This window comes from Marinobacter pelagius, from assembly GCF_003315345.1.
Lineage (GTDB): Bacteria > Pseudomonadota > Gammaproteobacteria > Pseudomonadales > Oleiphilaceae > Marinobacter > Marinobacter pelagius_A.
Genome location: NZ_QNRO01000013.1, coordinates 1 through 56,631 on the forward strand (window position 1 = coordinate 1; position 56,631 = coordinate 56,631).

General features: G+C 59.6%; 57 protein-coding genes and 3 tRNA genes (1 of these 60 only partly in view). 14 read left to right on the forward strand and 46 right to left on the reverse strand.

Features of this window, described 5'->3' with window-relative positions; translation table 11 throughout:
• Positions 1 to 211: 211 nt before the first annotated feature.
• Genes DET50_RS11945 through DET50_RS11955 form a run of 3 tightly spaced genes read right to left on the reverse strand, consistent with a single transcriptional unit; the run spans position 212 to position 3,546 of the window.
• Complete coding sequence (locus DET50_RS11945; RefSeq protein ID WP_113863079.1) at positions 212 to 2,161, reverse strand: glycosyltransferase family 4 protein; 1,950 nt, start codon at positions 2,159 to 2,161, stop codon at positions 212 to 214.
• Entirely contained in the window at positions 2,148 to 2,546 is a 399-nt protein-coding gene (locus DET50_RS11950) for a 6-pyruvoyl trahydropterin synthase family protein (RefSeq protein WP_113863080.1), read from the reverse strand. Before DET50_RS11950 ends, DET50_RS11945 begins: the two co-directional genes overlap by 14 nt.
• 25 nt (positions 2,547 to 2,571) lie before the next feature.
• Entirely contained in the window at positions 2,572 to 3,546 is a 975-nt protein-coding gene (locus DET50_RS11955; protein ID WP_113863081.1) for a zinc-dependent alcohol dehydrogenase, read from the reverse strand.
• Between the two features lie 148 nt (positions 3,547 to 3,694).
• On the opposite strand from DET50_RS11955, the gene DET50_RS11960 reads away from it, so the two are divergent.
• From DET50_RS11960 to DET50_RS11985, 6 genes are all read left to right on the forward strand, one after another.
• Positions 3,695 to 4,423, forward strand: coding sequence for a CDP-alcohol phosphatidyltransferase family protein (locus DET50_RS11960; RefSeq protein WP_113863082.1), 729 nt, complete (start codon positions 3,695 to 3,697; stop codon positions 4,421 to 4,423).
• Entirely contained in the window at positions 4,416 to 5,027 is a 612-nt protein-coding gene (locus DET50_RS11965; protein WP_113863083.1) for a YceI family protein, read from the forward strand. The genes DET50_RS11960 and DET50_RS11965 overlap by 8 nt, the downstream gene beginning before the upstream one ends.
• 152 nt (positions 5,028 to 5,179) lie before the next feature.
• Positions 5,180 to 6,142 carry a DMT family transporter gene (locus DET50_RS11970; protein WP_113863084.1) on the forward strand — a complete coding sequence of 321 codons (963 nt, stop codon included), beginning with the start codon at positions 5,180 to 5,182 and terminating at the stop codon, positions 6,140 to 6,142.
• Positions 6,143 to 6,197: 55 nt separating this feature from the next.
• Positions 6,198 to 6,274: transfer RNA gene (locus DET50_RS11975), tRNA-Val, on the forward strand.
• Positions 6,275 to 6,372: 98 nt separating this feature from the next.
• A complete protein-coding gene (locus DET50_RS11980) occupies positions 6,373 to 6,603 on the forward strand; it encodes a hypothetical protein (protein WP_113863085.1) in 231 nt (76 codons plus the stop codon).
• 25 nt (positions 6,604 to 6,628) lie between these two features.
• Positions 6,629 to 7,438, forward strand: coding sequence for an RluA family pseudouridine synthase (locus DET50_RS11985; RefSeq protein WP_113863086.1), 810 nt, complete (start codon positions 6,629 to 6,631; stop codon positions 7,436 to 7,438).
• Here the strand turns inward: DET50_RS11985 and DET50_RS11990 are convergent.
• The 9 genes from DET50_RS11990 to dapA all read right to left on the reverse strand — a co-directional run bounded on the left by DET50_RS11990 (position 7,430) and on the right by dapA (position 16,030).
• Positions 7,430 to 7,993, reverse strand: a complete 564-nt coding sequence (locus tag DET50_RS11990) for a winged helix DNA-binding protein (protein ID WP_113863087.1) — start codon at positions 7,991 to 7,993, stop codon at positions 7,430 to 7,432. The two genes, DET50_RS11985 and DET50_RS11990, sit on opposite strands and share 9 nt — an antisense overlap.
• Positions 7,994 to 8,065: 72 nt before the next feature.
• Entirely contained in the window at positions 8,066 to 9,370 is a 1,305-nt protein-coding gene (locus tag DET50_RS11995) for a TRAP transporter large permease (protein ID WP_113863088.1), read from the reverse strand.
• A 4-nt stretch (positions 9,371 to 9,374) separates the two neighbouring features.
• A complete protein-coding gene (locus DET50_RS12000) occupies positions 9,375 to 9,914 on the reverse strand; it encodes a TRAP transporter small permease (protein WP_113863089.1) in 540 nt (179 codons plus the stop codon).
• 40 nt (positions 9,915 to 9,954) lie between these two features.
• Positions 9,955 to 10,929, reverse strand: a complete 975-nt coding sequence (locus DET50_RS12005) for a TRAP transporter substrate-binding protein (protein WP_113863090.1) — start codon at positions 10,927 to 10,929, stop codon at positions 9,955 to 9,957.
• 414 nt (positions 10,930 to 11,343) lie between these two features.
• Entirely contained in the window at positions 11,344 to 12,351 is a 1,008-nt protein-coding gene (locus DET50_RS12010; protein WP_113863091.1) for an NAD-dependent epimerase, read from the reverse strand.
• Positions 12,352 to 12,489: 138 nt separating this feature from the next.
• Positions 12,490 to 13,227 (reverse strand): TIGR04219 family outer membrane beta-barrel protein, encoded by a 738-nt coding sequence (locus tag DET50_RS12015; protein ID WP_113863092.1) that lies wholly within the window; start codon positions 13,225 to 13,227, stop codon positions 12,490 to 12,492.
• Between the two features lie 37 nt (positions 13,228 to 13,264).
• Positions 13,265 to 13,978 carry a phosphoribosylaminoimidazolesuccinocarboxamide synthase gene (gene purC, locus DET50_RS12020; RefSeq protein ID WP_113863093.1) on the reverse strand — a complete coding sequence of 238 codons (714 nt, stop codon included), beginning with the start codon at positions 13,976 to 13,978 and terminating at the stop codon, positions 13,265 to 13,267.
• 40 nt (positions 13,979 to 14,018) lie between these two features.
• Positions 14,019 to 15,116, reverse strand: coding sequence for an outer membrane protein assembly factor BamC (gene bamC, locus DET50_RS12025; protein WP_113863094.1), 1,098 nt, complete (start codon positions 15,114 to 15,116; stop codon positions 14,019 to 14,021).
• Between the two features lie 35 nt (positions 15,117 to 15,151).
• Positions 15,152 to 16,030, reverse strand: coding sequence for a 4-hydroxy-tetrahydrodipicolinate synthase (dapA, locus tag DET50_RS12030; protein ID WP_091999759.1), 879 nt, complete (start codon positions 16,028 to 16,030; stop codon positions 15,152 to 15,154).
• Positions 16,031 to 16,104: 74 nt separating this feature from the next.
• Between dapA and DET50_RS12035 the strand changes: the two genes are divergently transcribed.
• On the forward strand, positions 16,105 to 16,572 hold the full coding sequence (locus DET50_RS12035) for a peroxiredoxin (protein ID WP_113863095.1): 468 nt from the start codon (positions 16,105 to 16,107) through the stop codon (positions 16,570 to 16,572).
• Between the two features lie 7 nt (positions 16,573 to 16,579).
• Here DET50_RS12035 and DET50_RS12040 read toward each other — a convergent pair whose 3' ends face one another.
• Together DET50_RS12040 and DET50_RS12045 are read right to left on the reverse strand one after the other, a co-directional pair.
• Complete coding sequence (locus DET50_RS12040) at positions 16,580 to 17,659, reverse strand: AI-2E family transporter (protein ID WP_113863096.1); 1,080 nt, start codon at positions 17,657 to 17,659, stop codon at positions 16,580 to 16,582.
• Between the two features lie 16 nt (positions 17,660 to 17,675).
• Positions 17,676 to 17,903 (reverse strand): sulfurtransferase TusA family protein, encoded by a 228-nt coding sequence (locus DET50_RS12045; RefSeq protein ID WP_113863097.1) that lies wholly within the window; start codon positions 17,901 to 17,903, stop codon positions 17,676 to 17,678.
• A 159-nt stretch (positions 17,904 to 18,062) separates the two neighbouring features.
• Here DET50_RS12045 and DET50_RS12050 point away from each other — a divergent pair, with 159 nt between their 5' ends.
• Positions 18,063 to 19,541, forward strand: coding sequence for a M48 family metalloprotease (locus DET50_RS12050; RefSeq protein WP_113863098.1), 1,479 nt, complete (start codon positions 18,063 to 18,065; stop codon positions 19,539 to 19,541).
• Positions 19,542 to 19,560: 19 nt separating this feature from the next.
• Here DET50_RS12050 and nadA read toward each other — a convergent pair whose 3' ends face one another.
• From nadA to aspS, 15 genes are all read right to left on the reverse strand, one after another.
• A complete protein-coding gene (gene nadA, locus DET50_RS12055; RefSeq protein WP_113863099.1) occupies positions 19,561 to 20,622 on the reverse strand; it encodes a quinolinate synthase NadA in 1,062 nt (353 codons plus the stop codon).
• A gap of 191 nt (positions 20,623 to 20,813) precedes the next feature.
• Positions 20,814 to 20,889 (reverse strand) — tRNA-Lys (locus tag DET50_RS12060).
• A 67-nt stretch (positions 20,890 to 20,956) separates the two neighbouring features.
• Positions 20,957 to 21,032, reverse strand: a tRNA-Lys gene (locus tag DET50_RS12065).
• Between the two features lie 83 nt (positions 21,033 to 21,115).
• A complete protein-coding gene (gene ybgF, locus DET50_RS12070; RefSeq protein WP_113863100.1) occupies positions 21,116 to 21,865 on the reverse strand; it encodes a tol-pal system protein YbgF in 750 nt (249 codons plus the stop codon).
• Between the two features lie 28 nt (positions 21,866 to 21,893).
• The gene (pal, locus tag DET50_RS12075; protein ID WP_113863101.1) at positions 21,894 to 22,457 is read right to left on the reverse strand and encodes a peptidoglycan-associated lipoprotein Pal; all 564 of its coding nucleotides are present in this window, start codon (positions 22,455 to 22,457) and stop codon (positions 21,894 to 21,896) included.
• Positions 22,458 to 22,515: 58 nt separating this feature from the next.
• On the reverse strand, positions 22,516 to 23,829 hold the full coding sequence (gene tolB, locus DET50_RS12080) for a Tol-Pal system beta propeller repeat protein TolB (RefSeq protein WP_113863102.1): 1,314 nt from the start codon (positions 23,827 to 23,829) through the stop codon (positions 22,516 to 22,518).
• Between the two features lie 16 nt (positions 23,830 to 23,845).
• Positions 23,846 to 24,886 carry a cell envelope integrity protein TolA gene (gene tolA, locus DET50_RS12085; RefSeq protein ID WP_258546121.1) on the reverse strand — a complete coding sequence of 347 codons (1,041 nt, stop codon included), beginning with the start codon at positions 24,884 to 24,886 and terminating at the stop codon, positions 23,846 to 23,848.
• A gap of 22 nt (positions 24,887 to 24,908) precedes the next feature.
• Positions 24,909 to 25,355 carry a protein TolR gene (gene tolR, locus DET50_RS12090; protein WP_113863104.1) on the reverse strand — a complete coding sequence of 149 codons (447 nt, stop codon included), beginning with the start codon at positions 25,353 to 25,355 and terminating at the stop codon, positions 24,909 to 24,911.
• Positions 25,356 to 25,386: 31 nt separating this feature from the next.
• Positions 25,387 to 26,076, reverse strand: a complete 690-nt coding sequence (gene tolQ / locus DET50_RS12095) for a protein TolQ (RefSeq protein ID WP_113863105.1) — start codon at positions 26,074 to 26,076, stop codon at positions 25,387 to 25,389.
• A gap of 3 nt (positions 26,077 to 26,079) precedes the next feature.
• Positions 26,080 to 26,541, reverse strand: a complete 462-nt coding sequence (gene ybgC / locus DET50_RS12100; protein WP_245777372.1) for a tol-pal system-associated acyl-CoA thioesterase — start codon at positions 26,539 to 26,541, stop codon at positions 26,080 to 26,082.
• Positions 26,534 to 27,565, reverse strand: coding sequence for a Holliday junction branch migration DNA helicase RuvB (gene ruvB / locus DET50_RS12105; protein WP_113863189.1), 1,032 nt, complete (start codon positions 27,563 to 27,565; stop codon positions 26,534 to 26,536). The genes ybgC and ruvB overlap by 8 nt, the downstream gene beginning before the upstream one ends.
• A 148-nt stretch (positions 27,566 to 27,713) precedes the next feature.
• A complete protein-coding gene (gene ruvA, locus DET50_RS12110) occupies positions 27,714 to 28,346 on the reverse strand; it encodes a Holliday junction branch migration protein RuvA (RefSeq protein WP_113863106.1) in 633 nt (210 codons plus the stop codon).
• A 30-nt stretch (positions 28,347 to 28,376) separates the two neighbouring features.
• Positions 28,377 to 28,904: a crossover junction endodeoxyribonuclease RuvC gene (gene ruvC / locus DET50_RS12115; protein ID WP_113863107.1), complete on the reverse strand. Its 528-nt coding sequence runs from the start codon at positions 28,902 to 28,904 to the stop codon at positions 28,377 to 28,379.
• Positions 28,905 to 28,923: 19 nt separating this feature from the next.
• Positions 28,924 to 29,667, reverse strand: coding sequence for a YebC/PmpR family DNA-binding transcriptional regulator (locus DET50_RS12120; RefSeq protein WP_113863108.1), 744 nt, complete (start codon positions 29,665 to 29,667; stop codon positions 28,924 to 28,926).
• A gap of 61 nt (positions 29,668 to 29,728) precedes the next feature.
• Positions 29,729 to 31,528, reverse strand: a complete 1,800-nt coding sequence (aspS, locus tag DET50_RS12125; RefSeq protein ID WP_113863109.1) for an aspartate--tRNA ligase — start codon at positions 31,526 to 31,528, stop codon at positions 29,729 to 29,731.
• A 331-nt stretch (positions 31,529 to 31,859) separates the two neighbouring features.
• Between aspS and fabR the strand changes: the two genes are divergently transcribed.
• On the forward strand, positions 31,860 to 32,474 hold the full coding sequence (gene fabR / locus DET50_RS12130; protein ID WP_113863110.1) for an HTH-type transcriptional repressor FabR: 615 nt from the start codon (positions 31,860 to 31,862) through the stop codon (positions 32,472 to 32,474).
• A 7-nt stretch (positions 32,475 to 32,481) separates the two neighbouring features.
• On the opposite strand, the gene DET50_RS12135 is transcribed toward fabR, so the two are convergent.
• From DET50_RS12135 to guaB, 6 genes are all read right to left on the reverse strand, one after another.
• Positions 32,482 to 32,901, reverse strand: coding sequence for an HIT domain-containing protein (locus DET50_RS12135; RefSeq protein WP_113863111.1), 420 nt, complete (start codon positions 32,899 to 32,901; stop codon positions 32,482 to 32,484).
• A gap of 3 nt (positions 32,902 to 32,904) precedes the next feature.
• Positions 32,905 to 34,251: a UDP-glucose dehydrogenase family protein gene (locus DET50_RS12140; RefSeq protein WP_113863112.1), complete on the reverse strand. Its 1,347-nt coding sequence runs from the start codon at positions 34,249 to 34,251 to the stop codon at positions 32,905 to 32,907.
• Between the two features lie 44 nt (positions 34,252 to 34,295).
• A complete protein-coding gene (gene galE, locus DET50_RS12145; RefSeq protein WP_113863113.1) occupies positions 34,296 to 35,291 on the reverse strand; it encodes a UDP-glucose 4-epimerase GalE in 996 nt (331 codons plus the stop codon).
• Positions 35,292 to 35,300: 9 nt separating this feature from the next.
• Entirely contained in the window at positions 35,301 to 35,804 is a 504-nt protein-coding gene (gene tadA / locus DET50_RS12150; protein WP_113863114.1) for a tRNA adenosine(34) deaminase TadA, read from the reverse strand.
• Between the two features lie 77 nt (positions 35,805 to 35,881).
• Positions 35,882 to 37,459, reverse strand: a complete 1,578-nt coding sequence (gene guaA, locus DET50_RS12155) for a glutamine-hydrolyzing GMP synthase (RefSeq protein WP_113863115.1) — start codon at positions 37,457 to 37,459, stop codon at positions 35,882 to 35,884.
• Between the two features lie 64 nt (positions 37,460 to 37,523).
• Positions 37,524 to 38,987: an IMP dehydrogenase gene (guaB, locus tag DET50_RS12160; protein ID WP_113863116.1), complete on the reverse strand. Its 1,464-nt coding sequence runs from the start codon at positions 38,985 to 38,987 to the stop codon at positions 37,524 to 37,526.
• A 265-nt stretch (positions 38,988 to 39,252) separates the two neighbouring features.
• Between guaB and xseA the strand changes: the two genes are divergently transcribed.
• The 3 genes from xseA to DET50_RS12175 all read left to right on the forward strand — a co-directional run bounded on the left by xseA (position 39,253) and on the right by DET50_RS12175 (position 43,106).
• The gene (xseA, locus tag DET50_RS12165; RefSeq protein WP_113863190.1) at positions 39,253 to 40,590 is read left to right on the forward strand and encodes an exodeoxyribonuclease VII large subunit; all 1,338 of its coding nucleotides are present in this window, start codon (positions 39,253 to 39,255) and stop codon (positions 40,588 to 40,590) included.
• 117 nt (positions 40,591 to 40,707) lie between these two features.
• On the forward strand, positions 40,708 to 42,582 hold the full coding sequence (locus DET50_RS12170; protein ID WP_113863117.1) for an acetate--CoA ligase: 1,875 nt from the start codon (positions 40,708 to 40,710) through the stop codon (positions 42,580 to 42,582).
• 314 nt (positions 42,583 to 42,896) lie between these two features.
• Positions 42,897 to 43,106 (forward strand): cold-shock protein, encoded by a 210-nt coding sequence (locus DET50_RS12175; RefSeq protein WP_008169155.1) that lies wholly within the window; start codon positions 42,897 to 42,899, stop codon positions 43,104 to 43,106.
• Between the two features lie 95 nt (positions 43,107 to 43,201).
• Here DET50_RS12175 and leuA read toward each other — a convergent pair whose 3' ends face one another.
• On the reverse strand, positions 43,202 to 44,896 hold the full coding sequence (leuA, locus tag DET50_RS12180) for a 2-isopropylmalate synthase (RefSeq protein ID WP_113863118.1): 1,695 nt from the start codon (positions 44,894 to 44,896) through the stop codon (positions 43,202 to 43,204).
• 145 nt (positions 44,897 to 45,041) lie between these two features.
• Here leuA and DET50_RS12185 point away from each other — a divergent pair, with 145 nt between their 5' ends.
• Positions 45,042 to 45,539: an Lrp/AsnC family transcriptional regulator gene (locus tag DET50_RS12185; RefSeq protein ID WP_113863119.1), complete on the forward strand. Its 498-nt coding sequence runs from the start codon at positions 45,042 to 45,044 to the stop codon at positions 45,537 to 45,539.
• A gap of 1 nt (position 45,540) precedes the next feature.
• Here DET50_RS12185 and DET50_RS12190 read toward each other — a convergent pair whose 3' ends face one another.
• Positions 45,541 to 46,155 (reverse strand): TetR/AcrR family transcriptional regulator, encoded by a 615-nt coding sequence (locus DET50_RS12190; RefSeq protein WP_113863120.1) that lies wholly within the window; start codon positions 46,153 to 46,155, stop codon positions 45,541 to 45,543.
• A 126-nt stretch (positions 46,156 to 46,281) separates the two neighbouring features.
• Between DET50_RS12190 and DET50_RS12195 the strand changes: the two genes are divergently transcribed.
• A complete protein-coding gene (locus DET50_RS12195) occupies positions 46,282 to 48,015 on the forward strand; it encodes a proline--tRNA ligase (protein WP_113863121.1) in 1,734 nt (577 codons plus the stop codon).
• Between the two features lie 20 nt (positions 48,016 to 48,035).
• Here the strand turns inward: DET50_RS12195 and murB are convergent, their stop codons facing one another.
• The 9 genes from murB to DET50_RS12240 all read right to left on the reverse strand — a co-directional run.
• Positions 48,036 to 49,085 carry a UDP-N-acetylmuramate dehydrogenase gene (gene murB / locus DET50_RS12200; RefSeq protein ID WP_113863122.1) on the reverse strand — a complete coding sequence of 350 codons (1,050 nt, stop codon included), beginning with the start codon at positions 49,083 to 49,085 and terminating at the stop codon, positions 48,036 to 48,038.
• Complete coding sequence (locus DET50_RS12205; RefSeq protein ID WP_113863123.1) at positions 49,082 to 49,561, reverse strand: low molecular weight protein-tyrosine-phosphatase; 480 nt, start codon at positions 49,559 to 49,561, stop codon at positions 49,082 to 49,084. The genes murB and DET50_RS12205 overlap by 4 nt, the downstream gene beginning before the upstream one ends.
• A 2-nt stretch (positions 49,562 to 49,563) precedes the next feature.
• A complete protein-coding gene (gene kdsB, locus DET50_RS12210) occupies positions 49,564 to 50,352 on the reverse strand; it encodes a 3-deoxy-manno-octulosonate cytidylyltransferase (RefSeq protein WP_113863124.1) in 789 nt (262 codons plus the stop codon).
• A gap of 23 nt (positions 50,353 to 50,375) precedes the next feature.
• A complete protein-coding gene (locus DET50_RS12215; protein ID WP_113863125.1) occupies positions 50,376 to 50,564 on the reverse strand; it encodes a Trm112 family protein in 189 nt (62 codons plus the stop codon).
• A complete protein-coding gene (lpxK, locus tag DET50_RS12220; protein ID WP_113863126.1) occupies positions 50,557 to 51,615 on the reverse strand; it encodes a tetraacyldisaccharide 4'-kinase in 1,059 nt (352 codons plus the stop codon). Before lpxK ends, DET50_RS12215 begins: the two co-directional genes overlap by 8 nt.
• Entirely contained in the window at positions 51,612 to 53,390 is a 1,779-nt protein-coding gene (msbA, locus tag DET50_RS12225; protein WP_113863127.1) for a lipid A export permease/ATP-binding protein MsbA, read from the reverse strand. The genes lpxK and msbA overlap by 4 nt, the downstream gene beginning before the upstream one ends.
• Positions 53,377 to 53,805 (reverse strand): ExbD/TolR family protein, encoded by a 429-nt coding sequence (locus DET50_RS12230; RefSeq protein ID WP_113863128.1) that lies wholly within the window; start codon positions 53,803 to 53,805, stop codon positions 53,377 to 53,379. The genes msbA and DET50_RS12230 overlap by 14 nt, the downstream gene beginning before the upstream one ends.
• A 5-nt stretch (positions 53,806 to 53,810) precedes the next feature.
• A complete protein-coding gene (locus tag DET50_RS12235; protein WP_113863129.1) occupies positions 53,811 to 54,437 on the reverse strand; it encodes a MotA/TolQ/ExbB proton channel family protein in 627 nt (208 codons plus the stop codon).
• 72 nt (positions 54,438 to 54,509) lie between these two features.
• Positions 54,510 to 56,631, reverse strand: the 3' portion of a protein-coding gene (locus DET50_RS12240) for a DNA internalization-related competence protein ComEC/Rec2 (protein ID WP_258546122.1). The gene runs 182 nt beyond the window's last position; the window shows 2,122 of its 2,304 coding nt (coding positions 183-2,304); its start codon lies beyond the right edge, outside the window; it ends in the stop codon at positions 54,510 to 54,512.

Here is a 56,631-nt window from a genome sequence, read left to right on the forward strand (position 1 = left end):
AACTCAACTACGGAGTCGATCTATCAACCATCTGAGGGTGGTATCAGATTGATGGGGTGAAGGTGCCCCATCAACCATTAAATCCGTATACCCCAAAATCAATGGCGAGATGGTTCGCAAAACAGCCCAGATCCGCGCCTGATCCAGGTACCAGAACACCACGCCAATCAGCGCCAGGGTCAACAGCCAACGCAACATCAGGCGCAAACGGTCAGGCATCCTGGCCATCACGCCCTTCGCCGGGTAATGCCAGGAGGTCCTGGTGGGTGACTGTCACCTGCAACTCTCCCGCTGCAAGCTGGCCGAGGCGACGTTCGAGCCAGGCACCCAGCCACGCCGATGCCTCCGGCGCCTGTTCGAGTGCCGCCCACACCCAACCACGCAGGAGAGATTCAACCGCGACGGCATCATCCCGATCCAGGTGCCAGGGGCTGTCTTCGACATGGACGCCATAGCCCGCATCCTGAAGCAGCTGACGGAACCGGTTTGTCGCATCCGGCCCCAGCGCGCTGCCACTGCCCTTATCCCGGTGCTGATGGTTATTGACCAGTTCTTTCAGTCTGGCGTCATCGGCATCGGGCGGAGACAGCTCGAAATCACCCGCATAGCTCAAGACCATGAGGACAGCCGCCTGCCGCCGGACCACAGCCTTTGTGAGCGACCTCAGCCAGCCTTCAGAGACCAGGTCGATGAGTGCCGAGGCAGTCAGGAGATGCATTGGCGCGGGCAATTGCTGTTCCATTTCATCAGAGGTCAGCATGAGGTTATGGCACACAACTGCCTGACCAATTTGCCTGAGCCGGGCCTCCCCCAAAGCCAGCAGCCCGGCGTCCTGCTCGATCAGGTGCCAAACCCTGGGTACCGATAGCCTCGAAGAAAGATACAGTGAATTGGACGCGCGGCCGGAGCCGATATCGGCCATCACCAGAGGTTCGGCTTCAGTGGCCCCCACGGGATTCGGGGTTTGCCGCTGAAGCCAGCGGTTCAGGCACACGGTCAGCGCTTCGGAGCGGGCACGATGATCCGCCGGCTCCCTCGCTTCAAGCCATTCCTTATCGAACAGGCTGTCCGGGGCCGGACCCAGCAGTCTCTGCAGGGCCGCCTGGAAGTCGGCCGCGGTATCCCGCCAACGCCGGGCACCTCCGGCAGCCGACTCGGCGTGCCTGCGCTCTTCCTGCAGTGTTTGAGGAGACACCAGCCAACGTTGCAGCTGATGTCTTAATGCCATGGTATCTCCCGCCGGGTAAAGGGCTACGCCCTCCCTCCCGGTCATTCGGGACAGGGCTCCGCCATCGGAACAGATCACCGGCAGCCCCGCCGCCAGGGCTTCATCCACCGCCATGCCATAGCCTTCGTAAAGTGATGGAAAGACAAAAGCGTCTGACCGGCTGTAACAGTCCGCAAGAGCACCCTCTTCCAGCTCACCGGTCAGTTCGAAACGATCCTCAAGACTATGGGAGCCGATCATATCCCGGATACGGGAAGCGTATTCCCCGTCCCGCTCTGTCGAGCCCACGATAACGCAGCGCCAGGGCAGATCCGCCAGTTCGGCGAGTGCCTGCACCAGGTGATGCTGTGCCTTGCGGGGAGAGAAATGGGCCACGCACAGGAGCATGGGTTTCTGAGCAGTGGCGGGCCTGTGACGACGCCGGGCCAGTACGTCGATAAAGAGATCGTCGACTCCGGGTTCGACACTGGCAATGCGGGCGGCCGGCACCCCGAAATCCGCCAACCTTGTCCGGGTAAAGGGGCTGGTGGTGACCACGGCACGAACGTACCCCAGGGCGTCACGTTCGCTGTTGAAAAACCATTCCCGGTCCGCCTCTGCCAGACCGGTCTCGTCTGCCAGCGGATGATGCACCAGGGCCACCAGCTTCAGGCGGTCGGCGTGGCCCGCCACAACCTCCGGCAAACCGCCCATGGCCAGGCCATCGAGAACGACCACCTGGTTATCGGGGCATTCGGCCAGGGCTCGATCCAGGGCAGTGGTAGCTTCGCGATCGGGTTTCGGGAACTGTCCTGCCAGCCCGGTAACGCCGGCAGAAACGCCCTGCTCGTTCAGGGCCCGGACCAGTTGACGGACATACCGGTAGCCACCGGTGTTCTGGCCAGGGTCTCCCGGAACCAGGAAGCGGACTTCCCCGAGATCAGAGGCCGGCATGGTAGCTCGCGTGGGCGACGTGGGACTCGGACAGGGTCACCTTCATGCCGGATATTTCCCTGGCGCCCTCCCCGAGCTTCCCGGCATGGATAGCAGAGGCGATGCGGTCAAAGACCACGCCGGCCATGAATTCGGTGGTGGTGTTACGTCCCCTGAACGCCTCGATCTCATCAAGATTCTGCATGTTGAATTCGGCCAGTACGTCCTTCAGTACCTGCGAAGCCAGACCGATATCCACCACCAGATCGTCCTGATCGAGCTGCCGGCGCTCGAAGGTGACGTCGACCACGTAGGTGGCACCGTGCAGCTTCTGCGCCGGGCCGAAGATTTCACCGTGGAAGCTGTGGGCAATCATCATATGGTCCCGGACAGTGAGGCTGAACATGAGAGCTCCTTGTTGGTTGGGTCAGTCAGTAGACGATACGGTGGCAGAGGGTATCCCTGCCGTCAGAAAGGATTCGGGTCATGGTTTCCGGCATGGCATCAAACGGAGTTTCTCCGGAAATCAGCCCATCGAGGCTCGAGTCACGCAGCAACGACAGGGCCAGCTCCAGTCGCTGGCCATGGCTCCAGCGCGGTTGGCGGTGCGGGGCAATACGCCCCACCTGGCTGGATAGTAACTGCAATCTCCGGGAGTGAAACGGACCACCCAGGGGAACGGGCACCGGTTGGTCCCCGTACCAGCTCATCTCGATGATCCGCCCCTCGATTCCGGCTGCCGCAAGCGCCGTTTCCAGTCCAGACGGGTGGCCGCTGGTGTGAAACACAACATCGTGGTCGTCCCGTTCCAGGGCCACGCCGAAGTCCAGCCCCAAAGCCTGCGCCACGGCTTCCCGCCCTGGATTGGTATCAATCACCGTAACGCGGGTGCCCGGAATCCGGTTCGCCAGCCAGCCCACGAGCAAACCCACCACGCCGAGCCCGATTACAGCAATCCGGTCACCAATTCCCGGGCTGGCATCCCACAGGCCATTGATTGCCGTCTCCATGTTTGCCGCCAGGACCGCACGCTCCGCCGGCAGTTCATCGGGCAACGGCGTCACCGCTGAGACAGGCACGGTGTAGCGAGACTGGTGGGGATACAGGCAGAACACCCGCCTGCCCAACAATTCTGCAGGGCCGTCGACAACCTCGCCGACACTGGCATAGCCGTACTTTACCGGAAACGGGAAATCGCCCTCCTGGAATGGGGCCCGCATCCTCTGGAACTCACTCTCGGGAACCCGACCGTTGAAAACCAGGGATTCGGTGCCCCTACTTACCCCCGAATACAGCGCCTGTACAGTGACCATAGCGGAGGATTTTTCTTCCGTACGATCGACCCGGGCAGGACGCAGCTCCCCGAGTCCGGGCGCAACACTCCAGAATGCTTTTACATCAGGCAATTACTTTCCTCCCTTCCAGTCGGCATTTCCCGGCCATGGGGCTTTGGCGGTCCGATCTGTCCCCTCCATCGTAAGCAAGGACAGGCCATTCAAACTATAGTCATAGTTGACCGGACTAACCTGGAAACCTATACGCTGGAGACCGGTTATGGATTCCTGTCCACAATCCCGGCAAAACCCGATTCCGCTCTGGCTGGACCTCACTTTGGGTATGGCAGTCACCCTGGTTCTCGCCATGGCCGCCGCCTCACTGGTCAGCCTGCCGGGATCAGCAGTGGCCATTGCGGTGGTGCTGCAAGGAGCCATATCAGCCCTGGTCGTGCGCTACTGGCCCACGCAGGAGGATTTCGGCTGGGCCAACCGGGCCACCCTGCTCAGAGCAACACTGGTGGTCGTGCTCCTGGCCCTGATTCCCTGGCTTGATCAGCTTGGGAACTGGCTCTGGGGCTATGCCGTCATGGCGCTTCTGGCGCTTGTTCTGGATGGTGTGGACGGCAAGCTTGCCCGCGTTACCGGCAACAACACTGCCTTTGGCGCGCGGTTCGATATGGAACTGGATGCCCTGTTCATCCTTGGACTGAGTCTTGCCGTTCTTGTCCTCGGCAAGGCCGGTCCCTGGGTACTTGCCCTTGGCCTGATGCGGTACGCCTTTGTGGCTGCCTCGTGGTTCTGGCCCTGGCTCAACGCCCCCCTGCCGGAGAGTTTTCGCCGGAAGACCGTATGCGTGTGGCAGATCGTCACGTTGATGGTCGCCCTGCTCCCGCCGGTTCCGGACGGTTTCGCCACCCTGACACTGGCCACGGCACTGGTGCTGCTGGGCTGGTCGTTTCTGGTGGATATCCGCGGGCTTTATCAAAGGAGATACAGTTATGAGTAACCATCAATACCTGACGGGCACCGCACTCGGTGCATCGCTTTTTACCACGCTTCTGGGTACATCACTGGCGCAGGCAGAACCCACAACCTTTACCGTGGATGATGAGCACTTCTCCATGGCCTTCGAGATCATGCACATTGGCTATGCACCAGTAATGGGCATGTTCCGGGAAGTCGAGGGCCAGTTCGTCTATGACGAGGAGGCCCGCGAGCTGTCATCCGGCAAACTGGTCTTCAAGAGCGACAGTGTCTTTACCAACCACAAGAAGAGGGACAATCATCTGCGGGATGACGATTTCCTGAATTCCTCCGAGTACCCCAGTATCACGTTCAACGTCACCGATTTCGAAACAACGGGGGAGAATACCGGCAAAGTGACCGGTGATCTGACCATGCTCGGCAAGACCAATCCCGTCACGCTGGATGTAACCCTGAACAAGGCGGCGGTTTATCCCTTCGGTCACGAGAAATACACCCTCGGCATCAGCGCCAACACCACCCTCAAGCGCAGCGACTGGGGCATGACCTACGGCCTGGACCCGGCCATGGTGGGCGATGAAGTTACCCTGCGATTCGGCTTTGAGGCCTACACCGATTCCGACTGATGTTGACCCGGCCGCTGATTTTGTGAGGGATTGCAGGGAAATCTCCGGGCTCAGGGACGAGCCAATCGAACCTCGACCAAACGCCACTTCCCTTTTTAGTTTGCAAACTATACATTGGGCCGTTTTTCCTCGTTGAATAAACCGGGTACCCAATGACCGACGCCCATAAATCAGACCTGCTCCTGGTGGTTGTCACCCTGCTTGCCGCCGTCAGCTGGATATTCTCGAAAGAAGCCATCCTGCTGATGCCGCCGCTGATGTTCATGGCAGCGCGCTTCCTGATCGCCGGGATTTTTCTAGCCATCTTCGCGCATAAGGCGATACTGGCTCTGAGCGGAGACCAGATCCGCCGGGCCGCGGGCGTGGGGCTGGTTTTCGGTATCGCCATGAGTTTCTGGATCATGGGGCTGGTTAACATTGAAAGCATGGGCGAAGGCGCCTTCCTGACCAGCCTCGGCGTGGTCATCGTGCCCATTATTGCCCGGCTGGTGTTCCGTGAGCCTCAGCCGGCCAGCACCTGGCTGGCCATCCCGATTGCCGTGTCCGGCCTCGCCCTGTTGTCACTGAAAAACGGTTTCCGTCCCGAGGCGGGGCAATTGTTTTTCGTGGTGGCCGCCACCATTTTCGCCCTGTACTTCACCCTGAACACCCGGGCTGCCAACCAGCGAACCGTGATCAACCGCCGGGGTGAAACCGTGGAAAAGCACCGGGTTCCGGCCCTGCCGCTGACCGCAATCGCATTGCTTACCGTGGGAGTGGTGACCCTGGTTGAGTCGGCATTGATGGAACCGTGGCAGCCCACATTTTCCGAGCCGGCTCCCCTGCTGATCTGGTGGGTGCTGGCCAGCGCCATCATTGGTACCGCCGGTCGCTTCCTGGTGCAAACCTTTGCCCAGAGTATGTCTGCCCACAGCCATGGCGTGGTGATCCTGGTGCTGGAGCCGGTCTGGGTGGCCCTGTTTGCCGCCGGCTGGTTCGGCGAGACCATGGAACCCCTGCAACTGGCCGGCTGCGGGCTGATCTTCGCCGCCCTGATCGTGAACCGCTGGGCCGCTCTGAGCCGGGCCCTGAAGGACTGGATGCGCCAGCGCCGGTCCGGAGAAAAATCCGCATAAAAGTGGTTGACCACCACCCTCAAAATCCGTATCTTACGTCCCCGTTGCAGGACACAGGACCATAGCTCAGTTGGTTAGAGCGCTACCTTGACATGGTAGAGGTCCCCAGTTCGAATCTGGGTGGTCCTACCAATCCTGCCAGAGATTCTGAAAGCCGTGCCGGGAAACCTGCACGGCTTTTTTCTTGCCTGATCTTGCCTTGCGTTCGATACCGCCCCATTCTGTAGCTGATGAAAAAACACGAGATAAAAACCCTGCGGGAAAAAAGCCAGGTCGACTCCGTCAAGATCGTCAGATCGCCGTCGGATGCAACCGAGTGGGTCGTACTCATTAAAATACTCGGCGGCCAAAGTTTTTTCCTGATTTCGGACGAAGACGAGGTGTGCAGCTATGCATCCCTCGATACAGCTATCGCGGAACTGGATACGCTGGGATTCGCCCGGGCGGAAGTGCTGTTTTAATCACCAAAGAGCCCTGGCTTACACCATGCGAACCACCGTCGACCTTACCCTTGATCAGAACCAGACTGCCGTAGATGCCCTAGCAGAAGACTCCGGTTTGCCCAAACAGCGCATCAAGGACGCAATGGCGAAAGGTGCCTGCTGGTGGACAGTCAAGGGCAAACAGGTTCGGCTGCGCAAAGCCAAGCGGGACGTGAAAGCAGGCACCCGCCTGCAACTGTTCTACGATGACGCCGTGCTGGAGCGAAAGCCGGAGCCGGCGGAGCTTCTCGAAGACCTGGGCCGTTATTCGGTGTGGTTCAAACCCCACGGCATGCTGGCCCAGGGCTCCCAGTGGGGAGACCATTGCAGCCTGTTGCGATGGGCCGAAGTTTCACTGAAAAAGCCCTGCTTCCTGATCCACCGTCTGGATGCCGACGCCGCCGGATTGATGCTGATCGCCCATGACGCCAAAGCCGCCGGGGCATTATCACAGTTATTCTCGGGAAGATCGGTCACCAAGGTATACCAGGCACGGGTTACGGGATTACTGGACGCCGATGACCGGATCATTGACTCACCCGTGGAAGGAAAAGCGGCCATCAGCCACATCACCACTCTCGGACTGGATGAGCAACAGCAGACGACGCTGCTGCAGATCGGGATCGAAACTGGCCGCAAACACCAGATCCGCCGCCATCTCGCCGGCATCGGCCACCCTATCGTGGGTGACCGGCTTTATGGTAAAGCCGCCCCGATCCCCTTGCAGCTGCTCGCGTGGCTTCTGGAATTCGACTGCCCCATATTCCGGCGCCGGATGTCATTCCGGCTTCCGGAAGCGCATCACCTACAGTGATGCGGCCGACCGTGCGGCCTGATCGTAAAGCCCCGAGATGCCCCGGAGAAAGCTGGCAATGGAGCCGAGGTCGGTATTGGAAAAGCCAAGTGTCCTTAGCGAGTCCACCAGGCAATTTTCCCGGATCTCGGCATAAGCCTGACAGATCTCCTCGCCTTTTTCGGTAATCGAGTAGAAGGTTTCCTTGCCACGGCGTTCCGAGACCACCACTTCGTATTTCAGCAGCTTCTTGAGCGCGTAGGTGACGGTGTGGGTATCCTCGACATTGAGAACCAGGCAGATATCCGCGGATTTTTTTGAGCGGCCCCTATGGTTCACACTGTGCAAAACGAGGATATCCAGCGGGCTCAGGTCCGGCAGGCCCGCTGCATTCATGCACCGAACCATCCAGCGGTTGAACGCGTTCCCTGCAACGATCAGCCCGAACTCGAGCTCCGAAAGCTCCGCTGCGCGTCCGGACAGGTGTGACGAGGAGACGATTGGGCCGACAGTTTTCCCGACTGACTGCTCTTCGTTGCCATGCACAGTTGTTTCCTTGTCCGCATTTTTATTCATAGGCCCACCTTGACCATCCTGTTCGATACGACAACCAGTATGCCCGCCTCCACCGGACGGGCCGCGAGTCTATCAATTCCCCATCTGATTGGGTAGGTAGGTAACGATGTCCGGGAAGATCGTGATCAACAGAACTCCTGCAAGCAATAGCAGGAAGTATGGTAATGCGGCCAGCGCCACCCGGATGATGTTTTCACCGGTAAGCCCCTGAATCACGAACAGATTGAATCCCACAGGCGGCGTGATCTGGCTCATTTCCACCACGATAACCAGATAAATCCCGAACCACATGGGGTCGATCCCGGCAGCCTGTACCATGGGCAAAATCACGGAAGTGGTCAGAACCACAACCGAAATACCATCGAGGAAACAGCCGAGCAGAATAAAAAACACGGTCAGGGCCAGGAGCAGCATGTAAGGAGACAGCTCCAGGGTGTTGATCCAGGACGCCAGGTCCCTGGGGATACCAGTGAAGCCCATGGACACCGTCAGAAAATGGGCGCCAACAAGAATGAACGCGATCATGGTAGACGTTTTGACCGTCCCCATCAGAGCCTGGCCGAATGTTTCCCGGCTCAGGGAACCACCTCGCCACGACAGCAGATGCGCCAGTGCCACACCTACCGCAGCTGATTCCGTTGGGGATGCCAGCCCGGCATAGATAGAGCCGATAACACCAACGATCAACAAAACGACCGGGATCAGAGGTTTGCTTCGCCGGATCTTCTCCGCCAGCGGCAGAGCCTCCTCCTCATCAGCGGGCACGCCAGAGGGGTTCAGCTTGGACCAGATGGCAACGTAGCCGGCGAACAGCACCATCAGCAGCAAACCGGGAAGAATACCGGCCACGAACAAACGGGCAATGGACTGCTCGGTAGCGACGCCATAAACGATCAGGATAATGGACGGCGGAATCAAAAGGCCCAGGGTCGCAGATCCCGCCAGCGTTCCCAGGATCTGCTTGCGGTCGTAGCCACGCTGAGTGAGTTCCGGAACCGACATCTTCCCGATCGTCGCCGCTGTTGCTGCCGACGAGCCGGAAATCGCGGCGAAAATACCACAGCCAATGATGTTGGTGTGCAGCAGACGGCCGGGGATGCGCCCTACCCATGGGGCAATACCGGTGAACATTTCTTCGGACAGGCGGGACCGGAAAAGAACCTCCCCCATCCAGATGAACATCGGTAAAGCAGCCAGCTCCCAGGAAGCACTGGCACCATAGAAAGAAGTCGCCAGACTGTAACCCACCGGGGTGTTGCTGAAAAAAAACATTGCCGCAAGGCCGGTGGCCGTGAGGGCAAAAGCAACCCACAGCCCGGCTCCCAGCACGATCAGGAGCCCTGTCAGGAGCAGCAGGCTCATCCAGATCATATCCATCGTTTTACTCCTGCGGGGCTTCGTCTTTGAGATGGGTAATTCGACCGGTAATCAACCCGACCAGGGCGTCCAGCAGGGCGATCAACAGCCAGACCAGCCCGACAACCATGACTGCCTGGGGAATCCAGAGCGGCACCGGCACCATGCCGATGGATACGTCACCAAAGTCGTAGCTGTCATAGGTCAGCAGTACGCTGAACCAGGTGGCGAAGGTAGTGATCGCCAGAGCGATCACTACCACCACAATATCCAGTGCTCTCTGGACTTTTTCCGGCAGGGCCCTGTGCAAGAGGTCCACCCGGATGTGCCCTCCCACCGTCAGGGTATAGGCAAGTCCGGTGAACGTAGCCCCAAGCAACAGAAATCCCGCCAGTTCGGCCAATCCGGGAACCTGCAGGCCCAGGGCATCCATCCCCAGGGTCAGCAGGGCCTTGTCAAGAATTCGCCCGAACACCTGCAGCACCACCATCACCATGATGACCATGAGCTGCAGAGCCGAGATGTATCCGCCAAGGCGATACAGAGAGTCCAGAAACCTGCGCATGTAAATGCTCCCGGATGGTTCTTTTCAGCAGTTAAAGGAATTAAAGAGCACGGTAGGCCTCCACGAGGGCCTTGCCATCTTCACCGGCACGCTCCAACCACTCCTGCTCCATAGTGGCGCCAACCTCCTTCAGCCGCTTGACCAGTGCCTCGCTGGGTTCGGATACCACAATGCCGTTCTCTTCCATGATTTTGATCTTGGCAGCGGTTTCCGCCTTGCTGGCCTCCCAGCCCCGCTTCTCCGCTTCAGCGGCTGCTGTCTCAATCGCGTCCTGCACGGACTCCGGAAGCCCCTCGAAAGCCCGGGTATTGACGATCACCATGTTTTTCGGCAACCACAGTTGCGCATGATTGAAGTGACTCAGGTAATCCCAGGCCCGGGTATTTGCCCCGGTTGACGGTGATGTGATCATCGCGTCCACACGGCCGGTCCCGAAAGCGGTCGGGATATCCGGAACCTCGACCTGGGTCGGGACAGCCCCGAACAGTTCAGCCAGACGTTCACTGGATTTGTTGTAGGCGCGCATCTTCACCCCCTGGAGCTCTTCACCGGTTTCCACCGGGAATTTGGTGTAAATCCCCTGGGGCGGCCACGGCACCGCAAACAGCAGCTTCAGGCGCTGCTCCTCAAGACGCTCGGCCAGCACCTCACGGGATGCCTGCCAAAGCTTCCAGGCCTCTTCGTAGTTGCTGGCCAGGTAAGGAACCGAATCGACCTCGAACAATGGATCCTCATTGGCCAGGCGGGACATGATCAACTCGCCAATGGGAACCAGGCCACGGCGAACAGAGTTCTTGATCTCGGGGTGTTTGATCAGAGAGCCACCACTGTGAACCGTAATGTTCAACTCGCCGTCGGTGGCTTCACGGATATCGTCCGCGAACTGGTTAATGTTGACAGTATGGAAATTGGAATCGCCATACGGCGTTGGCATATCCCAGTTGGTTTCCGCCTGTGCGGTTCCGATAGCAGCAGTCAGCGCGACTGCGGCAAGGTATTTCGCTTTTATTTTCATCTTTGCCTCCTCCTGGCCCGATCATTCGGGCTACTCATGGTTGTTGTTGTGACACCGCAAGGGACACATATCGCACGACCCGGCACAGGAGCCCGTGCTTTAACTAGCCAACTTAGTCGCCACTGAAAGCGCTGTCAAACTTTTTGCCGCAAAACAATACGTTTTTTACCACCATTTTATCTACGTTTTGTCGTTATTTTATTTCAAAAAATCAATTTTGATAGAACTGCCAAACGGCAGAATACAAATTCTGAAAATCGTATTGCCGAGATTGCGGCTTATTACAGCAAAGCGGTTGAGGGGGATTCAGGTGCCCGGGGACCAGGCTTCAGGAGAGAAATGCAGGGTGCAAAGGTTCCTGGATTTTACTCCGGGAACCTTTGAGTATTCTTGAACAAAGAAAACGCTCTGGAATCAGACCTTGTAAAAATCCCGATACCAGTCCACGAAATTGGCAATGCCCTCCTCCACGGTGGTCGAGGGCTTGTAACCCACATCCTCGATCAGGTCGTCGACATTGGCGTAGGTGGCGGGCACGTCGCCCGGCTGCAGGGGCAAAAGGTTCTTCTCCGCCTTCTTGCCGATGCGTTCCTCGATGATTTCGATAAAGCGGGAAAGTTCCACCGGGTTGTTGCTGCCGATGTTGTAGAGCCGGTAAGGCGCCTTGCTGGTGCCCGGATCCGGGCGCTCGCCGCTCCACTCATCGTTGGGCTCGGCGACATGGTCCAGGGTGCGGATCACGCCCTCGACGATGTCATCGATGTAGGTGAAATCCCGGCGGTGGTGGCCATGGTTGAACACGTCGATCGGCTCGCCGGCGAGTATCTTTTTGGTAAAGATGAACAGCGCCATATCCGGCCGGCCCCAGGGGCCATACACGGTGAAGAACCGCAGGCCGGTGGTCGGCAGGTTGTACAGATGGCTGTAGGTATGGGCCATCAGTTCGTTGGCCTTCTTGGAGGCGGCGTACAGACTCAACGGGTGGTCAACGTTGTCGTGCACAGAGAACGGCATGGTCTCGTTGGCCCCGTACACCGAGCTGCTGGAGGCGTAGACCAGGTGCTTCACATCGTTATGGCGGCAGCCCTCGAGGATGTTCATGAAGCCCACCAGGTTGGCATCCACGTAGGCGTGGGGGTTCTCGATGGAGTAACGAACCCCGGCCTGGGCGGCGAGGTGAACCACTCGTTCGGGCATGTGCTCACGGAACAGGGCCTCCATGGCGGCACGATCGGCAACGTCCTCACGGATCTCGGTGAAGCCGGACTTGCAGGTCAGCCGCTCCAGGCGCGCTTCCTTCAGGTTCACATCGTAGTAGTCATTGACGTTATCAACGCCGATTACTTCATCACCGCGATCCAGCAGGCGGTGCGCCAGGTGTGAGCCAATGAATCCAGCGGTTCCCGTAACGAGAATTTTCAAGGTCTAGTCTCCATAAAACGTTCGTGTCCTGAGCTGCCAAGTTTACCGAATCGGCCCTTCCGGCAACACCACGGAACATGTCAGACACAAAAAAAGAGCGCCGTAGCGCTCTTTTTCAGCCAATCAACCCGTATTCGATCAGAACGTCAGACCGACACTGGCGAAAGGACCGGACAGTTCCACGTCCATTTTGTCGTCGTCATCTTCATAGTCGATGGACATCTGACGGTAGCCTGCACGCAACTGCAGCAGTGACAGCTCGTACTGGCCGTAGACGTTGAAGTCATGGAGAGAGTCGCCGTCGAAGCTGATCAGGTTGCCCTCACCGCCCACGGAAACGCCGGTAAGCGGCAGATCAAAGCGGGCGGCGGCGTAGCCCATAGGAATTACGCCATCGATGGTGGTTTCACTCACTCGGCCACCAATGGTTTTTTCACGGACAATCAGCTCACCGTCCAGTTTCCGCGCAGTCAGACCCAGATCCAGGTTGACCCAGTTATCCAGGACTTCGTAGTAGAAGGTGGCGTCCAGCTGGTCCAGGTCCAGCTCGGAATCGACGGACGCGCCCGGAAGGATGCCATCGAACTCTTCCAGTCCGATCCGGCCACTACCGTTCTGGGAAATGGTGGTGTAGTTCACTCGCACATTCGGCAGTACCGGAACCGGATGCTCGAAGTAGGCGGTGAAGTTCGCATTGCTGTCGCTGTCAAGGCTCAGGTCGTTCTCGATATCAACGGCAGAACCCTTGTTGGCCACCTTACCGGAGAGATCCGAGTCCCAGTAGCTGACATTGGCGCCAACACCGAGAACATCCGCATTCGCCAGAGGCGTGGCCAGAGCCACGGTGCCACCTACTGCAAGGATCAGTTTACGCATAAGATACCCTTCTGATGTTTTTTGTATTGATTGCGACTCAGTCGAACTGGATGCCAAGACGGCGACCGACTTCTTCATAGGTCTCGATCACATCCCCGAGTCCCTGGCGGAACCGGTCCTTGTCCATCTTCTTGCGGGTTTCCTTGTCCCAGATGCGGCAGCCGTCCGGACTGAATTCGTCACCCAGGACGATCTCACCGCCACTGCGGCCGAATTCCAGCTTGTAATCCACCAGCAGCATGCCGGCTTCATCGAACAGCTTCTTGAGCACGTCATTGACCTTGTAGGTCAGTTCCTTCATGCGGGAGAGCTCACCTGCAGCCGCCCAGCCGAAGCTCTCGGCGAGGGATTCGTTGACCATGGGATCGTGCAGCTCGTCATTCTTCAGGAACAGCTCGAAGGTGGGCGGGTTCAGCTCCAGGCCTTCCTCCACGCCCAACCGTCGACACAGGCTGCCAGCGGAAATGTTCCGGACCACACACTCCACCGGAATCATGTCCAGCTTCTTGACCAGGGACTCGGTATCCGAAAGCAATCCCTCGAAGTGGGTGGGAATGCCCGCCGCTTCCAACTTCTCCATGATGAAGGCGTTGAACTTGTTGTTCACCATGCCCTTGCGGTTTAGCTGCTCTTTTTTCTGGCCGTCGAACGCCGAGGTATCGTCCCGGAAGACCATCACGAAACGCTCGGGGTCGTCGGTGCGATATACGGATTTGGCCTTGCCTGCGTAGAGTTCTTCGCGCTTTTCCATTGAGATCTCCGGAGGGGGTGCCCGGGGCACCCCAATTCAATCAGTAAAGGTATTCAAAGAGCCGGTTGAGCAGATCGGATGCGGTGTGCTCGCCGTCATAGCTCTCAAGCCGCTCGGCCTCAATAAACACCGCGCCGTCGCGCTCTTCCAGGGTCACGGTATGGGTGTGCCGTGGTTTTTCCTTGTCGCTGAACCAGTCAAACCAGCCCGGCTCCCTCTCATCCTCTGTGCGGAAGTCGACATAGAGCCAGCCTGCGCTGCGGTTCAGGTCGACAACCGGGATTTCGGCTTCCTCCAGGGCACGATTGGCTTCTGCCCAGGAGCGGCCATAATCCAGGTCCATCCGGATGGCGACCGCTTGCTCGTTCTCGGACTGCAGATTCACCCGCGGCTCACTGGTCATTCCCGAGGCCGCTCTGGAGAAGGATTTGTTCTCCTCTCTGGCTTTCAGGAACTCCCCGAGGTCCGCAAGCAGCTCTTTCTGCAGGGCCATGGCTTCAGTCGGGGGATTCGCAATGTCCTGCCAGGGCAGCAGTTCTCCCGGCCGGTCGGAGCGCTCTATCCGGCGAACCTGGATCTCCGTGGTCTTGCGGCGAATACCCGGTGACATACGCATCTGGATGACCGTCATGGGCTCATCAGCCGATGCCTGATTGGTCAGCCCCACCAGTTCCCTCGCCTGCTTGCTGAAATTGGCCAGCTCACTCTGGAGCAGGCCCAGCTGAGGGCTGTCGTAGGCGACACCCAGGCCCCGGTCATTCATGTAAGCGTTGGCCTGGGGCCAGAGCCGACCGGGGACGTCGTTCACCAGCAGCCAGATGCGGCCATCGAGCTCCTCGATCACATAGTTTTCTTCAAGGATCTCGGAGGTCATGTCCGGAGGCCGGGGAATATCGGACGGATACATTTTCCCGGACTCGGCGGCATTGATCTCGCGGATCGGCATGACCTGGCTGAAGCGGGACTCATCCGCGCTTTCAGGGAGTTCCAGCGGAGTGCCTTCTCTGGCATTTACGTACCGCTCGGAACGGTCTTCCAGCAGGCTGCAGCCCGAGGCTGTTGCCAGCAGCAACAGCCCGGAGGCAGCGAGGATTGATCTGTAAAAACGGGGGGAACGGGTTCCTGAAAGAACCTGCATCGGGTTACTCCGGTTCAGGGACGATTTCAGCAAGCTCAGAGCACGCCTGAGGCTTTCAGGGCTTCTTCCACTTCCGCGTGGAACTTCTCGCTCAGCGGCGTCAGCGGCAGCCGGATGCCCTCACTGATCATCCCCATGCGATGCAGTGCCCATTTCACCGGAATTGGATTGGCTTCCAGGAACAGCTTGCGGTTCAGGGGCATCAGCAGTTCGTTCAAACGCTCGGTTTCTTCCCGGTTACCGGCAATAGCCGCTTCGCACAGCTGCGCCATGGATTTTGGTGCCACGTTGGCTGTCACCGAGACATTGCCCTTGCCGCCGGCAAGCATCAACTCGGCTGCAGTGGCATCGTCGCCGGAGTAAACCGCAAGACGGCCATCGAGCGCCTTGATCAATTCGGCGCCACGGGGAATGTTGCCGGTAGCATCCTTGATCGCAACAATGTTCGGAATATCCGCCAGGCGCAGAACGGTCTCGTTCAGCATGTCACAGGCTGTCCGGCCGGGAACGTTGTACAGCATCTGGTTCATGCCCGGCACCGCCTCGGCGATGGCCTTGAAATGCTGGTACAGGCCTTCCTGGGTCGGCTTGTTGTAGTATGGAACCACCAGCAGGCAGGCATCCGCCCCGAGCTTGTGGGCTTCGGTGGTCAGCTCGATGGCTTCACGGGTGCTGTTACCGCCGGTACCGGCGATCACGGGGATCCGTCCGTCGACACGTTTTATGATCCGGCCAATGGTCTGGCAGTGCTCTTCCGGGTCCAGGGTTGCGGATTCACCGGTGGTGCCCACGGCAACGATGCCGTGCGTGCCGTTTTCAATGTGAAAGTCCACCAGTTTGTCCAGCTCCTCCCAGTGAATGTCACCGTTTGGATGCATGGGCGTGACCAGTGCGACAAGGCTACCCGTAATCATAAAAGCTCCGTCCGAATAAAACCGATATGGTAATGTTGGGCTCGAACTGACACAAGGGAATTAAAGGAGATGTCATGTCATCCGTCGAATTGAACAAGCCCGTCCCCGATTTTGAAGCGCCGGCGACCGGTGATCAAACGATCCGGCTCTCGGATCTTCGCGGCCAGAATGTGGTTATCTATTTCTACCCCAAGGACAACACCCCCGGTTGCACCACCGAGGGCCAGGATTTCCGGGACCGGATGAAACAGTTTGTGGAACTGGACACGGAAATCTTCGGAGTGTCCCGGGACGGCCTGAAAGCTCATGAAAATTTCCGGAGTAAACACGAGTTCCCCTTCCACCTGATTTCCGACAAGGACGAAGACCTGTGCAAGCTGTTTGATGTCATCAAGCTGAAGAAGCTTTACGGCAAGGAGCATCTCGGGATCGAACGCAGCACCTTCCTGATCGACAAGGAAGGCGTGCTCCGGAAAGAATGGCGCGGCGTCAAGGTCAAGGGCCACGCCGACGAAGTGCTGGACGCAGCCAAGGCCCTCTGACAGAAGCTCAGGCCAGCTCATCGGTCGGTGAAGGTTCTACCTCCTTCACCGGCCAGGCGGAGAACACTGCCTTGAGCAGGGTCGCCAGCGGAATGGCGAAAAACACACCCCACAGCCCCCAGATACCGCCAAAGAACAGCACTGCAACGATGATGGCGACCGGGTGCAGGTTGTTGACCTCGGAGAACAGGAGCGGCACCAGCACGTTACCGTCCAGTGCCTGGATGACCCCGTACACCACCATAACCCAGATAAAATGCGTACCCCAGCCGAAGGCAAACAGCCCGATCATGGCGACCGGAATGGTCACCACCGCCGCACCGATATAGGGAATCACCACGCTCAGGCCCACCAACAGTGACAACAATGCAGCGTAGGGCATGCCCAGGAGTTTGAAAGCAATATAGGTGGCGCCGCCCACGATGAGAATCTCCACCGCCTTACCTCGCACATAGTTCGCGCACTGGAGGTTGACCTCATGCCAGATCTTCAGCATCAGCGGCCGCTGAGGAGGCAGCAGACGGGCGATGGATCCCAGCAGCACTTCTTTATCCTTAAGGAAGAAAAACACGAGAATAGGCACCAGTACCATGTAGATCAGCAGTGCCACCAGATCAGGAATACTGGACAGCGAGAAGGAAACGAGCCATTGGGTGAGCTGCCCCACTTCCGTGGAAACCTGCTGGTACACGGTATTGACCGCTTCTGCGGAGATCAGCTGAGGATACTGCTCAGGCAACAGTTCGAGATAGGACTGCATCTCCCGGATGATGCGTGGCGCCTCACCGGCCAGGTTGGTTACCTGGGTCCAGACCAGTGGCAGCAGGCCGAACAGGAAACCCACCAGCACACCGAGGAACACCACGAAAACCCCGAGGATGGCAACGATTTCCGGAATACCCAGCTTGTTGAGCTTGGTCACCAGGCCCTGCAGGATGAAGGCAATGATCAGGGACGCAATGGCGGGTGCCAGCATGGCACCGAACCAGATGATAAACACCGTTCCCGCCAACAGGATAAGCGAGAGGATGACCGCTTCTTCATCTGAAAAGTATTTGTGCGCAAGACCGCGTAAAATCCTGACCATCAACGTCTCCGATAGGTTAACCGCCGCACTTTATCACAAACCGGTATTCGCCATCGGCTTCGGCGGAACTGACCAATGTGTGGCTGGATAAAGCGAGGAATGCCGGAATATCCCGGGCCGAGCCGGAATCGGTAGCAATTACTTCCAGCTCCTCACCGGGCGACATCCCGTTGAGTTCGAGCTTGGTTTTCAGCAGAGGCATCGGACAACGCAGCCCGGAAGCATCCAGTGTACGGTCAACCATAATGCAGACGCACCATCACAATCAGTGGAATTGACAACGCGGCATTATGCCGCGAGATACCGGGTATTGCATCCCAATAGCTGGTAATCTCACATTCAGAACTTTTTATGGTAAGACGCTGTCCAAGCGGCAGTCCGAACCAGAGGCAACTTGCAGTACATGAAATTCGATGATGGCCGAAAAACCTCCGCACGGGGAATCCTGAAAGCAGCAGTCTTCACGCTGGCGGCGCTGCTGACAACCTCTCCCGCTTCCGCCCAGGAAACATCTTTACCAAGTATCGGAGGTACCGGTGGCGGATTGATCTCCGGCCAGCAGGAATCCGAGATCGGCCGCCAGGTCATGGTCTCGATCCGGCGGTCAGCACCCCGTATCACCGATCCACTGGTGTATGACTACCTCAGCGCGATCATCTATCAGCTGGTCCCCTCTGCCCCGCTACAGAACCGCGAGCTGACGCTGGCACTGATCGACAGCCCGCAGCTCAACGCCTTTGCGGTTCCCGGAGGAATAGTCGGCGTTAACGGCGGCCTGTTTCTTGACGCGACCACGGAACAGCAGTTTGCCTCGGTTCTGGCCCACGAATTGGCGCACCTTAGCCAGCGCCATTTTGCCCGCCGGGTCGAACAGCAGGAAACCAGCGCGCCACTCACACTTGCAGGCATGATTGCCGGGATTGTGTTGTCAGCCGTAACCCAGTCGGACATCGGCCTGGCCGCCATCGCCGGCACCCAGGCATTGTCAGTGCAGAACATGCTGGCATACAGCCGGTCCCACGAACAGGAAGCCGACCGGGTCGGCATGGACATCCTTGCCACTGCCGGCATGGATCCACGGGGAATGCCGGAAATGTTCGAGATCATGATGCGGCAGAACCGCCTACAGGGAAACCAGGTCCCGGAATACCTGTCCACCCACCCCCTGACCCAGAGCCGGGTAGCCGATACCCGCAACCGGGCCGAACAATACCCGCACCTGAATATACAGGACGGTCAGGAATACCACCTGATGCGCAGCCGCCTGCAGGTCCATTACGCCCCGTCTCCGGATGTCGCAGTGGATACCTTCGAGTCCTACCTGGAGCGGCCGGACGCGAAACGAAACCACGCAATCCGCTACGGACTCGCCGTTGCCTACCAGGCCAACAACCAGCTCGACAAAGCGGAGCAGGAACTCAGGGACCTGCTCGAGCAGAATCCGGGCCGAATCACCCTGCAGGTCACGTTGGCCGATGTCCTCAATGACCGGAACAAAATCGGGGAAGCACGGGCACTGCTCGAGGAAGCTCTGGCCCGCAACCCGGGCAACTACCCGATCACCTACACCCTTGCCCAGACCGAAATTTCGGCAGGCAACGGCGCTGCTGCCGCAGAACTCCTCAGGGAGCTCACCCGCCAGTTGCCGGGACAGGAACATCTGTGGGCACGCCTGGCGGAAGCCGAGGGAATGGCACGAAACATCGTCGGCGTACACCGGGCCCGGGCCGAATATGACGCCCTGATGGGGGATCTGGAGTCAGCCCAGCGCCAGCTGCGCCAGGCCCAGGAAAAACTGCCGGCCGGCTCGCCCCAGCGCCAGGCGGTCACGGAAAGACTGGCTGAAATTACCCGGCAGCTGCAGGCTCAGCGCAACAGCTGACCGGGCAGGTAGCAGGCAATCAGGCGTTGCCTGCGGCCTTGAGGTTCATGTTGGCGGTAAAGTCGAGCATACGCTCCAGCGGCTTCAGCGCCCTCTCCCGCAGCGCTGAATCCACCAGCACTTCCTGGCTTCCGGTCTGCAGCACGTGCAGCAGGTTTTCCAGGCCATTCATCGCCATCCAGGGACAATGGGCACAACTTCGGCAGGTAGCGCCGTTACCCGCGGTGGGCGCCTCGATGAGGGTCTTGTTGGGCGCAAGCTGCTGCATCTTATAGAAGATGCCGTTGTCCGTGGCGACAATAAACTCCTGATTGGGCAGGGTCTGCACCGCGTGGATCAGCTGGGAGGTGGAGCCCACCACATCGGCCATTTCCACCACCGCGTCCGGCGACTCCGGATGAACCAGCACGGCTGCGTCGGGGTACAGGGCCTTCAGGTCCTCGAGACCACGAAACTTGAATTCTTCGTGGACGATGCATGAACCATCCCAGAGCAGCATGTCGGCCCCGGTGGTCTTCTGCACGTAGTGCCCCAAATGCTTGTCCGGAGCCCACAGAATCTTCTCACCACGGGCGTCCAGATCCTCGACAATGGCCTGGGCGCAGCTCGAGGTCACTACCCAGTCCGCCCGCGCTTTCACAGCCGCCGAGGTGTTGGCATACACCACGACGGTCCGGTCCGGGTGCTGATCGCAGAACTCGGCAAATTCATCGGCCGGGCAGCCCACATCCAGGGAGCAGGTTGCCTCCAGGGTCGGCATCAGGACTCTTTTCTCGGGGTTGAGGATCTTGGCGGTCTCGCCCATGAACCGGACGCCCGCCACAACCACCGTGGAGGCCGGATGCTGATTTCCAAAGCGGGCCATCTCAAGGGAGTCTGCCACGCAGCCCCCGGTCTCTTCCGCCAGCCGCTGGATATCGGGGTCAGTGTAGTAATGAGCAACGAGCACAGCGTCCCTGGCTTTGAGTTCCGCCTTGATTCGGGCTTCGAGTTCCGTTTTCTCGCTCTCACTCAAAGGCTTGGGCTCCGCTTGATGGGCCAGGTGCTCCTGAACAAGGATACGGTCTTCTGCTCGTGTCATTCCTGCATCTCTGTGTTGCGTTAATCACCGAAGTATATCACCTCGGCCGCTGTTTTCATGGGCCTGCAACGCCAGCGTCACACACCTGAAAACAAACTTTCACCACTCCCGGACTATAAGTGGGATCTTACAGGCAAAAAAAAAGAGCCCGAAGGCTCTTTTTTCCCAGGATCCCGGGAGATCCTGTTATTTGGTGGGTCGTGAAGGATTCGAACCTTCGACCAATTGGTTAAAAGCCAACTGCTCTACCAACTGAGCTAACGACCCTTGACTGGTGATCAGATAATTTACCTGATCGATACCGCTCGAGCTCAAACGAACAGTACCCGGAATTTGGTGGGTCGTGAAGGATTCGAACCTTCGACCAATTGGTTAAAAGCCAACTGCTCTACCAACTGAGCTAACGACCCAAACGAGGCGCATATAGTACTGATATTTTTCCGCTGATCAACCCTTTTTTGGACTAATCCCCGGATTTTTTTCCTGAGCCGGATTAACCGTTTGCAGAGGAAAGGAACTTCTTCGCAAGCTCCGCCGCGCCGCTGTTCGGATAATCATCAACGACGCTCTGCATGCGCCGCCGAGCCTCATCCGTTTCGCCCATACGATCCAGAGTCACGCCCAGCTTGTAGACCGCATCCGGCGCCTTGCGATGGTCCGGAAAACGGGTCGCCACAATCGTGAAGGCCTGTTTGGCCTGCTCCAGCTGCGGCTTGACCAGGTAGACCTCGCCCAACCAGTAATACGCGTTAACCGTCAGATCCCCTTCGGGATATTTGTCGATGAACTCATACAACCGGGTAATGGCCTGGTCGTAGTCTTTCTGGTTCCGGATGAGATCCTGGATCTCATTGTAGGCTTTGCGCTCCTCCGCATCGGGCTGACGATACTCACGGGCTTCCACCGCTTGCCCGTCGCCACTGCCGGAAGCAGATGGCGAAGCCGGCGCTGATTCCGGCTGGCTCGCCATCCTCTCGGACAGATCGAGGATACGCTGGTCCAGATCGATGTAGCGATCCCGACCCTGCTCCTGCAACCGGGTGATCATGTGCCGCTGCTCTTCCACTTCACCCTGCAGTCTGCGCACCTCCTGCTGGAGTTGCTGAATCATGTAGAACAGTTCTGCGGTTGCCTGGTTGCCAGAGGAGCTTCTCTGGGCCGATGTGGAAGATTGCGCCTGAACCGGCCCCACCTGCGCAAGCGCAAGTGGAACCAGCAGTAACGCCACGAGCCGTTTTCTCATGGATACACCCGATCTGTCAGTTAGCGGTTCAGTCGAAAACCAGTTCTACCCGACGGTTCTGTGCCCAGGCACTTTCAGAAGAGCCCATAACCGCCGGCTTTTCTTCACCATAGCTTACGGTTTCGATCTGGCCACGTGAAGCACCGTTGACGATCAGGAACCGCTGCACGGCGTTGGCACGACGCTCACCCAGGGCAAGGTTGTACTCTTTGGTACCGCGCTCATCCGCGTGACCTTCCAGTCGAACGTTCTGGCCCGGGTTATTGGCGAGGTACTGGGCGTGTGCCACCAGTACATCACGGGCTTCAGGCTTGATCTCAGCAGTGTCAAAATCGAAGTAAAAGGTGGTGATGTCACGCAGAGCTTCCATCTTGGCCCGCTCCTCAGCGGCCATGCGTTCTTCCTCGCTCAGTGCAGAGGAGGACACACCGCCCTCATCATCACCACCGTAGACCGTGGAGCCGTCATCTACAGGAGCAACGTCGGAATCATAGGTGCCATCGCCCACCGTTTCACCAGTGGAACTACAACCGGCAAAAAGACCGGCGGAAAGCAGCATGGCGAGGACTTTGGCGTGCATGGACAGTTTCATGTTCATTTCCTTTTCAGTGGCTTGAGTTTATTGATTGCTTGCAAGCGCCCCGGGGCGATCAGTTAACGATCGGCCCCCAGGCGGGGTCCCGAACCTCTCCCTCGGGAGAAGGAAGGCTATAGGCGGCGGCGCCATCGGCCGAGATAACAGTCAGTACACTCTTGCCAGACTGTTTCGTGGCATAGATCAACATCTGGCCGTTCGGAGACAGGCTCGGCGACTCATCCGCCCCGGTTCGTGTGAGGACCGTTTCAACACCAGTCTTCAGGTTCGTGCGGGCAATGTGGAAATCACTCTCACGTTGATGCACGTAATAAACAAAGTCTCCCTTATCATCGGGCCGTGGCCGGGCGTTGTACCGACTCCCGAATGTGATTCTCCGGGGCTCCGAGTCCAGTGACTCCTTGTGGTAGATCTGCGGGCCTCCGGAGCGGTCCGAGGTAAAGAACATTCCTTCCCCCGCGTGGTCATACGCCGCTTCGGTATCGATTGCCCAATGGTTCGTCAACTTGTTCACCGCCCGGGTGGCAAGGTCCATGCGGTAAATCTCCGCGTTACCATCTTTGGACAATGTCATCAGCAAAGACCGGCCATCGTCGGACCACGCCGGGGCCGAATTGAGGCCGGGAAAATCTGCCACTTTCGTACGCTTGCCGGTTGCCAGTTCGTGGATGTAGATCGCCGGCTTGCCGGTTTCGAAAGAAACATAGGCCAAACGGCTCCCATCCGGCGACCAGGCCGGTGACAGGATCGGCTCCTGGCTCTCAAGTCGGATCTTTGCACGTTTGCCGTCCACATCGCTCACCTGCAGTCGGTAGCGGGGCTTGCCATTGAAAGTGTCGAGGGTGACATACGCCAGCTTGGTGGAAAACGCCCCTGGAACACCGGTAATCGCCTCGTATACCTTGTCACTGATGTGGTGACCGAGGGTGCGCATACTGTTTACCGATGCTGCCGCGGTCTCGCCGAGGATGCGCTTTTCCTGGTTTACATCGAACAATTCATAGCGGGCAACGACACGGTCATCGTTGCGGCTCAGTTCGCCCACCAGAACGTAGCGTTGGCCAAGCATGCGCCAGTCACGGAAGTACACCTCTTCCCGGCGGGAAGGCAGGCTCAGCATTTTCTCCGCCGGCAGAGGCCGGAATTCGCCGCTCATGGCCAGATCGCTCCGGACAATCTCACTTATCTTGTCTCCCGGCGGAATCGCACCGTTCTCCGCAAATGGCACCACGGAGATAGGAAGGGCGGCGTCAGCGCCTTCGGTGATTCGAATGAGCAGCTCGGCACGCGCCCCGGTTGCCAGCATGATCAGGGCAGCCAGCGCGGCGGCCACGGCTTTGTGTGAGGTCGTCCAGGTCCGCTTTGTCATGATCTTTCCTGTTTCCTTATCTCAACCGGCGCGGGTTGAATTCAATAGTAAACTGACGGAAATAACGCTCGAAGGTTTCCCTGTCATCCGGTATCGGGTAACGATTCAGTGAGCGTACAGCACTCAGGGCCGAATTATCGAACGCGGTGTTGCCACTACTGCTGACAAGTCTGACACCGGCCAGTTCACCCGTCGGTAACAGGGTTATCTGCAGCCGCGCAGTCATTTCTTCGGTGGCGGAAGACGGCGGATACCACGCCTGGCTCAACCGTTCCCGGATCAGCGCCTGATACTTCTCACTTTCGGAGAGCATCTGCGCTTCCTTCGCACGGGCCGCGGCGGCCTGCTGCTGACGGCGGGCTTCGGCCTCCTTCGCCTTGCGAGATTCCTCGGCGAGGGCTTCCAGTTGCTGTTCTCTCAGGCGCCGTTCGGCCTCAAGGCGCTTGCGTTCAGCCTCCTTGCGGGCCTCTTCTTCCTGACGGCGACGCTCGGCTTCCTCCTGCTTGCGCTTCTCTTCCAGCCGCCGCTGCTCTTCCTCGGCCTTCTTGCGTTCCGCCTCCTGGCGCTTGCGCTCTTCCTCGGCTTTCTGCCGTTCACGCTCCCTGGCTTCCGCCTCTGCCTTCTGGCGGGCGGCCTCGCGGGCTTTCGCCTCTTCCCGCTCCTTTGCCAGGGCCTCCTGTTTCTTGCGCTCTTGCTCGGCCTTGCGACGGGCCTCCTCTTCCCGCGCTTTCTGCTCCGCTATCCTGCGCGCCTCTTCTTCCTGACGACGGCGCTCGGCCTCGGCTTCCGCCTTTTTCCGTTCATCCTCTTCAGCGCTGCGCTGCTGATCCCGATCCGGCTGATCGTCCGGCTCCACCACCGGGCTTGGCTCCGGCTGCTGCTGGGTAATCAGGCGCGCCGAAATACTGCGGGGTGGCGGCTCATCAACAGGACTGGTCCAGGACCAACCGGCCAGAGCAACCACCACAATGAGCAGGTGCAGAAACACCGACAGGGCGACCGGCGATTTCCACGGCGGCGCTCCGGTACTGATTACCCTGTGATCCTGGTTCGTCACAACAGCTCCCCGCTTTCCTGACTCACTTCTCATCCGGGGATGGTTCGGTGATCAACCCGATACTGGTGGCACCGGCACCCTGCAACTCCGCCATCAAACGCACCACCGTACCGTATTCCACATGTTCGTCACCGCGCACCAGGACCTCACCATTGGGACGCTGTGACAGGATTTTGGCTACCTGTTCACTCACTTCCCCCAGAGACATGGGATCACTGCTCTCATCACCGATTTCCATGAAGTAGGCACCGTTGGTGTCCACCGAAACCACAATCGACTCCACATCCTTGTCAGACTGGATGGGGTCGGATCTGGTTTCCGGCAAATCCACTTTCACACCCTGGGTCAGCATGGGCGCGGTCACCATGAAAATGACCAGCAACACCAGCATCACGTCGATGTAGGGAACGACGTTGATTTCCGACATCGGTTTTTTCCGCTGCTGCGGCATCATTCCCATGCCTTTCATATCACCCGGCTCCGATCGTTGCGTTCATTCATCAGGCAGCGCTCTGTTCGCTGGCGTGTACTCGGCGATGCAGAATGCTGGAGAACTCCTCGGCGAAGGTTTCGTAGTTCTTGAGCAGGGCATCGGACATGGCCGAGAACCGGTTGTAGGCAATGACCGCCGGAATGGCCGCAAACAGGCCCATGGCCGTTGCAATCAGGGCCTCCGAAATACCCGGGGCGACCGTCGCCAGGGTTGCCTGCTGGACCTGGGCAAGGCCACGGAACGAGTTCATGATGCCCCAGACAGTACCAAACAGGCCGACATAGGGACTGGTGGAACCGACCGTGGCCAGAAATGGCAGGTGAGTCTCAAGACGTTCCTGCTCCCGGGAAAATGCGACTCGCATGGCACGCTGGGTGCCTTCCATGACGGCGTCGGCATCCCGGCTCTGCTGCCGAAGGCGCGAGAACTCCTTGAACCCGGCGCGAAAGACCGCTTCCACGCCGGAGAATGGCGTTGGCTCGGCATTGACCTCCCGGTAAAGCTGGCCGAGGTCCATGCCGGACCAGAACCGTTCTTCAAATTCCTGCTGAGCTCGCCTGGCTTTCCGGAACACCTGCAGGCGCTGGAAAATCAGCGCCCAGGAAATCACCGAGGCCAGTCCCAGCAACAGCATGACCAGCTGTACCAGTAACCCGGCATTTGAAATGAGATGCCATACAGAAAGTTCTGACTCCACCTTTTACTCCTGGCTGGTTCCGTTAGTTGGGTCCGGGTGCTGAACGTTTCGCTTCAGCAGGTCCTGCATATTCTCGGGCAGGCGCCTGGGCCTGCCGGTATCCAGTGCCACACAGGCCACGCGAACATCCGCCTCGCACAGTAGCGTGCGATCACTGGCACGCAGCACACGCTGCCTGAAATTCATCCAGACTCGCCCGTAGGCCACGGGCTCGGCAGTGACCAGCAACTGGTCATCCAATCGGGCCGGCACCGCATAATGAATGTTCATCCGCTGCACCACATAGCTGATGTTATCCGCCAGGCCGGCCCGAAGACCGACTCCGCAGCTGCGCACCCATTCGGTACGGGCGCGCTCCATGTAGTGCAGATACTTGGCGTGGAAGACAATACCACCAGCATCCGTATCTTCTATATACACCCTGATGGGTAATTCAAAGACCTGGGCGTTGGCTGTATCAGTCAAAGAGGTCCCCCTCGGCATCTGATCTGCGGGGCACCACGCCAAAGTGCTGGTAGGCGTTGGAGGTCACCATTCGACCCCTTGGTGTGCGAACCATGAAACCCTGCTGGATAAGGAAAGGCTCCAGCACATCCTCGATGGTTCCCCGCTCCTCGCTGATAGCGGCCGCCAGGCTTTCAACACCTACCGGCCCACCGTCAAACTTTTCAATCATGGCCAGCAACAGCCGGCGATCCATGTGATCAAAACCCTGATTATCCACCTTGAGCATGTTCAGGGCCTGGTCCGCAATGTCAGCGGTAATCCTGCCGTTGGAGCGCACTTCGGCAAAGTCCCTGACCCGGCGTAGCAGACGGTTGGCAATCCGGGGCGTTCCCCGGGAACGGCGGGCAATCTCGAAGGCTCCGGCTTCATCAATCGCCACCGTGGACAGCCGGGCCGAGCGGATGATGATGTTGGTCAGATCCTCGGTGTTGTAGAACTCGAGTCGCTGCACGATGCCGAAGCGGTCCCGCAGCGGAGAGGTCAACAGGCCGGCACGGGTGGTTGCCCCGACCAGGGTGAACGGCGGCAGGTCCAGCTTGATCGAGCGGGCAGCCGGGCCCTCCCCGATCATGATATCCAGCTGGTAGTCCTCCATCGCCGGATACAAAACTTCCTCAACGGCGGCGCTCAGACGGTGGATCTCGTCGATAAAGAGAACATCGCCTTCTTCAAGATTGGTGAGCATCGCGGCCAGGTCACCGGCTTTCTCGAGCACCGGACCGGAGGTGGTCTTGATGGCCACGCCCATCTCGTTGGCGATGATGTTGGCCAGGGTGGTCTTGCCCAGACCGGGCGGGCCGAAAATCAGCACATGGTCCAGCGCCTCCTGCCGGCCACGGGCAGCGGAGATGAAAATCTCCATCTGCTCGCGGACCGAGGGTTGGCCCACATATTCGGACAGCAGCGCAGGACGGATGGCCCGGTCCTGGACCTCCTCATAGTCACCGGCTCCGGCTGAAATCAGTCGGTCGGATTCAATCATGGCATCACCCGCTCTATGGGAATCAACATCGTGCCTGTGCGCCTTGCCCTGCAATTCAACGTTGACCCAATTGTACAAACGGGTCCCTGACTGTCACGTTACGCTCTCTACAGGTTTGGCGCCACTCAGGCGACATATTACCGTCAGGTCATCCGGCAGGGATCATGTTGCGCAGCGCCAGGCGGATCAGGGTCTCACTGGTCGCGCCTTCCTCGGCAACCTTACTGATCGCCTTCGCAGCCTCCTGCGGCTTGTAGCCAAGGGCAATCAGGGCCGCCTCGGCCTCTTCCCTCGGATCCGGACCGGTCGCAACCTGGTCTGAGCCGTGCCCGCCGGCAACTGTCGCGCCCGGCGACATCGGCACAAACTGACCTTCAAGTTGCCCGATCCGGTCAGCCATTTCAATAAGCAGGCGTTCCGCCGTTTTCTTGCCTACACCGGGGAGCTTGACCAGGGAGTTGGCATCCTTCGCCTCGACACAACGGATAAACTGCTGGGCGTCGAGACCGGACAGGATTCCGACCGCCAGCTTGGGGCCAACACCATTCACCTTGATCAGCAGACGGAACAGATCGCGATCCAGTTTCGCGGCGAACCCATACAGGCTCTGGGCATCCTCGCGAACGGCAAAATGGGTATGGAGGGTAACTTCCTGCCCGGATTCAGGAAGATGGAAAAAGGTGGTGTAGGGAATGTCGATTTCGTAACCCAGCCCGGCGCACTCCACCAGCGCCTGCCCGGGGGTCTTTTCGACCAGAATGCCTCGGATACGACCTATCAAGGGGTAGCTCCTGTGGCTCCTGGGAGCCGGTTATTGTTGTCTGACCCGACCGCTGCGAACCTTGCCTCCGGTCACGGCCAGGCGCAGCACACTCTGGCTCATATGGGCGTGGCAAAGGGCAATGGCCAGGGCATCGGCGGCATCGGCCTGGGGTTTGCGGGAAAGTGACAGCAAGGCCTGCACCATGTGCTGGACCTGGGACTTGTCTGCCCCACCCTTGCCGACCACTGCCTGCTTGACCTGCCGGGCAGAATATTCGTGCACCGCCAGCCCACTGTTGGCGGCACTGACGATGGCGGCGCCCCGGGCCTGACCCAGTTTGAGGGCAGAATCCGGGTTGCGGGCCATGAACACCTGCTCAATGGCGAATTCCTCGGGACGATATTCGCCGATCAGCGTGGCCAGGCTGTGAAAGATGGTCTGGAGCCGTTCGGCCATGGGCTTTTCCCCGACCCGGATACAGCCGCTGTCGATATACTCGATCACCCGACCCTCGGCACGAATGATCCCGTATCCGGTAATCCTTGAACCGGGATCAACTCCGAGAATGATCGGCACGCTCAGGCTCCTGCCATGGTCACAGGGATTCCATGATTTCTGCGGAGATGTCCGCGTTGTGGTAGACGTTCTGCACGTCATCCAGATCCTCAAGCATGTCGATCAGCTTGAGAATGGTTTCAGCGCCATCCCGGTCCAGCTCGACCCGGGTTGACGGCACCATGGTGACTTCGGAGTTGTCGGGCTTCAGGCCCGCCTCGACCAGGGATTCCTTGACGTCCAGGTACTCTTCCGGCGTGGTCACGATCTCGTAAGAACCGTCTTCCTGTTCCTGCAGGTCCTCTGCCCCGGCTTCCAGTGCCGCTTCCATCAAACGGTCGCCATCCACGTCCGGGCTGTAGCTGATAATGCCCTGCTTGGTGAACAGATAGGCTACGGAGCCATCGGTTCCCAGATTACCGCCAAACTTGTTGAACGCGTGGCGTATCTCGGCGACGGTCCGGTTCTTGTTGTCGGTCATGGCCTCGACAAAAATGGCCACACCGCCCGGGCCGTAACCTTCGTAGGTCAGTTCTTCGTAGTTGCTGTCATCGCCACCACCCGCGCCACGTTCAATGGCCCGTTCGATGGTGTCTTTTTTCATGTTGGCTGTCAGGGCCTTGTCGACAACCGCCCGGAGCCGGGGGTTATCGTTGGGATCGCCGCCGCCAAGGCGGGCGGCAACGGTCAGTTCCCGGATGATTTTGGTGAAGATCTTGCCTCGTTTGGCGTCCTGTGCCGCCTTGCGATGCTTGATGTTGGCCCATTTACTGTGACCAGCCATGCCTAACCTCCGTCCATCGTCCGGGGAGCGGGCCATGGGCCCGCCCCCGCCTTGTCAGAATTTACTCGCTGTCTTCGGCCTTGTTGCCCTCAACCGGCTTGGCGGAACGGCGCAGACGGATGTGCAGCTCACGCAGCTGCTTCTCGTCCACCTCGCCCGGCGCCTGGGTCATCAGGCAAGTTGCGCTCTGGGTTTTCGGGAAGGCAATCACGTCCCGGATCGAGGAAGAACCGGTCATCAGCATGACCAGACGATCCAGGCCGAACGCCAGGCCGCCATGGGGCGGGCAACCGAACTTCAGGGCATCCAGCAGGAAGCCGAACTTGGCGCGGGCCTCTTCCTCGCCGATACCCAGGATGCGGAACACCGCTTCCTGCATTTTCTCGTCGTGGATACGGATGGAACCGCCGCCAAGCTCGGTGCCGTTCAGCACCATGTCGTAGGCGCGGGACAGCGCATTCGCCGGATCCGCGGCCAGATCTTCCGGTGAGCAGGAAGGTGCGGTGAACGGGTGGTGAATCGCGGTCAGACCCCCATCCGGGGTTTCCTCGAACATCGGGAAGTCCACAACCCACAGCGGCGCCCAATCGCAGGTCAGCATGTTCAGGTCGTGGCCCAGTTTCACCCGCAGCGCGCCCAGGGCTTCGTTCACGACCATGGTCTTGTCGGCACCGAAGAACACGATATCGCCGTCTTCCGCACCCACGCGCTCCATGATGGCCTGGGCGACGTCGTCACCGAGGAACTTGATGATCGGGGACTGCAGCCCCTCAACACCCTTGGCCAGCTCGTTGACCTTGATGTAGGCCAGCCCCTTGGCGCCATAGATGCCGACAAACTTGGTGTAGTCGTCGATCTGCTTACGGGTCAGTTCGCCACCTTTCGGTACACGCAGGGCGGCAACACGGCCCTTGGGATCCTTGGCCGGACCGGCGAAGACCTTGAAGTCCACGTTTTCGACCAGGTCATTGACGTCCACCAGCTCCAGCGGAATACGCAGGTCCGGCTTGTCGGAGCCGAAGCGCTGCATGGCTTCGGAGTGCGGCATACGCGGGAACTCCGGCAGGCTGACGTCGAGCACGTCCTTGAACAGGGAACGAATCATGTCCTCGTTCAGCTCCATCAGGGTCTGCTCATCGATGAAAGACGCCTCGATGTCCACCTGGGTGAATTCCGGCTGACGGTCGGCCCGCAGGTCCTCATCCCGGAAACACTTGGCGATCTGGTAGTAACGGTCGACACCGGAAACCATCAGCAGCTGCTTGAACAGCTGCGGGGACTGCGGCAGCGCGAAGAAGGAACCTTCGTGGGTACGGCTCGGCACCAAATAGTCACGGGCACCTTCCGGGGTTGCACGGGTCAGGATCGGGGTTTCCACGTCCATGAAGCCGCGGCTGTCCAGGAAGTTGCGGATGTAACTGGTGACCCGAGAGCGGAACCGCAGGCGGTTGATCATCTCCGGACGGCGCAGGTCCACGAAACGGTAGCGCAGGCGTACGTCCTCGCCCACATCCACGTGCTCATCCAGCGGGAACGGCGGTGTGGCGGCAGCGTTCAGGATGGTCAGTTCCTTGCCCAACAACTCCACCTGACCGGTAGGCATGTTGTTGTTCTCGGTACCCGCCGGGCGACGGCGCACGCGTCCGGTGACCTTGATAACGAACTCACTGCGGACTTTTTCCGCCAGGGCGAAGCTCTCAGGGGTGTCCGGGTCGACAACCACCTGGGACATACCATCCCGATCCCGCAGATCCAGGAAGATAACCCCACCGTGGTCACGACGGCGGTGTACCCATCCGCAAAGTGTGACTTCCTGATCGATGTGGGATTCGTTGATCCCACCGCAATAATGACTGCGCATACCGGTTCCCGTTACGTTAGATGTATTCGAAACTTTTTCGTGTCTTGCCGCCTCAGGTGGGGTGACCCTTTCCGAAACACGCTGTGGATACGTCCCTGTACGCTCTGCTCCGCCATCCATGGCTCCGCAAGGTTTCGGAAAGGGTCACCCCACCTGAGGCTACTTGATTCGTGGCCGCTAAAATTTTTGCGACCTTACTGGAAAAGCGGCCCATTATAAACACAATGGGTCTGAAAATCAGGCGTGCTGGCACGCAAATAAAGCACTCGGATGACTGTGGGATAGCGGGCCGCTAGAATGCCCTCTTCACAAAGCCGGTTGGAGCCAGAAGTTGACCACCAGAGCGGAACAGAAACTAAGGACACGTCGCGCACTCATGGACGCCGCACTCGCCCAGCTCAGTGCCGATCGGGGCTTCGGCAGCCTTAGTCTCAGGGAAGTCGCACGCGAAGCCGGCATTGCCCCTACCTCCTTTTACCGCCACTTCTCGGAACTGGACGAACTCGGACTCGCCCTGGTGGACGAGGGCGGTGTCGCCCTGCGCCAGTTAATGCGTCAGGCCCGCAAACGTATCGCCCGTGATGGCAGCGCCATATCCACCTCGGTGGATACGTTCATGGAGTATCTGGGTAACAACGCCAACCTGTTCCGGCTGATGCTGCGGGAGCGCACTGGTGTGTCCAAGCCGTTCCGGACGGCCGTGAAGGCGGAGATCGATCATTTCGTGACGGAACTGGCCGACGACCTGCGGCGCTTTGCCGAGGAACAGGGCAAACCCCTTTCGGACGCGCGCGTGGTGGCCGAGGCGATGGTGACACTGGTGTTCAACCAGGGTGCGGAGGCGCTTGATGCCACCCCGAAAGAAAAGGAAGAGCTGAAGGTGAAGCTGAAAACGGAGCTTCGGATGATCCTGGTGGGTTCACAGACGCTGGCGCGGAGGCGCTGACACCGGCTCAGGCCAGGCTTGCGAGAACCGGTTCCAGTGCCTGCTTCATGCGGGCAAGCTCATTTTCCTCATAGGGCACCGGAGTCTGGGTGCCCCACACCGGCCCCGGCCAGGCCGGATCCCCTTCAAAACGCACGATGTGGTGGACGTGAAGCTGCGGCACCATGTTGCCCAGTGCCGCAACGTTCATCTTGTCACCTTTAAAAGCCTCCATCATGGCACGGCTCAGCTCGGATGACTCGGTCATCAGCCTTTGCTGCTGCGTTTCGGAAAGCTCATAGATCTCCCGGATACCGGCGATCGCCGGCACCAGGATGACCCAGGGCCAGGTTTTCTCGTTCATCAGTCGCACTTCGCACAGACGGGTCCTGCCCAGCAGGACGGTGTCTGCAGCCAGACGCTCATGTAACTCGAATTCCCGGCTCATCGATTACACCACCGAGTGGAACTGGTTACGGCCGCGGCCGATGGCGTAGTAGATCAGGCCATAGCGGTCGAGCATTTCCGGCTCGTACAGGTTACGGCCGTCGAAGACCACCGGGTCCCTCAGGTTTGCCGCCACCACGTCGAAATCCGGGGAGCGGAACTCTTTCCATTCGGTGCAGATGGCCAGCACGTCGGCACCCTTGAGTGCTTGCTCCTTGGTGCCGCACAGGGTCAAGCCCGCCTGGTCGCCATAAATACGCTGGGTCTCTTCCATGGCTTCCGGGTCGAAAGCCTGGACCGAGGCACCTGCCTTCCAGAGGTCTTCCATCAGCGTGCGGGCGGAGGCCTCACGCATGTCATCGGTGTTGGGTTTGAACGCCAGCCCCCAAATGGCAACGACCTTGCCCTCGAGGTTGCCCTGGAAGTGGTGGCTGATCTTGTCGAACAGTACGTGCTTTTGGGCATAGTTGACGTCTTCCACCGCGTTCAGCAACCGGGCGTCGTAGCCGCAGTCGCGGGCGGTCCGGGCCAGTGCCTGCACGTCCTTGGGGAAGCAGGAGCCGCCGTAGCCGCAACCGGGGTAGATAAAGTGGTAACCGATACGGGGATCGGAACCGATACCCCGGCGCACCGCTTCGATATCGGCGCCAAGGCGCTCGGCCAGGTTGGCAATTTCGTTCATGAAACTGATCTTGGTTGCCAGCATGGAGTTGGCGGCGTATTTGGTCAGTTCCGCCGACCGGATATCCATGAAGATCATCCGGTCATGGCTACGGTTGAACGGGTAATAGACTTCCCGCAGCAGGTCCGCCGCCTTCTCGCTGTCGGTGCCGACAATAATGCGGTCCGGCTTCATGAAATCGTTGATGGCCGCGCCTTCTTTGAGGAACTCGGGGTTGGAGACCACATCGAATTCCAGTTCCAGGCCGCGATGGTCCAGTTGGGCCTGCACGGCGGCGCGCACCTTGTCACCGGTACCGACCGGGACAGTGGATTTGTCCACCACCACTTTGTACTCGTCCATGTACTGACCGATGGATCTGGCAACGGCCGTCACATACTGCAGATCCGCCGAGCCGTCCTCATCGGGCGGCGTTCCCACGGCAATGAACTGCAAGGCGCCATGCTTTACCGCCTCTTCGGTATCGGTGGTGAAAGCCAGGCGGCCCGCCTCCACGGTGTGCCGGACAATCGAGTCCAGGCCCGGCTCGTAGATGGGAATCTGGCCGTTGCGCAGCTTGTCGATCTTGGCCTGGTCCACGTCCATACACAGGACATGATGGCCCACGTCCGCCAGGCAGGCGCCCGTTACCAGCCCAACATATCCGGTACCGAAAATTGTGATCTTCATGGGTTACTTTCCAAAGGTTTCCAAATGGGTAAAAAAATCAGTAATCAGTGTTCGCCGGAGGCTTTTTTCTTCTGCCAGATCGCTTCCCAGGCCAGCGCCGTACGGACAATAGTTTCCAGGTCGTCGTAGTCCGGCTCCCAGCCCAGAGTGTCACGGATCAGGGTATTATCGGCCATCAACGCTGCGGGATCGCCGGCGCGCCGATCGGTCTCTGTCACCGGGAAATCCACGCCGGACACCCGCTTGACCACATCGATGACCTCGCGAACGGTGAAGCCGCGCCCGTAACCACAGTTCAGGACCTTCGAATCACCCCCGTTCGCCATGTGATCCAGCGCCATGACATGGGCCTTGGCGAGATCCTCTACGTGGATGTAATCGCGAATACAGGTGCCATCCCGGGTATCGTAGTCCGTACCGAACACACTCATGCCTTCCCGCTGCCCGGTGACACACTCGCTGGCCACCTTGATCAGGTGCGTGGCTTCCGGCGTCGCCTGGCCCAGCAGGCCGTCAGGATTGGCGCCGGCGACGTTGAAATAGCGCAGGATGACGTAATTCAGGCTGGAAGCAGCCGCCAGATCCATGATCATCCGCTCGCTCATCATCTTGGAAGCGCCGTAGGGATTGATCGGGGCCAGCGGCAGGTCTTCGGTCAGGACCTGCTGCTCAGGCATGCCGTAAACTGCAGCCGTAGAGGAGAACACCATGTACGGAACCTGGTAACGCTCGACCGCCTTCAGCAGGTTCAGGGTGTTGCGGGTGTTGTTGCTGTAATACTTGAGGGGATTGGCCACGGATTCGGGCACGACGATGTTGGCGGCAAAATGCAGCACAGCCTCGAAACGGTGTTCGGAGAACAGCCGGTCAATCGCCGCCTCGTCTGCCAGATCCCCCACCACCAGTTCGCCGGCTGTCACCGCCCAGCGGTAGCCGGTGGAGAGGTTGTCAAAAACCACGATATCGTGACCGGCCTCACCCAGCTGACGGACCACGTGACTACCAATGTATCCGGCTCCGCCGGTGACAAGCACTTTCATGGGTAAAGGCTACTCCTTCCCTGAGGATGATGACTGGCGCTGACGCCGGATTTCCGCCCGGCGCCGACTGAAAAATTCACTGATGATTTCGCTGCACTGCTGTTCAAGGACGCCACCGGTGGCTTCCACCGCCCAATTCAGATGAGGTTCATCCAGGGTTCGGCGAGCGGATTTCACAGCCCCCGCTTTAGGCTCCGTGGCACCGTACACCAGACGGCTGATGCGGCCATGCACAATCGCTCCGACACACATGGTACATGGCTCCAGCGTTACGTAAAGCGTCGCCCCTGACAAGCGGTAATTGCCCACCCGTGCTGCTGCATCCCGAAGCGCCCGGATCTCCGCATGGGCGGTTGGATCACAACCGGAAATTGGGGCGTTGAAGCCGGCGCCGATTTCTTTGCCATCCAGGACAACCACGGCACCCACCGGAACCTCGCCCGCTGCCGCGGCCTGTTTGGCCAGCTGCAGGGCTTGAGACATCCAGTGTTGGTCGGTTAAGGACTGGGGCATAGTCGGGATTCTGGTTGATGAAAATGGGGTCAGAAGAAGGCTTTCTTCTGACCCCGGGGGTTGGTCCGGACTGCAGATCACTCCCACTCAATCGTCGCCGGCGGCTTGGACGAGATGTCGTAGGTCACCCGGGATACACCGCTGATCTCGTTGATGATCCGGTTGGACACCTTTTCCAGCAGGTCATACGGCAGATGCGCCCAACGGGCGGTCATGAAATCGATGGTCTCGACGGCGCGCAGGGCCACCACGTATTCGTAGCGGCGGGCGTCACCGACCACGCCAACGGACTTGACCGGCAGGAATACGGCAAAGGCCTGGCTGGTCTTGTGGTAGAGGTCGGCACGGTGCAGCTCTTCCAGGAAGATGGCATCGGCACGGCGAAGGATATCCGCGTATTCCTTCTTGACCTCACCCAGGATACGCACACCCAGGCCCGGTCCCGGGAACGGGTGGCGGTAGACCATGTCGTAAGGCAGGCCCAGCTCGAGACCAATCCGGCGCACCTCGTCCTTGAACAGCTCACGGAGTGGCTCCACCAGCTTCATCTTCATGGTTTCCGGCAGACCACCCACGTTGTGGTGGGATTTGATCACATGCGCCTTGCCGGTTTTGGAGGCGGCAGACTCGATCACGTCCGGATAGATGGTGCCCTGGGCCAGCCAGTTCACGTCCTTGATATTCGCGGCCTCATCGTCGAACACGTCGATGAAGGTGTTGCCGATGATCTTGCGCTTCTGCTCCGGGTCATCCACGCCTTTGAGCTTGGACAGAAACAGGTCCTCGGCATCCACGCGGATGACCTTTACGCCCATGTTGCTGGCGAACATGTCCATGACCTGATCACCTTCATGGAGACGGAGCAGGCCGTTGTCCACAAACACGCAGGTCAGCTGCTCGCCGATGGCCTTGTGCAGCAACGCTGCGGTTACCGAGGAGTCCACACCGCCGGAGAGGCCGAGCAGCACTTTCTCGTTGCCAACCTGCTCGCGGATCTGGCGCACCGCATCGTCCACGATCTTGGCCGGCGTCCACAGCGCCTCACAACCACAGATACTCAAGGCAAAGTGCTCAAGAATGCGCTTGCCCTGGAGGGTATGGGTAACCTCCGGGTGGAACTGCACGCCGTAAAGATTGCGGCTCGTGTCCTGCATGGCGGCAATCGGGGCACTCTCGGTGGAGGCCAGCAGCTCGAAGCCCTCTGGCATGGCCACAACCTTGTCACCATGGCTCATCCACACGTCCAGCAAGGATTCCCCGGCCGGCGTCAGGTGATCTGTAATATCCGCCAGCAGCGGACCCTTGGCGCGCACTTTCACCTGGGCGTAGCCGAACTCACGCTTCTCGGAGCTGGCCACACGACCACCGAGCTGTTCAGCCATGGTCTGCATGCCGTAACAGATACCCAGCACAGGGATTCCGCGGTCAAACAGATCCGCCGGAGCCCGGGGACCACCCAGCTGGGTTACGGATTCCGGGCCGCCCGCGAGAATGATGCCCTTGGGATTGAACTCCCTGAGTTCTTCATCGGTGATGTCAAAGGCCTTGATCTCACAGTACACGCCGATTTCCCGGATACGACGGGCAATCAGCTGGGTGTACTGGGAACCGAAATCAAGAATCAGGATACGGTGGTCGTGGATGTTCTGGGCCATGGAGTCCTCGGATCACAAATAAACAACGCGGCCCGTTCCGGGGCCGCGTTTATTGGAGTCATTCTTAACCGATACGGTAGTTGGGCGCTTCCTTGGTGATGGTCACGTCGTGGACGTGGCTCTCACGCATGCCGGCATTGGTGATGCGCACGAATTCCGGCTTGGTGCGCATTTCTTCCATGGTTGCACTGCCGGTATAGCCCATGGAAGCACGCAGACCGCCCATCAGCTGATGGACAATATTACGCATCGGGCCCTTGCAGGCCACACGACCTTCGATACCTTCCGGCACCAGCTTCTCGATACCCTTGCTGGCATCCTGGAAATAACGGTCACTGGAACCCTGCCCCATCGCGCCGAGGGAGCCCATGCCACGGTAGGCCTTGTAGCTTCGACCCTGGAACAGCTCTACTTCGCCCGGAGCCTCGTCGGTACCCGCCAGCAGGCTACCGATCATCACACTGTGGGCGCCGGCGGCGATGGCCTTGGCAATATCACCTGAGAAACGCACACCGCCGTCCGCGATCAGGGGAACGCCCCGATCCTTCAGCGCCGCCGCGACGTTGGATACCGCGGAAATCTGGGGCACGCCGATACCGGCAACAATACGCGTGGTACAGATGGAACCGGGGCCGATACCGACCTTCACGGCGTCCGCACCGGCATCCGCCAGGGCAATCGCTGCATCGGAGGTGGCGATATTGCCACCGATGACCTGCACCTCGGGGAAGTTCTGCTTCACCCAACGAACACGGTCAATAACGCCTTTGGAGTGACCATGGGCGGTATCAACCACAATCACGTCGACACCGGCTTCGGCCAGGGCGGTAATCCGGGCTTCGGTATCCCCACCGGTGCTGACCGCGGCACCGACACGCAGGCGGCCCTGCTCGTCCTTGCACGCCAGCGGATAGTCCTTGGCTTTCTGGATGTCCTTGACGGTGATCAGACCGCGCAGTTCAAACTCATCATTCACCACCAACACCTTCTCGATGCGATGGCGGTGCAACAACTCCTTCACGTCCTCGAGGCTGGCGCCCTCCTTGACGGTCACCAGCTTTTCCTTCGGCGTCATGATGTCACGCACCAGGGTGTCCATGCGGCTTTCGAAGCGGATATCACGACCGGTAACGATGCCCACCAGATCGTGGCCATCGACGACCGGCAGGCCGGAGATGTTGTTGGCCATGGTGATATCCACCAGTTCACGCACGGTGGTGTCCGGCGAGACGGTGATCGGATCCTTCACCACACCACTCTCGAATTTCTTGACCTTGCGAACCGCAGCCGCTTGCTGCTCCACAGTCATGTTCTTGTGCATGATACCGATGCCGCCCTCCTGGGCCATGGCGATGGCCAGCTCGGCGTCGGTAACCGTATCCATGGCAGACGAGACCAGCGGAATGTTCAGGGTGATATTCCGGGTCAGCTGGGTCTGGAGACTGACCTGGTGGGGGAGAACTTCCGAGTATCCGGGAACAAGCAGAACATCATCAAACGTGAGGGCTTCTTCAGCAATTCGCAGCATTGGGATCCGCCTTTTGAACGTGCTAAGTTTGGAAATCCTGTACCGCGCCCTGAGCGGCGCGACAAAGCAAAATCCTTAATCGATCTATTATAAAGTGGTGGCCCGGGACAGTAAACCGCACCATTTTGAAGGTCCGGTTGCATCTTTTTGAATTTCCGATATTTTTACTTCGAAATTTTCGGCTATTGCGTATAACCAACCACGGAGTACGGCCTTGACCCCCTCCTTCCAGGATTCCCAGCCTCTTTCCGGTGACGCGGGCAATCTGCGCCCGACACGGGCCCTGAGTGTCAGCGAACTCAATCACCAGGCCAGGCACCTGCTGGAATCCAGTTTCATGCAGGTCTGGGTGGAAGGCGAGCTTTCCAGCTTCTCACGCCCCTCCTCCGGCCACTGGTACTTCTCCCTGAAAGACCGCAAATGCCAGGTCCGGTGCGCCATGTTCCGGGGTTTCAACCAAAGGGTCCGGGCCATTCCGAAGGAAGGCGACCAGGTCCGTATCCGCGGGAAAGTGACCCTGTACGAGAGCCGGGGCGACTTCCAGATCATTGTTGAACACATCGAGCCGGCCGGACTGGGCGCCCTGCAGCAGGCCTTCGAGGAACTGAAGCGCAAGCTCCAGGCCGAAGGGCTGTTCGAGGCGGCCCGCAAGAAGCCGATTCCGGCCCTGCCCCGGCATATCGGGGTTGTCACCTCGCCGACCGGCGCTGCCATCCATGACATCCTGACGGTGCTTTCACGCCGGTGCCCGGCCATCCCTGTCACTCTTTACCCGACCGCCGTGCAGGGAAAGGCTGCGACCAGCGATATCGTCCGGGCCATCGAGCAGGCCCAGAGCCATGGTGTTGCGGATGTCCTGATCATCGGGCGTGGCGGTGGCTCCCTCGAGGATCTCTGGTGCTTCAACGAGGAAGCGGTCGCCCGGGCCATTGCGGCCTGCCGGATTCCGACGGTAAGCGCCGTCGGCCATGAAGTGGATGTGACCATCGCCGATTTCGTGGCGGACCTTCGGGCCCCGACCCCGTCGGCCGCTGCGGAAAAAATCTCCCCGGACCAGAGCCAATGGCTGAGGCAACTCGCCGAGCAGGAGCTTCGGCTTGCCAATGCCGCACGGCGGGCCCTGAAACGCCTGTCAGTGCAACTGGAACACCTGGCCGCACGGCTGCGGGATCCCCGCCGGGAGCTGCAGGAGAAAGCCCAGCGCATGGATGACCTGGAGCTTCGGCTGGGTAAGGCGATGAAGCAGAAGCTGGAGCGCTGGGATGTGCGCACCGGGCATCTCGCCCAGAGGCTGGCCATGCAGTCTCCGCAGAAACAGCTGACCACCAGCCGTGAGGCCCTCGGCCGGATCGAGGAGCGGCTGTTTGCAGCAACCCGGCTGAGCATCCGGCAGCAACGGGACCGCATGGAACACCTCGCCCAGACCCTGAATGTGGTCAGCCCGCTCGCCACCCTGGGCCGGGGCTACGCCATTGTCCGGGGGCCGGCCGGCGACATCATCCGGGATGCAGACAACCTCTCATCTGGTGACCGGGTTTCGGCCCGGGTGGCGAGAGGCGAGATCGAGGCCGAAGTGACGTCCGTCAAATCAGGCCCGGAATAACATGTTGCAAAGCCCTTACTAAGCCTATGGTCTACTAGTCCATAAACTCAAAGTGCCTAAAGTTGTGTCAATACGTACAAACAACACAAAAATAACAGGCACCAAGAGGTGGAATCTATGGACTACAATTCCGAATTCCGGCGCTCGATCGACCAGCGTGACGAATTCTGGCAAGAGCATGCCAACCAGATTGACTGGATCGAAGCGCCGAAGACCATCTGGCAGCCAAAGGACAATGGCCATGGCGAATGGTTTCCTGATGGCGTCCTCAACACCAGCGACGTTGCACTGGATGCGAACATACGTGCCGGCCGGGGCGATCAGAAAGCCCTGATCTACGACTCCCCGGTTACCAATACCCAGCAATCCTGGACCTACAACGAACTCACCGCCGAGGTTGCCCGTTTTGCCGGTGCTTTGAAGGCTAACAGCATCTCCAAGGGGGATCGGGTCATCATCTACATGCCGATGATTCCCCAGGCCGTGGTGGCCATGCTGGGCTGTGCCCGTATCGGCGCCATTCATTCTGTGGTCTTCGGCGGCTTTGCTGCCCACGAGCTGGCGGTGCGTATCGAAGACGCCGAACCCAAGGCCCTGATCACCGCCTCCTGCGGCATCGAAGTCAACCGGGTTATCGAATACAAGCCGCTGGTGGACAAGGCGATCGAGCAGTCCAGCCACAAGCCGGACCTGTGCGTGGTGTACCAGCGCCCCCAGGCCCAGGCTGACATGCAGGATGGCCGCGACCTTGACTGGGAAGCGGTCATGGAAGGCGCCGAACCGGCCGATCCAGTCCCAGTCAAATCAACGGATCCGCTTTACATCCTCTACACCTCCGGCACCACGGGTAAACCCAAGGGTGTGGTGCGGGACAATGGCGGCCACGCCGTCGCCCTCAAATACAGCATGAAACTGGTGTACGACGCCAACCCCGGCGATGTTTACTGGGCCGCGTCAGACGTTGGCTGGGTCGTGGGTCACAGCTATATCGTGTACGGCCCGCTGTTTGCCGGCTGCACCACCATCCTGTACGAAGGCAAACCGGTCAAAACCCCGGATGCCGGCGCCTTCTGGCGCGTGGTACAGGACCATGGCGTGAACCTGCTGTTCACTGCCCCCACGGCATTCCGCGCAGTGCGCAAGGAAGACCCCGAAGCGGACGAGCTGAACAAGTACGACGTCAGCTCCCTCAAGCGGATCTTCCTGGCCGGGGAGCGACTGGACCCACCGACCTACGAATGGCTGAAAGAGCACACCGGCCTGCCCATCCTTGATCACTGGTGGCAGACCGAAACCGGCTGGGCCATCTGCTGTAACCCGGTGGGCATCGAGATGATGGAAACCAAACCCGGCTCCGCTACCGTACCCTCCCCGGGCTACGACGTTCGGGTTGTGGACATGAATGGCAGCCAGGTTGCCTCCGGGGAGCAGGGCCAGGTCGCGGTCAAGCTGCCGCTGCCGCCGGGCTGCATGATGACGGTCTGGGGTGATGACGAACGTTTCCGCAAGACCTACCTCGATCCGATCAAAGGCTACTACAGCTCCGGTGACGGTGGCTTCATTGATGACGACGGCTACGTGTTCATCATGGGCCGGACCGATGACGTCATCAACGTTGCGGGCCACCGTCTATCCACCGGCGAAATGGAAGAAGTGGTGGCATCCCATCCGGCTGTGGCCGAGTGCTGCGTGGTGGGTGCCCATGATGAGCTGAAGGGCCAGGTACCCATTGGCCTGGTGCTGATCAAGGACGGAGCCACCATCGATCACGATGAGCTGGAAGAAGAGCTGGTTGAAATGGTGCGCGACAAGATCGGCGCCATTGCCTGCTTCCGCCGGGCGATGGTGGTCGAGCGGCTGCCCAAGACCCGGTCCGGCAAGATTCTGCGCCGGGTGATCCGCCAGATTGCCGACGGTGAGGACTACACGGTTCCCAGCACCATAGATGATCCAGCCATCCTGGAAGAAATCAGCCAGCAGTTCCGCTCCTGAGCATTCCGCTAGCAAACATCGTGGCCGGCCAACTGAAAGTGGCCGGCCACGATAGCTCTTCACCTGTCACTTTTCTGTCAAATCCTTGTTTTTAAAACGAATAAAAGCTTCAAAAAAAGCGTTGACGCTCCCGAAACTCGGTCTATACTGAAATTGCTGTGAAAATACAGCGGTATTTAGTGAATGCGTTACAACGTCGTGCCTCCGTGCTTTTCGTTGCCCCTTCTCTCAGTACTCTCTGGATTTCTCAGCACAGTTCCATATGGAATTCGAAGGTCCCGTGAGGGCAAATTTTAGAAAGACAGGAAAGATCAATGTCCGATACAAAAACCGGCCACGTGAAGTGGTTCAATGAGTCCAAGGGCTTTGGCTTTATCGCTCAGGACGGTGGCAGTGACGTATTTGTTCACTACAGTGCAATCAACGCTTCCGGTTTCCGTACCCTGACCGAAGGTCAGCAGGTACAGTTCACCGTAACTCAGGGCCCGAAAGGCCCGCAGGCGGAAAACGTAACGCCGGTGTAACCGGGTTAAGTGGACCGTTCCTTGCCCCTCACGGGCATTGGAAACGTAATAAGCCGGCATCATGCCGGCTTATTTTTTACCTTCGATTTCTTTCCTCAGGCGTCAGCCAATTCGGCGGTCTTTTTCGCAGAGGGCATATCGGTTCCGACAGCCTGGGCGACGGCGGAGAACAGCGCCTGCAGGGTGGCTGACGTGGTGTCCTCGGCGAGAGCCGCCGCACTGCAGTGCTGACCATTCACCGTCAGGCGAATACACGCCAGGGCATTGGCATTGGTCCCCTCGCCCAGTGCGAACTCGTCATAGGCCTCAACCGCAATGGTAATACCGAAGCGGTTCTCGAGGGCCTCGGAGACCGCCTCTACGGCGCCCAGACCACGACCTTCCAGTCGAACCAGCGAGGCATCACCGCCCACGACCACGTCGGCCCGCACCCCTTCGTCATCCCGGTGAAGATCGTAGGAACGCAGTTCCCAATCGGCATGCACCTTCAGGTACCGGTCCTCAAACAGGCGGTGAATGGTGTGTGAGTCGATTTCCCCACCTTCAGTCTCCGCCTCACGCTGGACCACCTTGCTGAACTCGATCTGCAACCACCGGGGCAGACTGATGTCGTAGTCCCGCTCCAGCACGTAGGCAACGCCACCCTTGCCGGACTGGCTGTTGATACGTACCACTTCCTCATAGCGCCGACCGACATCGAACGGATCGATTGGCAGATAGGCAACGTTCCAGACATCGCCATCCTTCCGGCGTGCCAGGCACTTGCGGATCGCGTCCTGATGACTGCCGGAGAATGCGGTGAATACCAGTTCGCCCGCATAGGGATGGCGCGGGTGCGTGGAAATTTCCGTACAGGCTTCGACCACTTCCGTGATCTCTGCCATACCGGACAGATCCAGGGTCGGGTCGATGCCCTGGGAATACAGGTTCATGGCCATGGTGACCAGGTCCATATTGCCGGTACGCTCACCATTACCCATCAGGGTACCCTCGACACGATCGGCACCCGCCATCACCGCCAGCTCGGCAGCGGCCACGGCACAACCCCGGTCATTGTGGGTATGCACGCTGATGCTGATGTGCTTCCGGCGCTGAATGTTGTCACAGATCCACTCGATCTGGTCGGCAAAGATATTCGGGGTTGCCATTTCCACGGTCGCCGGCAGGTTGATGATCACTGGCTGGCCCTGATCCGGGCGCCACACCTCGGTGACCGCATCGATGACCTCCGCGGCGAAGTCCAGCTCGGTTCCGGTGAAGCTTTCCGGAGAATACTGGAAGGTCCAGTCGGTGTCGGGATAACGGGTTGCAATGTCCTTCACCAGCTTAGCGCCATTGACGGCGATGTCCCGGATACCGTCACGATCCAGACCGAATACCTGCTCACGCTGGACCGTCGAGGTGGAATTGTAGACATGTACGATAGCGCGCTTGGCACCCTCCAGAGCCTGGTAGGTGCGCTCGATCAGCTCCGGGCGCGCCTGGGTCAGAACCTGGATCTTGACGTCGTCAGGAATCCGGTTTTCCTCAATCAGTTTGCGGCAGAAATCAAAGTCCGGCTGACTGGCGGCCGGAAAACCGATTTCGATTTCCTTGAAGCCGAGCTTGACCAGCAAATCAAACAGTCGCTGCTTCTGGGCAACAGACATCGGCTTGACCAGCGCCTGGTTACCATCCCGCAGGTCTACCGCGCACCAGGTGGGAGCCTTTTCGATCACCTTGTCCGGCCAGCGACGGTCGGTCTTGGCGATCGGCTTGAATGCCATATATTTGCGATGATCAAAAGCCATAGGAGGATTCCTTTCGATTGCCAGTGGAGTACTTGATTTAGTTACTATGCTAACTCAGTCGATCGGAAATTTGATTGCTATTTCAGGCTTGGAACGGGTAAATTTGAGCATAAATCACCTTAATTGATGCCAAGGCCGCAACATCATGCTCAAACAACCCAAAGAACTCGTAAAAATTGACAAAACAGACCGGCGGATTCTGGAGGAACTCCAGAAAGACGGCTCATTGACCAACCAGGAACTGGCAGAAAAGGTAGGACTTTCCCCCTCCCCCTGCCTGAGACGGGTCAAGGCCCTCGAGGACGCCGGCGTCATCCTTCGCCGCGCCACGATTCTGGACCACAAGAAGCTGGGGCTCTCGTTAACGGCCATCATCCTGATCGGCATGGACCGGCATACCCCCGAACGCTTTGCAGCCTTTGAAGAAAAGGTCGCCGGTTACCCGGAGGTCCAGGAGTGCTACCTGATCACGGGGCAGGACGCCGACTACATGCTCAAGGTGGTGGTGCCGGACATGGACCATTATCACCACTTCCTGCTGAACCACATCACGCGGATCCAGGGGGTCAGTGGCGTCCATTCCAGCTTCGTTCTCAGGCGGGTGATAGACAGCACCGCCCTGCCCCTGGGTTACCTGTCCTGAGTCAGCGGATCAGCTCCCGGACGTAGGCACCCGCCATGCATTTAAGTTCCTCGACCAGTTGATGGCCCTGGTCTTCGGGCAGGGTAACGGCGAGACGAAGAATGTTGCCGGCCGAACGTGGCAGCAGAAGGCTGGCCGTCCACCGTCGACCCTCCGGAATATGAGGGCATTCTTCCTTCAGGCGCGCGTCCAGGTCCTGGGCGTTGCTGTAGAGTTCCCGCAGGTCCAGCTCACGGAGCTCGGGCATAGCCTCAACACCACTCCATATTGCCGAATAGGCCGGCTCGGTCCGGTAGAACTCGTAGAACTGGTCAATCAGAATATCCACGGCTTCGATCAGGCCCAGCTCCGGCAGATGCTTGCGCAGGGCCTTCTCCATCTTCTCCACGTGCTGTTCGGCGATAGCGTGAACGATCGCAGCCTTGTTGGGAAAGTAGCGATAGAGCGAGGCCAGGGACATACCGGATTGCCGGGCAATGGCGGACATGCTGGTGGCATCCACACCGACTTCATCAAATATGGCCGCGGCATGCGACAGGATGGTGTTTACCCGCTCGCGGCTCCGGGCCTGAACAGGCTGGCGGCGGGGGGCAACATCAACAGTTTCATCAGTCATCATCTGTACCTTGTCAGGCTGGCTCCGTACAATAACCACCACTTTACGACATAATAAGACGCCGGCGGCGAGGATCCGCCTGTCCATTAGTCTAACCATTCTGATTCAAGCCAAACGGAAGAGACAATGCGAGCAAGCCGTTACCTGATAGCGACCCAGAAAGAGACTCCCGCTGACGCGGAAATTATCAGCCACCAGTTGATGTTACGTGCCGGCATGATCCGCAAGCTCGCAGCCGGCCTGTACACCTGGCTGCCGATGGGGCTGCGCAGTTTGCGCAAAGTCGAGCGGATTGTTCGTGAAGAAATGGACAAGAGCGGAGCACAGGAAGTCCTGATGCCCGCGGTACAGCCGGCGGAACTCTGGCAGGAGTCCGGCCGCTGGACCGAGTACGGTGGCGAGCTGCTGCGTATGAACGACCGCCATGGCCGGGATTTCTGCTTCGGTCCGACCCACGAGGAAGTCATTACCGACCTGATCCGTAACGAGGTGAAGAGCTACAAGGAACTGCCGGCCAACTTCTACCAGATCCAGACCAAGTTCCGGGATGAGCGCCGCCCGCGGTTTGGGGTGATGCGCGCCCGCGAGTTCATCATGAAGGACGCCTACTCCTTCCACGTCGACGCGGAGTCTCTGAACGAGACCTACCAGGTCATGCACCGGACCTATTGCAACATCTTCGACCGTGTGGGGCTGGACTATCGCCCGGTAGAGGCGGACTCAGGCGCCATCGGTGGCAGCGATTCCCACGAATTCCACGTGCTGGCCTCCTCCGGTGAGGACGACATCGTGTTCAGCACCGAGAGCGATTACGCCGCCAACATCGAGAAGGCGGTGGCCCTTGCTCCTGCCGGCGATCGTCCCGCGCCGGCCGAGGAGATGAAAGAAGTCCACACCCCCGGCCAACGTACCATTGACGCCATTGCCGAGTTCCTCGGCATAGACGCCACCCGCACGGTCAAGACGCTTCTGGTGAAGGGCGAGGAGGACGAAAACGGCCAATCCGGCCTGGTGGCACTCATCCTCCGTGGCGACCACACCCTGAACGAGATCAAGGCTGAAAACCTTGCCGGCATTGCCGAGCCACTGACCATGGCCACCGACGAGGAAATCAAGAGCGCGACCGGCTGCGAGCCCGGCTCCATCGGCCCCGTGAACCTGTCGGTGCCTGTGATTGTCGATCGCAGTGCCGCTCACCTTGCGGACTTTGTCTGCGGCGCCAACCGGGACGACTATCACCTGACCGGTGTTAACTGGGAGCGGGATGTACCCCTGGGCCGTGTTGAAGACCTTCGCAATGTGGTTGAAGGCGATCCGAGCCCGGATGGCAAGGGCACCCTGGAGATCCGCCGCGGTATCGAGGTGGGCCACATCTTCAAGCTGGGCAACAAGTACAGCAAGGCGATGAACGCCACGGTGTTGGACGAGCATGGCAAAGCCACGGTCATGGAAATGGGCTGCTACGGTGTCGGTGTTTCCCGGATAGTGGCCGCATCCATCGAGCAGAACCATGACGACAAGGGCATCATCTGGCCGGACGCCATTGCGCCTTTCGAGGTAGTCATTGTGACCCTGAACGCCCACAAGTCACCGACCGTGGCCGAAGCCGGGGAAAAACTCTACGAACAGTTGCGCCAGGCGGGCTTCGACGTCCTGCTGGATGACCGTAACGAACGCCCCGGCGTGAAATTTGCGGATATGGAACTGATCGGCATTCCCCACCGTTTCGTGGTTTCCGATCGGGGTCTGGCGGCAGGCACCCTGGAATACAAGGGCCGCAGGGATGAAGAGAAGCAGGATATCCCGGTCGCCGAAGCCCTGCCCTTCCTGATCAACGCGTCGCCGCGTAAGGGACTCTGAGCGCGGCCGTCCCGCGCGGCTCAGACTATCGGAGAGAGCCCGGCACCACCGACCACGCCGGGCTCCATCTCCAGAATCACACCGAAGCGTTTCCGGACCGACTCCCTTATCCGGTCTGCAAGCTCCAGAATATTGCGGCCAGTCCCACCGGCATGGTTGATCAGGACCAGAGCCTGACGGTTGTGCACGCCTACCCGCGAATCCCGGTAACCTTTCCAGCCACACTGGTCTATCAGCCAGGCCGCGGCAACCTTCACCCCCTGAGCCTGCGGGTAAGCCGGGATATCCGGATACTGCTCTTTCAGCCGGCCATAGTCCGTCTCGGTCACTACCGGGTTCTTGAAAAAACTGCCGGCATTGGGAATCTGCCGGGGGTCGGGGAGTTTGCGTCGGCGAATGGCCATCACTGCCTCGGCTACCGTGAGGGCGTCAGGTTCCCTGTCGGGAAGACTGGCAAGGTACTCCTCCAGGTCGCGATAGCCCAACCGGAGGGGTTTGCTGCGTGACAGCCGAAGCCGTATCTCGGTGATCACATAACGGCCGGACTTACGCTTGAACAGACTGTCGCGATAACCAAACCCGCACTGGTCGTTGGCCAGACGAAGCCACTTGCCCGTCTCGCGATCAAAGGCGGTTACCGATACCAGGGTGTCGCAAAGTTCCACCCCATAGGCACCGATATTCTGGACCGGGGCGGCGCCTGCCGTGCCCGGGATCAGGGCCAGGTTCTCTATACCCCGGTAGCCTGACTTTGTCGCGTAGAGCACGGCTTCATGCCAGTTCTCCCCGGCACCCAGAACCAGGGTGGCCTCGTCTCCCTCGATCTGCTCCCAGTGGCGGCCGCGAATTGCCATATGAATCACCAATCCCGGGAAATCACCGGCGAACACCAGGTTGCTGCCACCGCCGATAAAGAGAGTGTCCAGACCACGCTCCCGTGCCCACGCCAGGGCATCTTCCAGCAGCTCGGAATCCCTCAGCTCGAGAAAATACCTGGCCGTGGCCGGAACCTGCAGGGTATTGAACGCCTGCAGATCAACCTGCTCCTGAACGGACACCCGATCCTTCAACGCAAACGCCCCCGGATCTCGTCAAGAAGCCCCTGACCGGCTTCGTGGATGAGGTCCAGTACGAACTCGAAGCCGTCCTCGCCACCGTAATAGGGGTCCGGTACTTCCTCGTGGTGGGACTTGCCATAGGAGAGGAACAGCTCCGGAGAAGTACCACCATTCTGGTGCCAGATGTCCTTCACATCGGCCAGGTTCTGGCGATCCATCACCAATACATAGTCGAACCCATCCAGATCGGACTCGATAATCTGGCGCGCCCTGAGGCCACTGATATCAATACCCCGTTTGCGTGCGGCTTCCATTGCCCTGGCATCGGGTGACTTGCCGACATGCCAGCTGCCGGTGCCGCAGGAATCGATATGGATCCGGTCGGACAACCCGGCCTCCTCCACCAGGGAACGGAAAACGCCCTCGGCACTGGGAGAACGGCAGATGTTTCCCAGGCAGACAAACAGCACCCGAACGCCATTGCTCATGTTCAACCCTCCTGTTTCGTTGTCAGCCACGCCCGGACACGCTCGAGGTCCGCTTCGGTATCCACCCCGGCGGGCGGATTCTGTGCAGCAATGTCTACGTGGATCCGGGCACCGTTATAGAGCGCCCGCAACTGTTCGAGAGACTCCACTCTCTCGGTCGGCGCCGGCACCCAGGAAACAAATTCGCTCAGTACACTGGCGCGGTAGCCATAGATGCCAATGTGCCGGAAATACCCGACACCATCCGGCAACGACACCAGCCCCCTGGCCGAATCCATACCGGAGGGCCACTGATCCCGGGCCCAGGGAATCGGCGCCCGACTGAAATAATGGGCCATGCCCCGATGATCGAACACCACCTTCACCACGTTTGGATTGAACACTGGCCCGATGTCGTGAATGCGCTCGCAGAGGGTGGCAATGGAGGCTTCCGGGTAGCGCTCCAGGTTCTCAGCCACCTGGTTGATCAGGGCAGGCGGAATCAGGGGTTCATCGCCCTGGACGTTCACCACCCGATGATCCGGATCAAGCGCCAGCTTGCGTGCCACCTCCTCCAGCCGGTCGGTGCCACTGGCGTGGTCGGGCGAGGTCATCACCACTTCCACACCGAAACTTTCGCAGGCTTCCTGAATCCGCCGGTCGTCGGTCGCCACAACCACCCGGGAAGCACGGCTTTCCACCGCGCGCTCACACACGTGGCGAATCATCGGCTTGCCGGCAATATCCGCCAGCGGCTTGCCAGGCAGGCGGCTGGAGGCATAGCGGGCTGGAATCACAACGGTGAAGGACATGGTCTCTCCCTTACCAGATCAGGTCAGTGCTTTTCGAGACGTTCGTCAGTGCTCAGGGTCCGGGCCTCGCTGGCCAGCATGACCGGGATTCCCTCCCGGATCGGAAACGCCATGGCATCCTGGTAACAGATCAGCTCGGTTTTCTCCCTGTTGAGCTTCAGGTCACCCTTGCAGACCGGGCAGGCCAGCATGGCAATCAGCTTTTTATCCATGGTCCGTTCTCTTCTGGTTTGATTCGTTCAACTGTTGCGAGCATTCCTCGATCCGCTGGAGAAACGCTTCGATAAAACTGTCCGGCAACTCCGCCTCCACCGCGAGGTACCAGGCATTATCCGGTGCAAACTTCCGGCATTTTACGGCGTCCTTGGCGGTCATCACCAGCCACTCATCCGGCTCTGCCGACAGATCGCGAGCCCTGAAACGATGATGATCGGGAAAAGGCGTTTCCCGGACCCGGGCTCCCAGCTGCCTGAGCGTGGCGAAAAAACGCGCGGGATTGCCGATGCCGGCAACGCCGTGAACCTTGCGCCCGGCAATCTCGGCCAGCGGCACCTGATGACCTGTTGTCACCTGGACCAGGGAGGACGGGAGCAGCCGCATGGGGAAGATGTCAGGATGCTCAACCCCCTCGAAGCTTTTGAGCCGGTCCTCGGGCTCTTCGGCCCTTGCACCATTGACCACCACAAAATCTACGCTCGAAAGTCTTGAAACCGGCTCCCTTAGCGGGCCGACAGGAATCAGACCACCATTGCCGATACCACGGCTGGCGTCGAACACGGCCAGTTCTATATCCCGCGGCAAGGCATAGTGCTGGAGCCCGTCGTCACAGATCAGGACATTGCCCAGAAACCGGGAAATGGCATGAGCGGCTCCGCGCCGGCGCTGTGGATCCACTACCACCGGAACGCCGGTCGCCTGCGCCAGCATCACCGGCTCATCACCGGCCACTGACGGATCGCTGTCACCGTCGACCACAAGCGGGTAATGGGTGGATTTGCCACCATAACCCCGGCTGAGGATTACCGGCCGCCAGCCGGCAGCGGACATTTCCTTGACCAGGCGGGCCGTCAGCGGGGATTTGCCGGTGCCACCGGCGGTAATGTTGCCAACCACCACTACCGGAACCGGCAGCGGCTCATCGCGAAGCTCCCAGGCCTTGCGGCGACGGGAGTCACTGATGGAATGGTAGAGCCAGGCCAGCGGCGCCAGCCAGCCGAGCGGGCGGCCCTTGCCATACCAGACCCGGTCCACCAGGGAAGTCATGAATGCTCACTGAACTGCATCTGATGTAGCTGGGCATAGGCGCCACCGGTCGCCAGCAAATCCTCGTGGCGACCGGATTCGACAATCCGGCCTTTCTCCATCACCAGGATCCGGTCTGCCTTCTCGATGGTGGACAGGCGATGGGCAATCACCAGGGTCGTCCGGCCTTGCATGACAGTTTCCAAAGCCTCCTGGATATGGCGCTCGGATTCGGTATCCAGTGCCGAGGTGGCCTCGTCCAGGATCAGCACCGGCGCATCCTTCAGCAGGGCGCGGGCGATCGCAAGCCGCTGGCGCTGCCCACCGGAGAGCATCACGCCATTGTCGCCGATCATGGTATCGAGCCCTTCCGGCATCCGGTCGATAAACTCCAGGGCGTGGGCTTTCTCCGCCGCCGCCCGGATCTCCTCGCGGCTGCAGTGCCTGAGGGACCCATAGGCGATGTTGGCGGCGATGGAATCGTTGAACAGCACTACGCTCTGGGTCACCAGCGCGATCTGGGCGCGCAGGGCCGGGAGCGAATACTCCCGCAGGGAATGGTCATCGATGCGGATATCGCCACCGGTAAACTCGTAGAACCTGGGCAACAGGCTGACCAGGGTGGACTTGCCACTGCCCGAGCGGCCCACAAGGGCGACACTCTGCCCCGCCGGAATGGTGAGGGAAATCCCCTCGAGGACGTTATCGAGCTGGTCCCGGTACCGGAAGGAGACATCGTCAAATCGGATATCCCCGGCAACCCGATCCGGCGCGAAGGTTCCCGGATCCTCCTCCGGCTGCTCATCAATGGTTTCGAACACATCGTGGGCCGCAGCCACGCCCTTCTGGATCTTGGCGTGGATGTTGGTGATCTGGCGGATGGGCTTGGCCATGGTGGTTGCGGCGGTCAGGAACGCCACCAGCTGCCCGGTAGTCATTTCGCCCCGGATCTCCGGAGCCAACATCATCCAGACCAGCGCTGCTATTGCGATCGCCACCAGCACCTGGATCACCGGCACGCTGATCGCCTGGGTTGCCGCCATTTTCAGACTCTGCTTCAGGTTCTGGTCGTTGACGATCCGGAAACGTTCCTTTTCGTAGTCCTCACCGCCAAAGGTACGGACAACCCGGTAGCCGGTAATGGATTCTGACGCCACATGGGTAATGTCGCCCATGGAGCCCTGGATACGCTTGCTGATCTTTCGGAAACGCTTGCTGGCATAACTCACCACCGCCCCGATGATCGGACCCACGGTGAGGAACAGCAGGGTCAGCTTCCAGTTGGTGTACAGCATGAAACCGAGAAGGCCGAGAACCGTCAGGCCCTCACGCAAGGCGGTGGTGACCGCGTTGGTGGTTGCCTCGGCCACCTGCTCGACGTTGAAGGTCAGCTTGGAAACCAGCCGCCCGGACGCGTTGTCATCAAAATACCGGGACGGTAACGCCATGAGCCTTTCGAACAGGTTCCGGCGAAGGGAATTGATGACATGGCGGCCAACGTAACCGATGAAGTAGGTGCTCATGTAGGTGCCCAGACCCCGGGACGCGAACACCCCGACAATCAACAGCGTCAGCAGCAACCGGTTCTGGTCGGTGGGGTTTTCGATGGCCGTGATGACGTATTCCATGGCCGCCGCCATGCCAGTGGATGCCGCGGCATAGATGACGTTGCCAATGACCGCCAGGGAAAAGGCAAACCAGAACGGCTTGGCATAGGACAGCAGGCGCTTGTAGGTCTCCCAGCTGCCCTTGTCCAGGGCAGCCGGCGCCGCAGGTTCCGGGTTATTCACCAGCATCGGACTCCCGCTCCGTGGTTATGCTCAACTTGGCAAAACCCAGGCGGCCGGCAACATCCATGGCGCGAACCACGAACTCGTGTGGTGTGCGGGCATCCGCGGTAATGATGAATGGCAGGGAACTATCACCTTCGGCCAACTCACGTACCCCCCGCTCAAGGGTCTCCCGCCGGTTGTTAACCAGGGTACGGTCATTGAGGATGTACTGCCCCTCAGCGTTGATCACCACGTCGATCTGCTTTACCTCGGCCGGCTTGGCTGGCTCGCCGCTGGCCTCGGGCAGCTCGACCTGCAAATGGCTTTCCCGGGTAAAGGTGGTGGAAACCATAAAGAAAATCAGCAGCAGGAAGACCACATCGATCAACGGGGTCAGGTCGACGCCGACTTCCTGGCTTCTCTGGCGCTTGAACTTCACGGTGTTCAGGCTCCTTCCACGTCGATTTCGCGGTCTCCGTGCACAACCTCAACCAGCTTGATGGCTTCCTGCTCCATGTTGACCACCAGCTCATCAACACGGCGGATGAAATAGCGGTGACAGATCAGAGCCGGAATCGCCACGCTCAGACCGGCCGCCGTGGTGATCAGTGCTTCGGAAATACCTCCGGCAAGGTTGCCGGCGTTGCCGACACCGGCGAGCTGGATCTCGGCGAATACCTTGATCATGCCGATAACCGTACCCAGCAGGCCAAGCAAGGGCGCGATGGTGGCCACAGTGCCGAGCGGATTCAGGAAACGCTCCAGCTCGTGGATCACATGGCTGGCTTCGTGCTCGATGCTTTCCTTCATGATTTCGCGGCCATGCTTGGCGTTAAGCAGACCGCCGGCGAGAACTCGCCCGAGAGGAGATGACGCCTGAAGGGCCTTGAGCTTCCGACCGTTCAGATCCTTTTTCTTGATCCAGCGCCAGAGTTCGTTGATGGTCTGGGGGGGAGCAACCCTGGAGGCACGAAGGGTCCAGAAACGCTCCAGGACGATGGCCAGAGCCAGGATGGAACAGGCAACAATGGGCACCATCAGAATGCCACCGGCTTTCAACAACTCGAACACGCTTGGTCTCCCTCGTTAGTTACAAGCCGCGCTACTTTAGCATAGCTGCCGTTTCAGGCCACACCCGTTGTGTCACGGTATTTTACATTGGTCACGGGTCAGCCCCGCTCCACCGATCCAGAACGGTGAATCATGTCTCATTTCATGGACTTCCAGCCCTCCGGGAGCTGCCCTGAACGTAATGCCGCCCGAGCACGCGGTATTCAGCGCTACCGCCCCGATCTGCCGATAGCGTGCAACCACGTCGGGGTGCGGGTGACCATAACGGTGCCGGTAGCCGGCGGTATAGATGACATGATCCGGCGCCAGGGAATTGACCCAGGCAGAAGAAGACGAGGTTTTGCTGCCATGATGGGGCGCCAGCACAACCCGATGCAGAGAAGGATCTGAGGCAGACCCCAGGGTTTCCAGGAAACTGGCCTCAACCGCATCGGTGATATCCCCCGGCAGAATCCACTCCGTCGCCTTGTGCCGGACCACCAGAACACAGGAGGCATCGTTACCGGCCACATCACCGGGATTCCGCCAGAAAGCCAGCTCCAGCGCTCCGAGTCTGGTCCTCTTCTGCTGACAACTTTCAACAGGCACCCGGGCCGGCACTTCCGGCCCCTCAAGCGTCTCTGGTTCGCCGGCAATCACCCGCCCTACCGGCAGACTGCGGAGCAACAGACCCACACCGCCGGCATGATCACTGTCACTGTGACTGATCACCAATTGGTCTATTTGCCGGACACCGAGGTCCTTCAGGTTCGGCAGGACCGTTGATTCCATCGCTGAAAACACCCCCGGTACCGCCGGGCCGGTATCGTAGAGCAGCACTTCCCGGCGATGGCGCACCAGCACCGAAAGCCCCTGGCCGACATCCAGGATACGCACCTCCGGCACAGGCACATACCGGTTCACCGGACCACCGCTGACGTAACCCGACCCGGGCCACAACCACAGAACGACCGCACTGAACACCAGCGCGGGAAACCACGGCAGGGGTAGACGCAAGGCCAGCAATCCGGATGTGGCCACCAGCAACAGTGGCAGGGTTGCCGACGAAAGCACCGGCACCTGCCAATTGGAAAGGCCGACCAATAACCACCAGAGCCCCGCCAGCACAGCATCCATCAACGGGACCACCAAGTCCACCAGCGCCGGCACGAGAGCGACCACCATGCCCCCAATGATGATGACCGGCATCACAATCACCGAAACCCAGGGGATGGCTATCAGGTTGGCTACCAGTCCGGCAACCGGCTGGCCCTGACCGAATTGGGCAAGCACGGGCCAGAGCCCGATAAAAACGGCCATCTGGGCCAGGACCAGCCCAGTATGCCAACCAACGGCTCCCAGCCTTCCGGAGAAGGTCACGAGCAGGATGGCAACCGCCGAGAATGAAAGCCAGAACCCCTGATCCAGCGGGGCAAAGGGGTCCAGAAACAGAACAGTCGCGAAGGCCAGAGCCACAGACCTCCATGGCGAGGTCTCCCTGCCACCTATCAGAGCCCAGGTGGCAATCATCACCATGATCAATGCCCTGCGTGTCGGTACCGTGAACCCGGATGCCAGGGCATAAGCCAGACAGCAGACGCCAACCAGGGTAAAGACGCCCCAGCGTAAAGAGGCCTCGGAGAACCGGTGCCCGGGAAAGGCCAGCAAGGCCCGACGGGCCACAAAACCCGCGCCAAGGGCCACCAGCCCCAGGTGCAGGCCCGATATGGCCACCAGATGGATGGTCCCGGTTGCCTTGAGCACTTCCCAGTGAGACGACTCCATGGCACCACGGTTGCCGATCATCAGGGATGCGATCAACGGGTAGTGACTGGCGCTGGAAAATCGGCCTTCCACCCAGCGTGCAAGGGACTGGTGGGCAGCGGTGTAACGGCAGTGCAGGTTGCAAGGCAGGGTTAGAGTGGGCTCCGCCGACCGGACACTACCGGTGGCGCGATAGCCTTTGCGGAACAGCCAGTCCTCGTACCTGAATCCCGAGGGATTGAGTGTCCCGTGGGGTCGTCTCAGGACCACTGTCAGGGTCAGACGATGGTGTGCCAGCGTTTGTGCCTCACCGCCATACCAGCTCAATCGCAGCCGCTCTGGCAGCCCCGATTCAGACCTCCGGGGCCAGTCGGTAATGCAAAAGCTGAAGCGCAGGCTGTTGAAACTGCCGGCCGCCGGGATATCGCAGACATAGCCCTCGACTGCCAGG

Excerpts from the sequence above, each read along its gene's own strand:
- DET50_RS11945 (WP_113863079.1), bottom strand. The coding sequence starts at position 2,161 with ATGCCGGCCTCTGATCTCGGGGAAGTCCGCTTCCTGGTTCCGGGAGAC.
- DET50_RS11950 (WP_113863080.1), bottom strand. The coding sequence starts at position 2,546 with ATGTTCAGCCTCACTGTCCGGGACCATATGATGATTGCCCACAGCTTC.
- DET50_RS11960 (WP_113863082.1), top strand. The coding sequence starts at position 3,695 with ATGGATTCCTGTCCACAATCCCGGCAAAACCCGATTCCGCTCTGGCTG.
- DET50_RS11965 (WP_113863083.1), top strand. The coding sequence starts at position 4,416 with ATGAGTAACCATCAATACCTGACGGGCACCGCACTCGGTGCATCGCTT.
- DET50_RS11970 (WP_113863084.1), top strand. The coding sequence starts at position 5,180 with ATGACCGACGCCCATAAATCAGACCTGCTCCTGGTGGTTGTCACCCTG.
- DET50_RS11980 (WP_113863085.1), top strand. The coding sequence starts at position 6,373 with ATGAAAAAACACGAGATAAAAACCCTGCGGGAAAAAAGCCAGGTCGAC.
- DET50_RS11985 (WP_113863086.1), top strand. The coding sequence starts at position 6,629 with ATGCGAACCACCGTCGACCTTACCCTTGATCAGAACCAGACTGCCGTA.
- DET50_RS11990 (WP_113863087.1), bottom strand. The coding sequence starts at position 7,993 with ATGAATAAAAATGCGGACAAGGAAACAACTGTGCATGGCAACGAAGAG.
- DET50_RS11995 (WP_113863088.1), bottom strand. The coding sequence starts at position 9,370 with ATGGATATGATCTGGATGAGCCTGCTGCTCCTGACAGGGCTCCTGATC.
- DET50_RS12000 (WP_113863089.1), bottom strand. The coding sequence starts at position 9,914 with ATGCGCAGGTTTCTGGACTCTCTGTATCGCCTTGGCGGATACATCTCG.
- DET50_RS12005 (WP_113863090.1), bottom strand. The coding sequence starts at position 10,929 with ATGAAAATAAAAGCGAAATACCTTGCCGCAGTCGCGCTGACTGCTGCT.
- DET50_RS12015 (WP_113863092.1), bottom strand. The coding sequence starts at position 13,227 with ATGCGTAAACTGATCCTTGCAGTAGGTGGCACCGTGGCTCTGGCCACG.
- purC (WP_113863093.1), bottom strand. The coding sequence starts at position 13,978 with ATGGAAAAGCGCGAAGAACTCTACGCAGGCAAGGCCAAATCCGTATAT.
- bamC (WP_113863094.1), bottom strand. The coding sequence starts at position 15,116 with ATGCAGGTTCTTTCAGGAACCCGTTCCCCCCGTTTTTACAGATCAATC.
- dapA (WP_091999759.1), bottom strand. The coding sequence starts at position 16,030 with ATGATTACGGGTAGCCTTGTCGCACTGGTCACGCCCATGCATCCAAAC.
- DET50_RS12035 (WP_113863095.1), top strand. The coding sequence starts at position 16,105 with ATGTCATCCGTCGAATTGAACAAGCCCGTCCCCGATTTTGAAGCGCCG.
- DET50_RS12040 (WP_113863096.1), bottom strand. The coding sequence starts at position 17,659 with ATGGTCAGGATTTTACGCGGTCTTGCGCACAAATACTTTTCAGATGAA.
- DET50_RS12045 (WP_113863097.1), bottom strand. The coding sequence starts at position 17,903 with ATGGTTGACCGTACACTGGATGCTTCCGGGCTGCGTTGTCCGATGCCT.
- DET50_RS12050 (WP_113863098.1), top strand. The coding sequence starts at position 18,063 with ATGAAATTCGATGATGGCCGAAAAACCTCCGCACGGGGAATCCTGAAA.
- nadA (WP_113863099.1), bottom strand. The coding sequence starts at position 20,622 with ATGACACGAGCAGAAGACCGTATCCTTGTTCAGGAGCACCTGGCCCAT.
- ybgF (WP_113863100.1), bottom strand. The coding sequence starts at position 21,865 with ATGAGAAAACGGCTCGTGGCGTTACTGCTGGTTCCACTTGCGCTTGCG.
- pal (WP_113863101.1), bottom strand. The coding sequence starts at position 22,457 with ATGAAACTGTCCATGCACGCCAAAGTCCTCGCCATGCTGCTTTCCGCC.
- tolB (WP_113863102.1), bottom strand. The coding sequence starts at position 23,829 with ATGACAAAGCGGACCTGGACGACCTCACACAAAGCCGTGGCCGCCGCG.
- tolR (WP_113863104.1), bottom strand. The coding sequence starts at position 25,355 with ATGAAAGGCATGGGAATGATGCCGCAGCAGCGGAAAAAACCGATGTCG.
- ruvB (WP_113863189.1), bottom strand. The coding sequence starts at position 27,565 with ATGATTGAATCCGACCGACTGATTTCAGCCGGAGCCGGTGACTATGAG.
- DET50_RS12120 (WP_113863108.1), bottom strand. The coding sequence starts at position 29,667 with ATGGCTGGTCACAGTAAATGGGCCAACATCAAGCATCGCAAGGCGGCA.
- aspS (WP_113863109.1), bottom strand. The coding sequence starts at position 31,528 with ATGCGCAGTCATTATTGCGGTGGGATCAACGAATCCCACATCGATCAG.
- DET50_RS12135 (WP_113863111.1), bottom strand. The coding sequence starts at position 32,901 with ATGAGCCGGGAATTCGAGTTACATGAGCGTCTGGCTGCAGACACCGTC.
- DET50_RS12140 (WP_113863112.1), bottom strand. The coding sequence starts at position 34,251 with ATGAAGATCACAATTTTCGGTACCGGATATGTTGGGCTGGTAACGGGC.
- galE (WP_113863113.1), bottom strand. The coding sequence starts at position 35,291 with ATGAAAGTGCTTGTCACCGGCGGAGCCGGATACATTGGTAGTCACGTG.
- tadA (WP_113863114.1), bottom strand. The coding sequence starts at position 35,804 with ATGCCCCAGTCCTTAACCGACCAACACTGGATGTCTCAAGCCCTGCAG.
- guaA (WP_113863115.1), bottom strand. The coding sequence starts at position 37,459 with ATGGCCCAGAACATCCACGACCACCGTATCCTGATTCTTGATTTCGGT.
- guaB (WP_113863116.1), bottom strand. The coding sequence starts at position 38,987 with ATGCTGCGAATTGCTGAAGAAGCCCTCACGTTTGATGATGTTCTGCTT.
- DET50_RS12170 (WP_113863117.1), top strand. The coding sequence starts at position 40,708 with ATGGACTACAATTCCGAATTCCGGCGCTCGATCGACCAGCGTGACGAA.
- DET50_RS12175 (WP_008169155.1), top strand. The coding sequence starts at position 42,897 with ATGTCCGATACAAAAACCGGCCACGTGAAGTGGTTCAATGAGTCCAAG.
- leuA (WP_113863118.1), bottom strand. The coding sequence starts at position 44,896 with ATGGCTTTTGATCATCGCAAATATATGGCATTCAAGCCGATCGCCAAG.
- DET50_RS12185 (WP_113863119.1), top strand. The coding sequence starts at position 45,042 with ATGCTCAAACAACCCAAAGAACTCGTAAAAATTGACAAAACAGACCGG.
- DET50_RS12190 (WP_113863120.1), bottom strand. The coding sequence starts at position 46,155 with ATGACTGATGAAACTGTTGATGTTGCCCCCCGCCGCCAGCCTGTTCAG.
- DET50_RS12195 (WP_113863121.1), top strand. The coding sequence starts at position 46,282 with ATGCGAGCAAGCCGTTACCTGATAGCGACCCAGAAAGAGACTCCCGCT.
- DET50_RS12205 (WP_113863123.1), bottom strand. The coding sequence starts at position 49,561 with ATGAGCAATGGCGTTCGGGTGCTGTTTGTCTGCCTGGGAAACATCTGC.
- kdsB (WP_113863124.1), bottom strand. The coding sequence starts at position 50,352 with ATGTCCTTCACCGTTGTGATTCCAGCCCGCTATGCCTCCAGCCGCCTG.
- DET50_RS12215 (WP_113863125.1), bottom strand. The coding sequence starts at position 50,564 with ATGGATAAAAAGCTGATTGCCATGCTGGCCTGCCCGGTCTGCAAGGGT.
- lpxK (WP_113863126.1), bottom strand. The coding sequence starts at position 51,615 with ATGACTTCCCTGGTGGACCGGGTCTGGTATGGCAAGGGCCGCCCGCTC.
- msbA (WP_113863127.1), bottom strand. The coding sequence starts at position 53,390 with ATGCTGGTGAATAACCCGGAACCTGCGGCGCCGGCTGCCCTGGACAAG.